This window comes from Pseudonocardia sp. ICBG1293, assembly GCF_020131355.1.
Lineage (GTDB): Bacteria > Actinomycetota > Actinomycetes > Mycobacteriales > Pseudonocardiaceae > Pseudonocardia.
Window position 1 is genome coordinate 1 of record NZ_JAHLEL010000053.1, and the last position, 57,671, is coordinate 57,671.

Sequence of the window (57,671 nt, forward strand, 5' to 3'; positions counted from 1 at the left end):
GTGGCCTGGATCGGCGCTTTCTCACCCTTGTGCGCGATCTCGCCGTGCAGGCCTCGTTCGGCCAGCGTGTCGCGGGTCTTGCCGGAGTCATAGCCGGCGTCGAGGTGCACGGTGATGTCGTCGGGCAGCGGGCCGAGAGCATCGAGGCGGTCGAGGGTGGGGCCCAGTAGCGGGAGTCGTGCCGGTTGGCTCCGGCCAGGACTCGGCCCAGCGGGATGCCGTATCCCTCGACGAGCACCGAACGTTTCATACCCTGTTTGCGCCGGTCCACCGGCGACGGACCGGCGACCTCGCCGCCGCCGGGGGCCTTGGTGATGGCGCCATCGACGGCGATGTCGTGCAGCAGCAGACCGACGATGCGGTCGTAGGCGTCCAGGACGATCCGACGCAGCTGGGCGAAGACCCCGAGCCTGATCCACTCGTCACGACGATCGCGGATGGTGGTCGCCGAGCAGGTGCTGTCAGCGATGCCCTCATACGAGCAGCCGAACCGCAGTACCTGCAGGAGCTTGTCGAACACGATCCGATCCGCGATCCGGCGGCGATGGCAGCCCAGCGGATGGGTGGGATCGAACTCGTCTCGATGAGGCAGCAGCGCGGTGAACTGGTCCCACAACGGCTCGGTCAGCCATGATGGCAGGGTGGGCACGCGGCCTCCAGACGATCACGAAGCGTAGATAACTTCATGATCGGCAGGCCCGTACCCGCCCTCGCCCCCAGACACTCGACCGCGGCCAAGCTGTGACCAATCCGCGCGACCTCTTAGAGGTCGCGCGGATTGGTTGGTGATCATGGACGTCGTGCAGGTCGGGCGTTCCAGCGGTGTGTGGTCCAGGCCTGCCGAATCAAGCTACGGAGTGTGACGATCGTGTCGGCGAGGTCGAAGAACGCGTCGACGACGATTTCTCGTCGTTCGTAGCAGCGCTGCAGCCGGTTGAAGCTGTTGTGCCAAGCGTTGGTCCGCTCGACGTGCCAGCGGCGGGTGGCCTGGATCGGCGCTTTCTCACCCTTGTGCGCGATCTCGCCGTGCAGGCCTCGTTCGGCCAGCGTGTCGCGGGTCTTGCCGGAGTCATAGCCGGCGTCGAGGTGCACGGTGATGTCGTCGGGCAGCGGGCCGAGAGCATCGAGGCGGTCGAGGGTGGGGCCCAGTAGCGGGGAGTCGTGCCGGTTGGCTCCGGCCAGGACTCGGCCCAGCGGGATGCCGTATCCCTCGACGAGCACCGAACGTTTCATACCCTGTTTGCGCCGGTCCACCGGCGACGGACCGGCGACCTCGCCGCCGCCGGGGGCCTTGGTGATGGCGCCATCGACGGCGATGTCGTGCAGCAGCAGACCGACGATGCGGTCGTAGGCGTCCAGGACGATCCGACGCAGCTGGGCGAAGACCCCGAGCCTGATCCACTCGTCACGACGATCGCGGATGGTGGTCGCCGAGCAGGTGCTGTCAGCGATGCCCTCATACGAGCAGCCGAACCGCAGTACCTGCAGGAGCTTGTCGAACACGATCCGATCCGCGATCCGGCGGCGATGGCAGCCCAGCGGATGGGTGGGATCGAACTCGTCTCGATGAGGCAGCAGCGCGGTGAACTGGTCCCACAACGGCTCGGTCAGCCATGATGGCAGGGTGGGCACGCGGCCTCCAGACGATCACGAAGCGTAGATAACTTCATGATCGGCAGGCCCGTACCCGCCCTCGCCCCCAGACACTCGACCGCGGCCAAGCTGTGACCAATCCGCGCGACCTCTTAGAGGTCATTTCAGAACGAGGTCGACGTGTCTGTTGTAGACGACAAGCGGCTATCTGACCTGCCGTTTGATCTGTCGTCGAGGGGTCAATGGAAACTCGACAAGTCGTTCTGAAACGACCTCTTAGAGCGTCCGGCAGTAGAGGTGGCCGTGTGTCGGTGTTGGTAGAGACACGGACCTGCAAGTGATCATGGGATTGCTGATGTCCTGATGGTCGCCTGGAGGGTCCGTGCCTCTATTGCCAGAATCGCTGATCGACCCCCTCTGGGTCGAGTTCGCTGCCCTGATCGAGGCAGAGCGGCGCCCGGAGTTCGACCCGGCCCATCCGTGGGGCTGTCACCGTCGCCGGATCTCTGATCGGGTCGTGTTCGACCACGTCGTTGCCGCTCTGGTGCACGGTAGTGGCTACGAACGCATCGCCACGCCGGGTTGCTCGGACCGCACCATCCGCCGCCGTCTCGATGACTGGGCCACCGCGGGAGTCAGCGAGGAACTGCTCCGCACCGCGCTGGCCGGTTACGACCAGATACTCGGCCTGGATCTTGACGATCTGGCGGTCGACGGATCGATCACCAAGGCACCAGGCGGAGGCGAGGTGGCCGGCCGCAGCCCTGTCGGCCGCGGCAAGCAGGGCACGAAACGGTCCGTGGCCTGCGATGACCAGGGCATCCCGCTGCACCTGGTCGCGGCGCGAGCCAACGACCATGACTCGCCCCTGCTGGAACCGACCTTGACCGGCATCGTGACGATGATCGGCCCGCTGCCCCGCCACCGCGACGCCCACGGTGGTGATCTGTTCCCGACCGTGCACCTGGACCGCGGCTATGACTCCGGCAAGACCCGTACTCTGCTGCACACCCTGGGCTTCACCGGCGAGATCGCGACCACGGGGGTCCCGGCGCCGATCCAGGCAGGACGACGGTGGCCCATCGAGCGCACGCACTCCTGGATGAACGGCTACGGCAAGCTGCGCCGGTTCACCGATCGCCGGAAGATCATCGTCGAGTTCTACCTCGACCTCGCCGCCGCGCTCACCGTGATCCGCCGGCTGATCAACCGTGCCCGCAGCCGCTACCGCTGGACAACCCGACCCACGACCCGTCGACTCCGATAACCATCAATCGCCGGACGCTCTTAGAGGTCGCGCGGATTGGTTGGTGATCATGGACGTCGTGCAGGTCGGGCGTTCCAGCGGTGTGTGGTCCAGGCCTGCCGAATCAAGCTACGGAGTGTGACGATCGTGTCGGCGAGGTCGAAGAACGCGTCGACGACGATTTCTCGTCGTTCGTAGCAGCGCTGCAGCCGGTTGAAGCTGTTGTGCCAAGCGTTGGTCCGCTCGACGTGCCAGCGGCGGGTGGCCTGGATCGGCGCTTTCTCACCCTTGTGCGCGATCTCGCCGTGCAGGCCTCGTTCGGCCAGCGTGTCGCGGGTCTTGCCGGAGTCATAGCCGGCGTCGAGGTGCACGGTGATGTCGTCGGGCAGCGGGCCGAGAGCATCGAGGCGGTCGAGGGTGGGGCCCAGTAGCGGGGAGTCGTGCCGGTTGGCTCCGGCCAGGACTCGGCCCAGCGGGATGCCGTATCCCTCGACGAGCACCGAACGTTTCATACCCTGTTTGCGCCGGTCCACCGGCGACGGACCGGCGACCTCGCCGCCGCCGGGGGCCTTGGTGATGGCGCCATCGACGGCGATGTCGTGCAGCAGCAGACCGACGATGCGGTCGTAGGCGTCCAGGACGATCCGACGCAGCTGGGCGAAGACCCCGAGCCTGATCCACTCGTCACGACGATCGCGGATGGTGGTCGCCGAGCAGGTGCTGTCAGCGATGCCCTCATACGAGCAGCCGAACCGCAGTACCTGCAGGAGCTTGTCGAACACGATCCGATCCGCGATCCGGCGGCGATGGCAGCCCAGCGGATGGGTGGGATCGAACTCGTCTCGATGAGGCAGCAGCGCGGTGAACTGGTCCCACAACGGCTCGGTCAGCCATGATGGCAGGGTGGGCACGCGGCCTCCAGACGATCACGAAGCGTAGATAACTTCATGATCGGCAGGCCCGTACCCGCCCTCGCCCCCAGACACTCGACCGCGGCCAAGCTGTGACCAATCCGCGCGACCTCTTATCTGCGCGGACCCGCTCGGGTCGGGTCCGCGGTCGGCCCGGACCGACCCGTCCGACGCTCAGATGTGACATCAGGTGCGCGAACATCGGGGCGTCACCGGCCTGGCCAGGGCCGACCAGTACGACCAGCGGGCGGCCGTGTCCGTCAACGAGCTGGTGGATCTCCGTGCCGAGCCCTCCGCGGGAGCGGCCCAAGGCGTGATCGGGCGGCTCGATCAGCAGATTCTTGTAGTTCGATCCGGCCCCCTGTGTCCCGCTGCAGGGTCGCGGCGTGTTGGTGAGCGCGGATGATCGTCGAGTCGACCGACACGGCCCAGTCCACGAGACCGGCGGAGTCGGCATCGGCGAGCAGAGCTGCGAGAACCTGGTCCCAGGTGCCGTCACCGCAGTAGCGGCGGTGGCGTTTCCATAGGGTCTGCCACAGCCCGAACTCGACCGGGACATCACGCCAGGCCAGCCCGCAGCGGAACCGGTAGATGATCCCCTCGATCACTCTGCGGTGATCGGCGAACGGGCGCCCTGGCATCCCGTCCGACGAGGGCAGTAACGGCTCGAGTCGGTCCCACTGGGCATCGGTCAGGACGGCACGGCGCGACACCTACTGATCATCGCGCAGGCCCGACCAGCCGGGTTAGGAGACGCGCCCTAGCCCCCACCCGAAACGGAGACCTCCGATGACGCAGTCCTCTCCACCTCACGTCCCCCGGTACGACTCCGGTCCCCTGTTCGCCGACACCGGGCTCAAGCTCGGGGTCTTCGGACTGAACGTGACCTCGGCGGGCGCGGTCACCGCGAGCCCCAACCGTCACGAGATCGGCTGGGACCAGAACCTCCGCCTCGTCCAGGCCGCCGAGGCCGCAGGCTTCGAGGCGGCGATCCCGTTCTCCCGGTGGCGCGGCTTCGAGGGCCGGACCAACCCCTGGGGAGCCAGCTTCGAGCCCTATGCCTGGGCCGCGGCACTGGCCGCTCGCACCAGCCGGATCGCGATCTTCACGACCTCGCACTGCCTCACCGTCTCCCCGGTGATGGCCGCCAAACAGATCGCCACGATCGACGCGGTCTCGCACGGTCGTGTCGGACTCAACGTCGTCGCGGGCTGGTTCGCCAAGGAGCTGCAGATGTTCGGCGTCGAGACCCTCGACCACGACGCCCGTTACGGCTACTCGGAGGAGTGGCTCGACATCCTGCTCCGGCTCTGGCGCGGGGAGCCCCACGACTTCGACCACAGGGGACGGTGGCTCACGGTCGAGGGCGGTTACAGCAGGCCCACACCGCTCCAGCCCCCCACCCACCGCTGATGAACGCCGCCTTCTCCCCACGCGGGCACCAGCTCGCCGCCCGCTACGCCGACGTCGCGTTCGTCTCGGCGTTCGACCCGGCGGGAGCGGCACGCAAGGTCCGGGAGATCCGTGCACTCGCCGAGGGGTTCGGCCGCGAGCTGTCCGTGTGGGTGGCCGCCTCCGTCGTGTGCGCGGACACCGACCGCGAGGCCGCCCGGCTGATCGAGCGCTACTCCACCGACGACGCCGACGCCGAGGCGGTGGACAACGCCGTGGCGTGGACCATGGGCGGCACCCGGATGCCACCCGCCCAGCGGGAGCAGCTCAACCGGGCCGTCGCGTCCACCATGGCCGGATACCCGCTCGTCGGCAGCCCCGCGACGATCGCCCGGCAGCTGGGCGACCTCTCCGCCGCCGGAGTCGACGGTGTCGCTCTGACCTGGATGAACTACGAACGCGGCCTGCCGCGGTTCATCGCCGACGTACTCCCGGTGCTCGAACGCGACGGCATCCGGCACCCGCTCACCACCAGCGTCTGAGGAGGCGACCATGACTCGCTTCGACGGCAAGGTCGCCGTCGTCACCGGTGCCGCCGGCGACATCGGCAGTCGGCTCTGTCGTGCGCTCGCCGCCGAGAACGCCGAGGTGATCGGTGCGGACGTCGACGAGGCGGCGGGCGCCCGTCTCACCGCCGAGATGCACGCGGCGGGAACCTCCTTCACCTTCCGCCACCTCGATGTCGCCGATCCCCGGTCCGTGGCCGCGTTCGCGCGGACCGTCGGGCGGGTCGACGTCCTCGTCAACGCCGCGGGGGTCCTGAGCTACGCCCCCCTGTCCGAGACCGCGGTCGAGGAGTGGGACCGGGTCCTCGACATCAACGTCCGGGGCGCGTTCCTCGTGACCAAGGAGCTCACCTCCGCGCTGGCCGACGGCGCCACCGTGGTCAACCTGTCCTCCTCCGCCGCGGTACGCGCCGGAGCGGGCTGGTCGGCCTACAGCGCGTCGAAGGCCGCGCTGGTCGCCCTGACCAAGGTCACCGCGGCCGAGCTGGCCCCCCGCTGCCGGGTCAACGCGGTCTGCCCCGGCGCCCTGGACACCCGGATGCCGCACCGTCTGCTCGACGGCCACCCGGCCAAGGAGACGATCCTGCACGGCATGGCGGAGGCCTCGATGCTCAAGCGCCTCGGCGAGGCCGACGAGGTCGTCCCGATCTGCCTGTTCCTCGCGAGCGAGGAGGCCGGTCTCATCACCGGAGCCTCGATCATCGCCGACGGCGGCACGACGGCATGGTGATCGCGACGGAGGCGGCGACGGGCCGGCCCCGATGATAGCGATCTCCGTCGGCGTCCTCGCGCTGGTCATCGCGGTGTCGGCGTGGCGGGCGATCAACCTGGGCGCGCTCGCCCTGGCGGCGACCTGGGTGGTCGGCGTCCTGATCGGCGGGGAGTCCGCGGCCGACGTGCTCGGTTCCTTCCCCTCCGACCTGTTCGTCATGATCGTGGGAGTGACGCTGTTGTTCGGGGTCGCCCGGGCGAACGGCACCGTCGACCGTGTGGTCCAGGGGACCTTCCGCCTGGTCCGGGGCAGGCGGACAGCTCTGCCCGCCTCCTCTCGGCCCTGCTGTGTGCGGTCGGGGCGGCGTCGGGCCCCGTCGCCGTCATCCTGATCCCGGTCGGCATGACGGTGGCCGCGGCACACGGGGTCCGGTCCCTCGTCGTCGCCCTCATGGTCGGCATGGGAGCGACCGCAGGCTCGTTCTCCCCCCTCGGGGTGTTCGGGATCATCGTGCGCCGGATCCAGACCGACAGCGGGCTCCCGGTCGATCCCCTGCTGTTGTTCCTCTCGACGATGGTGATCGGCACCGCCGCCGCGGTGCTGGTCGGAGTGCTCGTCCGCAGTACCGACGACACCTCCCCGACCACGGTGACGGAACCGGCCCCGACGACGCCCGGGGCCACCCGCCCGCCCCGCTCCGCGGTGGTCGCCACGCTCGTCGGGATGGCGGTGCTCGTCGTCGGAGCCATCGGGTTCGGGCTCGACATCGGGTTCCTGGCCCTCACCATCGCGCTCGCGCTGATGCTCGCCCATCCCGACTCGGCCCCGGGGGCGGTACGCGACGTCAGTTGGGGGATCGTCCTGCTCCTCGCCGGGATCGTGACCTACGTCGGCGTCCTGCAGCGCAACGGCACGATCGCCTGGGTGGCCGACACGGTGTCCACGGTGCAGCCGGCGCTGCTCGCCGCCCTCCTGATCTGTGTGATCGGTGCGGTGGTCTCGGCGTTCGCCTCCACCGCAGGGATCCTCACCGCCGTCGTCCCGCTCACTGTCCCCCTCGTGGCCACCGGCGACCTGAGCGCCGTCGGCCTGGTCGCCGCCCTCGCCATCTCCTCCTCCCTGGTGGACGTCTCGCCCTTCTCCACCTGCGGTGCCATCGCCATGGCGAACGCACCGGAGCACGAACGCGAGAGCATCTACCGAGGGCTGCTGGTCTTCGCGGGCGCCGCCGCGGTGGCCGGCCCGGTGGTGAGCTGGGCCGTCCTGGTGGCGACCGGATGGTTCTAGGTCGCGGGCCGGCTCCATCGGGCCGCCCCGCTCGGTCCGCCACGCGTCGACCTCGTCGACCAGAGCCCGCCATGACGGCACGGAACCCGTGCGGCGCAGGGCGATACGTCCGTCCGGCAGCACCCCCGCTGGTCCGCCGGGCGGTGTCGACGGGTGACCCGTTCGCGCGTCCGGCGCACCGGCGGTGCCTGTCGTCGTGTCGCCGACACCGGTTGCCGATCGACACCACGGCTCACCGAGCGGCCACCCTCCGATCGTGCGGGTGCCACCGGGCACACCCGGCCGCGCACCCGCCCGCGGCGCCGGTGGTGCGCCGCGCGCCGCACCACCGACCTGCGGCGATGCACTGTCCTGAAAGGATCCAGAACGCTGTGCGCGAGGGCCCCCGCCCCGCCGGGCCCGGGTGAACGGGACCACTACTGTCCCCGGCAATCGACCTGGAGGTGAGTCGTGGCACTCGCGAACATCCTGTCCGAGATGCCGGATCTGCTGGAGCGGACCCTGGCGGAACACACCCCCGACGCGCAGGGCTTCTGCCGTGAGTGCCGGGACGCGACGGGGGTCAGCGCCACCTGGCCCTGCGTCACCCGCGAGCTGGCCGAGCAGGCCCGCTCGATGTCCTCGGCGGAACCACGGGAGCCCGGTGACCGGCCGGGCGAGGGCACCGTCGCCGGGCGTCGGCGCGCCCGCGACCTGTCCGCCCCGGCCCGGGACCTGCCGCTCCCGGCAGGCAACGGACGGCACCGCTCGATCTGAGCACGATCCCGCTGCCGGTGGCGGTCCGGACGCGCGTCCGGACCGCCACCGGGAACGGGGCGGTGTTCAGGACAGCCGGGCCGGCGCGTCCGGTCGGTGCGTCTCCCGGATCAGCAGCACCGCGACCAGCGAGATCACCGCGACGACGACCATGTAGGCCGCGACCGCCATCGACGTGCCGTAGCCCTGCTGGAGCGCGGCGGCGATCAGCGGCGCGAACCCGCCGCCCAGCACCGCGCCGACGGCGTAGGAGAAGGACGCACCGCTGTAGCGGAAGCGGGCCTCGAACATCTCCGCGAACAGCGCGGACTGCGGGCCGTAGGACAGACCCAACCCCACCGTGAGGACGACGACCGCGACGACCATCGCGGCGAACCCGGTGGTGTCGAGCAGCAGGAAGAACGGCACCGGCCACACCACCAGCAGCACCGAGCCCACCAGGTACACCCGCTTGCGGCCGACCCGGTCGGACCAGACCGCCCCGGCGACGATGCTGACCAGCCAGCTCACCGAACCGATGATCACGACGATGATCATCGTGTTCCGTGGGACCTCCAGCACCTGGGTCCCGTAGGACAGCAGGTAGGCGAGGAAGATGTAGCCGATCGCGTTGTTCGCGACGAAGCTGGCCGAGGCCAGCACCAGCTCGCGCGGGCGGTGCCGGAACACCTCCAGGATCGGGGCACGGCTGCGGCCGCGGTTCTGCCGCAGCAGCGCGAACACCGGGCTCTCCTCGACCCGCAGCCGGATCACCAGCCCGACGACGACCAGCAGGATCGACAGCAGGAACGGGATCCGCCAGCCCCACGCCGCGAACTGCTCGGGGCTGGTCAGGTTGGACACGACGAGGAACACCAGCTGGGCCAGGATCAGCCCGGCGGGCACCCCGATCTGGGGGAACGAGCCGTAGCGGCCGCGTCTGCCGGGCGGGGCGTGCTCGACCGCCATCAACGCCGCGCCGCCCCACTCACCGCCCGCCGACAGCCCCTGCAGCAGACGCAGCACGACGAGCAGCACCGGCGCCGCGACACCGATCTGGCCGTAGGTGGGCAGCAGGCCGACCCCGACGGTCGCCACGCCCATCAGCAGCAGCGAGAGGACGAGCATCTTCTTGCGACCGAGGCGGTCGCCGAAGTGCCCCCACACGATGCCGCCGAGCGGACGCGCGACCAGGCCGACGCCGAGCGTCGCGAACGCCGCCAGCGTGCCCGACGCGGCCGACATCGTGGTGAAGAACTGGCTGTTGAACACCAGGGCCGCGGCCGTGGCGTAGATGAAGAAGTCGTACCACTCGATGGTCGTGCCGATCGCGCTCGTCGCGGCGACCCGGCGCACCTGCCGGGGCGCGGAGCCGGTCGTGTCGGCGGCACTCGTCGGGCCGGCGCCGGGCGCGGCCTGCTGCTCGGTCATGCGTCCTCCCCTGACCCGGGACGGCGGTGTCCCGGACCGCGCTACTTTTGCACCGAACGTCCGGTCGGGGAAGACGTGCGGGGCGACCCGTCCTCGCCATTCGTCGCACGGCCGGGTGCGGTCGTCGCCGCGAACCGTCCACGAAGATCGGACATCGGGGCACATTCGCTACCGTCCGGTCACTGAACACGCGGTCCGGTTCCCCCCGACGGGCCGGGATCCCCGATCCCGACGCTCCCCCGCAGCCCGGCCGGTCCGCGTGCCGGAGGAGAGACCGTCGTGCCCCGACACCGACATCGGGCGCAGGCCGGGCTGCGGCCCGGCCTGCGCCACGTGGCCACCGCGGCCGCCGCCGCGAGCGGCACGCTCGCCGTCGTCACGCCCGTGACCGGGCTCGGCTTCGGCCCGGCCGAGGCCGACCTGCGCCTGGCCGCTCAGGACGTGTCCGACGGCGCCGACCCCGGCGCGTCGCTCGCCGGCGCCGCCGGCAACGGGCCGCGGGACACACCGGTCCTCGGCGCCGAGATCGTCCGCGACGCGGGTCTGCTCGACCCGGCCGCGGACGCGAGCCTCGCCGCGGCGCGCAAGGCCCAGGACCTGGCGCAGGAGGCCGCCGAACAGGCCAGGGCCGCCGCCGAGCTCGCCGCCCGTGGGCTGGGCGACCCGTCGTGCGGGCTCGACCTCGACGACCTGGGCCGGGTCAAGACCTGGGTGTCCGACGCCGCGGAGTTCCTCGGCTGCGCCTACGGGGAGACCGAGCTGATCGGCGTCGCGAACCGGGCGAACGCCTCCGACCACCCGACCGGCCACGCCCTGGACATCATGGTGCGCGGGACGAAGGGCGACCGCATCGCCGACTGCGCGCTGGCCAACGCCGACGAGCTCGGCGTGAAGTACGTGATCTGGGAGCAGCGGATGAACGACGGCTCCGGGTGGTCGACCATGGAGGACCGCGGCGGCGACACCGCGAACCACTACGACCACGTGCACATCTCGTTCGACAAGCGCGCCGGGTCCGGCGACCCCGACCTGGGCCGCTGCGCCTGACCGCCCCGGCCCGCCCGGTCCGTACCGCGGCACGGACCGGGCGGGCCGGGGCTCAGACGCCGATCTTCGCCGGTCGTCCGTCCTTCAGGTGCCGGATCGCGACGACGGCCGGGCGCGGCTGCGCGGCGCCGCCGTCGGGCCAGTGCGAGGCCGGCTGCTCCGGGGAGGCGTCGTCGACGTCGCCGGGGTGCTGCACCGAGACCAGCACGAAGTTCTCGGTGACGACCGGCCCGCAGCACTCCGAACCCACCGGGACGCTGGCGAACAACCGGGTCGAGCCGCGCTGCGGCCCCTCCAGCACCACGCCGTAGAGCCCGTCGTTGATCTCCAGCGCCTGGCTGGAGTCCGTCGAGACCCACAGGTTGCCGTAGGGGTCGAAGGCCACGTTGTCCGGCGAGGTGATCGGGCTGACCTGGGACTTGTCGAACCCGCCGAAGTAGGTCGACGGGTCCTCCGGGTCGCCGCAGACGAGCAGGACGTTCCAGCCGAACGTGGTGGCCGCGGGGTCGTCGCGGGTCTCGGTCAGCTCGATGACGTGTCCGTGCTGGTTCGCGTTGCGCGGGTTCGCCTCGTCCGCGGCGGCCTTGCTCCCGGCCTTGCCGCGGTCGGAGTTGTTGGTGCAGGCGATGTAGACCTTCCCGGTGCGCGGGTTGGCCTCCACGTCCTCGGGGCGGTCCATCTTCGTGGCGCCGACCGTGTCCGCGGCGAGCCGGGTGAACACGAAGACGTCGGCGACGCTCATGCCGTCCACGAACGACCTCGTGGTCGAGGCCAGCGGCGTCCACCGCCCGGAGCCGTCGAACCGGCCGTCCCGGGGGAGCGCCCCGGCGCCGGTGATCTCCGCGGCCGGGCTGTTCCCGGTGAACGTCGCGACGTAGAGCGTGCCCGAGGACAGCAGCGTGGCGTTGTGTTCGCGCGCGGCCCGGCTGTGCCCGCGGCGCATCTGCTTGTCCGACACGAACTTGTAGACGTAGTCGAAGCGCTCGTCGTCGCCCATGTACACGACGGGGCGACCGTCGCGGGTCAGCGCGACGGTCGCGCCCTCGTGCTTGAAACGGCCGAGCGCGGTGTGCTTGACCGGCTTCGAGGCCGGGTCGTGCGGGTCGATCTCGACGATGTAGCCGAACCGGTGGGCCTCGTTCGGCTCCTTCGCGAGGTCCCAGCGCGGGTCCACGCGCTCCCACTTGCGCTCCGAGGCGCCCTCGGAGATGCCGTAGCGCTGCGCGCGCTCGTCGGTCACCGGGCCGGAGGCGAAGTAGCCGTCGAAGTTCTCCTCGCCGGACAGGAAGGTGCCCCACGGGGTGGTCCCCCCGGCGCAGTTGCCGATCATGCCCCGGACGCTGCGACCGGTCGGGTCGGCCGTCGTGCGCAGCACCTCGGCACCGGCGGCCGGGCCGTCGAGCACCATCTCGGTGTCGGCGGTGATGCGCCGGTTCAGCTTCCCGGCGCGGTCGTGGTGCAGCTCGCCGGTGCGCAGGTCCCGGGTCACCTCGACGATGCCGCCGCCGTGCGCGGCCATCCCGATCCGGATCTGCTCGGGGGTGGGGGCGTCCTCGTCGTACCCGCGGAACATCAGCGGCTCGAGCGTGTACTCGTGGTTGGAGTACAGCACATAGCGGCGGCCGGGGCCGTCGATCGGCAGGATGCCGCAGAAGTCGTTGTTGTAGCCGAACTGGCGGGCCTGCGCCGCGGCGGTCTGGTTCTCGAAGTCGAACTCGGGCGCGTCCGGGAACATCGGGTCGCCCCAGCGGATCACGACGTTGCTCGCGTAGTCGGTCGGCACCCGGACCGCGTCGTCGAGGTTGGGTGCGACGGTGTCGTAGTGCAGCCCACGCGGCGGGCGGGCCTGCGCCGGGGCCGCCACGTCGGTGCCGAGCGGGTGGGCCGGGGCGGCCGGCGCGGGCTCGGCGGAGGCGGAACCGGCCAGGGCCACCCCCGCCCCGGCACCCAGGCCGAGCACGGCACCGGCACGCAGCATCCCGCGGCGGTCGAGCACGGTCTGCAGGACGTCACCGAAATAGGTGTTCGACGAGGGGTTGGGCTCCGGCCGGGAGCAGGCGTCGCCGCACCGGTAACGACAGGTGAGTCCCTGGCGTCCGTGGCGCACGCGGTCGAGGAGCGGGAGGGCGCGGCGGGAGCCGGCCTGGGGGGCGTCGCCGGGGCAGCTGTGGGCCACGGTCGTCCTCCTGGGGTCGTGGTGGGATGCGCGGTCCGGTCCGTTCGGGGCCGTCCGTTTCCTCCGCATCCCAGCACCCGCGTCCTCCCGTGGGGTGAGGAGAAGGTGGCCGCCGGGTGAACGCCTCCCCGGACGGGGTGGTCTCGGCCACGCAACGCGACCGGCGCGGCCACCCGACGGGTGACCACGCCGGTGGCGAGGTGCGATGGGGAAGGGCACGGGCCGGGGCGGGCGTACGTCTCGCCCCGGCCCGGCGGGATCAGACGATGCCCTGGCGGGCGGCGGTGTAGACGATCTCGGTGCGGCGACGGACCTCGAGCTTGTCGCGCAGGTTGCGGACGTGGAACTTCACGGTGGCCTCGGAGATCCGCAGCCGGGTCCCGATCTCGCGGTTGGACAGGCCGACGGCGAGCAGCCGCAGCACCTGGTTCTCGCGGTCGGTCAGCAGCGAGGTCTTGCACAGGTCCGGCGTCGGCGACGGCGCCGGGTCGGTGTCGCGCAGCACCTGCAGCGGACCCGCGCTCGCGGTCCCCGGGTCGAACACGCCCTCACCACGCAGGACGGTGCGCAGCGCACGCACGATCTCCGCGGTGTCGGCGCCCTTGCGCAGGTAGCCGTGCACGCCCAGACGGACGGTGCGCATCATCGCGTCGCGGTCGCGACAGCCGGTCAGCACGAGGATCTTCACCCCGCGGCACCGCTCCAGCAGCGCGCGCACCAGGTCGAGGCCGGGCCGCTCGTCGCGGGCGAACTCGATGTCGACGACGATCGCGTCGGGCCGGGTGCGCTCGGCGGTCATCAGGGCGTCCCGCGGGGAGGCGGCCTCACCGGCCGGGGCCAGGTCGGGCTCGGCGGTCAGCAGGGCGCGCAGACCGTGCCGGACGACCGGCTCGGAGTCGACGACGAGTACCCGGGCCGCGCGACGGATCACATCCGCGCCGTCGGCCCCGCGGCCGGCACGCAGATCCGTGGCCTCACGAACGGCTTCGAGCGTCATCGCTGTCCTCCGGTGGGTCTGTGGCGTCGACCGGGCCGCCACCCGGCGACCCGATGGTCCGAACCGTATGGAACGCCACGTTGCCCCCACGTTGCGCGCGCCGCCGGACGTCGCGCCGGCACCCGGTCACGCGGGGGTCGACCTCCCGAGCAGCGGGTATGCTCGCACCTCCCGGGACACGACGCCGGGGACGGAACGGCCCCGCACCGACGCGGGGCATCACGTGGGATCAGGGCACAGGGTGCCCCGGCCGGGGCGGGAGGCGACGTGAGCGGACCCGAGGGCGGGACGTCCCGCGAGGAGCTGGTCGCCGACGCGCATCGCCTGCGCCGCATCTACGACGACGGACTCGGCTCCGGCGGTTCGGCCGGCGCGCCGCGCCCGGTCGTGTCCGACTCGTGGCAGCGCAGCCTGGCCGCGCACGTCGACCCGGAGGGCAGGCTCCCCCCGCTCGTCTACCTCGCCGACGAGCTGAAGGAGGTCCGGACGGGCCATCCGCTGCACGCGGTGATGCCTCTGCTCCGGTCCACGCTGGTGAGCATCGCCGACGAGGCGATGCACGTGATGCTGGTGACCGACGCCGACGGCACCGTGCTGTGGCGCGACGGGGCGCACGGCCTGCTGCACTCCGCCGACGACGTCGGCCTCGTCGAGGGCACCCGCTGGGCCGAGGAGACGATCGGCACCAACGCGATGGGGACCGCGCTGGCCGTCGACGAGCCGGTCCGGATCCACTCCGCCGAGCACCTGGTCCGGACCTACCACGACTGGACCTGCGTCGCGGCCCCCGTGCACGACCCGGACACCGGCGACACCATCGGCGCGATCGACATCTCCGGTCCGCTGCACACCGTCCACCCCGCGCTGGTGCAGCTGGTGACCGCGACCGCGCACCTCGCGGAGAACCAGCTGCGGGTACGGCTGGCCATCGCCGACGAGCGGCTGCGGGTCAAGAACATGCCGCACCTCGCGGCCCTGCGCGGCTCGGAGGGCGCGCTGCTGTCCTCGAGCGGCCGGGTCATCGCCAGCGAGCCCTACGGTCTGTTCCCCGAGCGGATCCGGCTCGACGACGGCGTCGACCGGGTGCAGCTCGGGGACGGCCGGGAGATGGTGGTCGAGCGGTTGTCCGAGGGCTACCTGCTGGTGCCGCCGTCGCGGCGGCGCGGCCGCGTCGTCGCGGCCGCGTCCCCCGCCGCGGCCCGCCCGCTGGAGCTGCGCTTCACCGGGGGCGGCGGCCCGCGCGTCACCCTCGACGGCGAGGAGTTCGCCGCCACCCTGCGCCCGGCGGAGATCCTCACCGCGCTGGCGCTGCACCCCGACGGGCTCTCCGGCGAGCAGCTGACCCTGATGCTCTACGGCGAGGACGGCAACCCCACCACCGTCCGCGGTGAGATCCACCGGCTGCGGTCGTCGCTGGGTGCGGACCTGCTGCTCACCCGCCCCTACCGGCTCGCGACCGGCCCGCAGGCCGACTTCCTGCGGATGCGGGCGGCGCTGCGCGACGGCCGGGTGTCCGACGCCCTCGACTCCTGCCACGGCGAGCTGCTGCCGCGCTCCGACGCCCCCGCGGTGCGCGAGCTGCGCGACGAGCTCGTGGTCGGGCTGCGGCACGCCGTGCTGGCCTGCGACAACGTCGCGCTCCTGCACCGGTTCGTCGTGCACCCGCTGGGCACCGGCGACCTGGAGGCCCACGAGCTGCTGCTGGACCTGCTCGACCGGGACGACCCGCGCCGCGCCGCCGTCGCCGCGCGGGCCGACCACCTGCGGGACTGACCCCGCCCGCGACCCCCGGGCCGGAGGGCGGGGCGGGGCGGGTCAGGGGTGTGTCGCCAACAGGCTGTCGGGCTCCGGCTCCAGCTCGCCGGCGCGCCACAGCGCCGCGTACCGCCCGCCGGCACGCACCAGCTCCGAGTGCGGCCCCTGCTCGACGATGCGCCCACCCGCGAGCACCACGATCCGGTCCGATCGGCGCGCGGTCTGCAACCGGTGCGCGACGACGAACGCCGTCCGCCGCGACGCCACCCGCTCCCCCGCGGCCAGCACGGTGGCCTCGGTCGCCGGGTCCAGCGCCGCCGTCGCCTCGTCGAAGATCAGCACGTCGGGGTCGACCAGCTCGGCCCGGGCGAGCGCGACCAGCTGGCGCTGGCCCGCCGACAGTCCCTGCCCCCGCTCGCCGACCGGGGTGCGGAACCCCTGCGGCAGCGAGCGCACCAGCCCCAGCGCCCCGACCGCGCGGGCAGCGGCCTCGATCCGCTCCGGAGAGGCGTCCGGACGGCCGTAGGCGATGTTGGAGGCGACGTCGCCGGTGAACAGGTGCGCCTCCTGCGGGACCACGCCGAGGCGGGAGCGGTACCCGGCCAGCGGGAAGCGGCGCACGTCGACGCCGTCGACACGGACCTGCCCCTCGCCGGTGTCGTAGAACCGGGCGATCAGCTTGATCAACGTCGACTTCCCGGCGCCGGTCGCACCGACCAGCGCGACGGTCTCCCCCGGCTCGACGTGCAGCGACACGTCGTCCAGGGCGGGGGCGTCCACCCCCGGATAGCGGAAGGTCACGTGGTCCAGCTCGACCTCGCCGCGCAGCCGCGACGGCACCGGCGCCGGCCGCTGCGGCTCGTCCGGGACCGAGGTGGGCGTGCGCAGCAGCTCCGAGATCCGGTTCAGCCCGACCCGGGCCTGCTGGTAGCCGTCGAACACCTGCGACAGCTGCTGCACCGGGCCGAAGAACAGCGTGAGGTACAGCAGGAACGCCGTCAGCACACCCGGGGTGATCTCCCCGCCGACGATGCGGGTACCGCCGACGAACAGCACGACCGCGGTGGCGATGTCGGACAGCAGGGCCACGAACGGGAAGTAGGTGGCGATGTAGCGCTGGGCGCGCAGCCGCGACCGGCGGTAGGCGTCGGAGCGCTCCCCGAAGCGGTCGTAGCTCAGCTCCTCGCGGACGTAGGCCTGCGCGATGCGCACCCCGGAGACGTTCTCCTGCAGGTCGGCGTTGACCACGCTGACCCGCTCCCGGGCCTCGGCGTAGGCGCGGGAGGAGAACCGCCGGAACACCACGGTGCCGACCACGAGCAGCGGCAGCAGCCAGCCCAGCGCGTACAGCGCGAGCGGGGGGTCGGTGAGCACCAGCGCCGTCGCGACCCCACCGATCGTCAGGAGGCTGACGACGGCCTGCGCGAGCCCGGTCTGCAGGAACGTCGACAGCGCGTCGACGTCGGTGGTCATCCGGGTCATGATCCGGCCGGACAGCTCGCGCTCGTAGAAGTCGAGCCCGAGCCGCTGCAGGTGCGCGTAGCTGCGCAACCGCAACAGGTACAGCAGGCTCTCCCCGGCGCGTGCGGTGACCAGCGTCTGGAACCCGACGACCGCCGCGTCCAGCACGACGATCAGCAGGCCCGCCAGCGCCGCGAGGACCAGGACCCGGGTGGCGCCGTCGGTGATGCCGTCGTCGACGGCGATCCGGGCGATGCTGGGCAGGGCCAGGGTCGCCAGAGCGTCCGCGGCCATCAGCGCCACGCCGAGCACCAGCAGCCTGCGCACCGGCCGCAGCAGCGAGGACAGCCGGAAGCCGGGGTCCGGGGCGGTCGGGTCGTCGTCACCGCGCAGCTGCGGCGTCTCCCTCACCGGGGGCAGCTTCTCGACGGCCTCCAGCAGCTCGGGGGTGGCGCTGATCCCGCCGGCCCAGCCCGCCGCGCCGCCACCCCCGTCACGGGTCAGCGCCCGGTCCGGGTCCTCGACCGGGCCGACCCGGGGCCACAGCGCCGGGGTCGCGGTGTCCGGGACGGGCGGGCCGGGCACCGGAGCACCGTCGGTGTCCGCGGGCGGGGCGGGGGCGCCACGACCGCCGCCGAGCTCGTCGGCGGGGCCGGTGGCCAGCAGCTCCCGGAACAGCGCGCACCGGCCGCGCAGCTCGTCCTCGGTGCCGGTGTCGACGACGCGCCCCTCGTCCAGCACCGCGATCCGGTCGGCCAGCGCCAGTGTCGAGCGCCGGTGGGCCACCAGCAGGGTGGTCCGCTCGGCGGTCAGCTCGTGCAGCGTCTCGTGGATCGCGGCCTCGGTGGCGGTGTCGACCGCGGACGTCGCGTCGTCGAGGACGAGCACCCGGGGCCGGGTCAGCATCGCCCGGGCCAGCGCGATGCGCTGCCGCTGACCACCGGACAGGGTCAGGCCGCGCTCGCCGACCTCGGTGTCGTAGCCGTCGGGCAGGTCCTCGACGAACGAGGCCACCTGGGCTGCCTCCGCCGCCGCGCGGATCTCGTCCTCCCCGGCGTCGGGACGGCCGTAGGCGATGTTGTTGCGGATCGTGTCGGAGAACAGGAACGCCTCCTCGAACACCACCCCCAGCTCGGCGCGCAGGTCGTGCAGGCGCAGGTCGCGCAGGTCCACCCCGCCGATCGCGAGGCGCCCGGCCTGCGGGTCGTAGAAGCGGGGCAGCAACAGCGCGACCGTCGACTTCCCCGATCCGGGCGGGCCGACCAGGGCGAGGGTCTCGCCCGGCTCGACGCGCAGGGACAGCCCGTCGAGCACCGGGTCGGGAGCGGCGTCGCCGTCCGGGCCGGAGCCCGCGGGCTCGTAGCCGAACCGGACGGCGTCCAGCTCGACGGTCAGCGGGCCCTCGGGCAGCGCGGCCGGCCGCTCCGGGTCGACGATCCCCGGTGCGGCGTCGACGATCTCGAAGACGCGCTCGGCCCCGGCCCGGGTCAGCTGCGCGGTGACCACGAGGGCGCCGATCAGCCGGGCGGGCCCGACGAGCATCCCGACGTAGGTCGTGAACGCCAGGAACGTCCCGAGGTCGATGGTGCCCCGGGCCGCCATCCACCCACCGACGCCGATGACCGCGACCTGCCCGAGCCCGGGCAGGGCCAGCAGCATCGGGTTGAGCCGCGCGGTCAGCCCGGCGGCCCGCAGCCGCTCGCCGTAGAGCCGGCGGGCGCGGCCCTCCAGCGTCGCCGTCTCGCGGGCCTCCTGCCCGAAGCCCTTCACCACGCGCACGCCGGTGACGGTCTCCTCGACCTGCTGCGCGATCTCGGCGGCCCGCTGCTGCGCGGACCAGGTGGCCGGGAACAGCCGGCGCCGGATGCTGTTGGTGGCCAGGAACGCCAGCGGCAGCATGACCAGCGCGACCACCGTGAGCAGCGGCGACAGGTACAGCATCGCGGCGATCGCGACGACGACCAGCACCACGGTGCCCGCCGACAGCGGGACCATGGACAGGAAGCCCTGCACCAGCTGCAGGTCGGAGATGGCCCGCGAGGCGACCTGCCCGGTGCGCAGCCGGTCCTGGCGGACCCCGTCCATCCGCTGGACCGCTGCGAACACCGCGCGCCGCAGGTCGTGCTGCACGTTCAGCGCCATCTTGCCGCCGAGGTAGCGACGCACGAACGCGCCGACGAACTTCAGCACGCCGAGCACCAGCAGCCCGGCGACGACGGGGGCGAGCACGCCGGTGTCCCCGCCGATCGCGCCGTTGACACCCTCGCGGATCAGCAGTGGGCCGACGGCCTCCAGCCCGACGCCGAGCATCGACGCGACGAGCGCGCCGACCGTGACGGGGCGGTGCCGCAGGCAGGCCGCGACCAGCCTGCGGATCCAGCCGGGGCGTGCGGAGGGGTGGGGAGAGGGCACGTGATCAGGCTATGCCCGCCCCCCGACAACCGGCCCGGCGACGCCACCCGGCGCGGGCCGCCGGGCCGCACCGTCGATCAGTGCATGAGCGCTGCCGGAAGCCGGGCGGACAACGCTCATGCACTGATCGACGAGGTACCCAGCAGCGCTCACGGCGGGAGGCGGCTCAGGTGATGTCCCGCCGCGCCCCGACGACGGCGGCCAGCGCGATGCCCGCCGCCGTCCAGACCGCCAGGACCAGCAGGCCGACCCAGCCGGGGGGCGGCGCGCTCACCCCGGCCAGGAACTCCAGCACGAACTGCGACTGCGCCCCCAGACCGGCCGAGCTCACCACCGGCTCCCAGACGGCGAGGTCACCCGCGTTGCCGGGCAGGAAGGGGGTCAGCCGGGCGAACACCGACGGGTCCCCGAGCGAGGAGCCGTCGCCCGCGCGCAGCGCGCCGGCGATCAGGTTCTCCCCGATCAGCAGGTAGCCGACGGTCAGTGCGATGGCCCCGGCCTGGTTGGTGATCAGGGTCCCGACGGCGACGCCGAGCACCCCCCACAAGGCGCACACCAGGATGCCGATCGCGCCCAGCCCGGCGATCTGCCCCGGGTCGGGCAGCTGCTGGCCACCGAGCGTGGCCCCGCCGAGCAGGGGGCCGAGCACGACCAGGACGAGCCCGTACAACCCGGCGACGACGGCCGCGATCAGCGCCTTGGCACCGAGCACCTGGCCGCGGGACCCGGTCAGGTAGGCCAGCGTGACCGTGCGGTGCCGGAAGTCCCCGGTGCCCAGCAGGGTCCCGAAGGCCGCACCGACGATCGCGGTCATCGTGAGCGCGGACGCCAGCCCCGCGAGCATCAGGATCGACGAGGTGTCGGTGGCCTGCGGCACCAGCAGCTGCAGGATGCTGCCGAGCAGGCTCATGCCCAGCGCGATCAGCAGCACCGGGACGAACAGCAGCCACCACACCCGGGTGGACAGGGTCTTGCGGACCTCCGCGGTCAGCACCGCGCGGAAGCGGTCGAGGCTCACGGTCGCCATCAGCGCTGCTCCTCCCCGGCGAGCAGGCGCAGGAACATCTGTTCCAGCCCGGCCCGCTCCTCGCTCATCCCGTACACGGCGACGCCCGCGGCGAGCGCCAGGTCCCCGACCCGGACCGCGTCCGCCCCGCCGACGGCGAGCACACCCTCGTCGACGCGGTCGATCTCGGTGATGCCGTCCGTGGCGAGCGCCTCGGCCAGCCGGGCCGGGTCCGCGGCGCGCACGAGCACACGCGAGCCGTGCCCGGCGCGCAGCTCGGCGACGGTGCCGTCGAAGCGGCAGGCGCCGCGGTCGATGACGACGAGGCGCTGCGCGGTCAGTTCCATCTCCGCCAGCTGGTGGGACGAGACGAGCACGCTGCGCCCGGAGGCGGCGAAGGCCTGCAGGAACGACCGCAGCCAGGCGATGCCGTCGGGATCCAGGCCGTTGCCCGGCTCGTCGAGCACCAGGATGTGCGGGTCCCCGAGCAGCGCCACGGCCAGGGCCAGGCGCTGGTTCATGCCCAGCGAGAACCCGCCCGCCGAGCGGTCCGCGGCGGCCGCCAGGCCGACCAGGGTGAGCACCTCGTCGACCCGGGTGTCGGGGACGCCGATGGCCGCGGCCGCGGCACGCAGGTGCGCGCGGGCGGTCCGCCGCGGGTGCACGCCCTGCACCTCCAGCACCGCACCGACGACGCGGCCGGGCGAGGGCAGCGCGGTGAACCCGACGCCGTCGACGAGCGCCCGCCCGGTGCTGGGAACGACCAGGCCCAGGATCATCCGCAGCGTCGTCGTCTTGCCCGATCCGTTGGGGCCGAGGAACCCGGTCACCGAGCCGGGCTCGACGGTGAACGACAGGTCGTGCACGGCCTCGACCGGACCGAACTTCTTGCCCAGCCCCTCGACGACGATCCGTCCGCTCCCGGCCGCCGTCGGGGTCTGTGTGGACGCGGTGTCCTGCACTCCGGCCTCCGTCCGTCGCGCGTCGTGCCCCGGGTTCGCGCCGGGGCCTCACTCGCGCCGCAATCCTCGCCCAGACCGGGGACCCGGCAGGAGGCGGGCCCCGCACCACGGCGCGGGACGGGGCCCGGGAGCCGCCGGCGGGCCACGCCCGGCCGGTGTGACCGGGACCGTCAGGCGGTGGCGCGGATCGCCGCCTCGACCGCCGCGGCCAGTGTGTCCAGGTACGCGTCGTCGCACGCGTCCTGCGTGACGAGCACCCGGAACAGCAGCGGCGCGATCAGCAGGTCGACCGCGAGATCGACGTCCACCGACGCGGGCAGCTCCCCGCGTCCGACCGCCGCCCGCAGCATCTGCACCCCGACCTCCCGCCGCGGACCGGTCACGTCCTCCTGGAGCACCTCGACCAGCGCCGGGGTGTGGCGGAGCTCGGCGAACAACGTCGGGGCCACCGCCGCCACCACGGGCGCGGCCACCTGGTCGCGCAGCCGCCCGAGCAGCTCCCGCAGGTCGCTGCGGAACGCGCCGGTCGACGGGACGGGGGGCACCGTGTCGGCGACGGCCTGGCGGACCAGGTCGGCCAGCATCTCCTGCTTCGAGGGCCAGCGGCGGTAGAGCGCGGCCTTGCCCACACCCGCACGCCGGGCGACGGCCTCCATCGACAGGCGGGCGTACCCGGATGCGGCCAGCTCGGCGAACGCCGCGGACACGATCGCCTCGGTGACGCGGGGGCGCAGGACCGCTCCGCCGCTGGTGGCTCGTCGGACCGTCACTCCGCCACCCTAGCCGCCGACGGAACGCTTGCGTTCCGTCCCGCGCCGACCTACCGTCGCCTAAAACGGAACGAGTCCGTATCGTTCCACTGGATGCCTGGAGGAACACCGTGCCCACCCCCACCGGCGACCGGGTCCGCCTGCTGACCGCGAGCCTCGAGGCCTTCCACCGGGCCGACGTCGACACGTTCATGGCGATGTACCACGACGACGCCGTGCACGAGTTCCCGTTCGCCCCGGCCGGGATGCCCACACGCGTCGAGGGACGCGAGGCCATCGAGGCCTGGATGCGCACCGTGCCCGATCTCCTGACCCTCGACGGCGGCATGCACGACCTGCGGATCCACGAGGGCTCCGACACCCTGACCGCCGAGTGGTCCTCGACCGGCCACTTCTCCGACGGCACCCCGGCCGCGATCTCCTACGTCGCCGTCGTCACCTTCGACGACGACCTCGTGACGCGCTACCGCGACTACATCAACCCCCTCGACCTGCGACCCGCCTTCCCCGCCCACGCCTGACGCCGCGGGCATCCCGGGCCCCGACGGGCCGGACCCGGGCCGGGCCCGTCCGCTCCGATCGGCCCTGGCGGAAGGCCGACGAAACGGACTTGAATGGCGTGCGTCACACGCTCAGTGCCGAGCCCCCGAGGAGCCGCCCCGTGATCGACCCGACCGCCACCGTCTCGTCCCTGCTCCGTACCCACGCCGCCGGCCGTCCGGACGACGAGGCCCTGCGCTTCGGTGAGGTCCGCCGGACCTGGGCCGAGCTCGACGAGCGGGTCCGCAGGCTCGCCGCCGCCCTGCGCGCCGCGGGGATCGGACCGGGTGACCGCGTCGCCGTGCTGGACCTCAACCACCCGTCGTGCCTGGAGCTGTCGCTGGCCTGCGCCTGGATCGGTGCCGCCAACGCGGTGGTGAACTTCCGGCTCGCGCCGCCGGAGATCCGCTACGTCGTCGAGGACTCCCGGGCCCGGCTGCTGCTGGTCGGGCCGGAGTTCGCCGGGGCCGTCGACGCGCTGCGCGACTCCCTCACGACCGTCGAGCGGGTCCTGTCGACCGACGGGTACGAGGGCTTCCTCGCCGCGCACGAGCCCGACACCCACCCCTACGACGCCGGCCCGGACGACTGCTTCGTGCAGCTCTACACCTCGGGCACCACCGGCTTCCCCAAGGGCGCGATGCTCACCCACGGCGCGATGCTGGCGCACGCGGCGCACGTCGCCGCGGACTTCGGGCTGACCCCGACCGACGTCGTGCAGGTCGCGATGCCGCTGTTCCACGTCGGCGGGACCAGCTACGCGTTCCTCGCACTCGCACAGGGCGCACGGATCGTGATGGCGCGCACGCCCGACCCGGCCGCTCTGCTGGACATGGTCGCCGCCGAGGGCATCACGCACACGTTCTGGGTGCCCGCGCTGATGGGCGCGATGACCCAGGTCCCGGGCGCCGCCGAGCGCGACTTCTCCTCGCTGCGGGCGATCTCCTACGGCGCCTCGCCGATGCCGCTGCCGGTGCTGCGGGCGTCGCTGGCACTGTTCGGGCCGAAGCTGCACCAGGTCTACGGGATGACCGAGGCCTGCGGGGTGGTCAGCTCGCTCGGGCCCGAGGACCACGCCGACCCCGCCGTCGCGCACCGGCTGGTCTCGGCCGGCACGCCCCTGTCCGGGGTGGAGATCGAGATCCGCGACCCCGCGACCGGGGAGCAGCTCGGGACCGGCGAGCCGGGCGAGGTGTGGGTGCGCACCGACCAGCTCATGAGCGGCTACTGGGGCAGGCCCGAGGCGACGGAGGCGACCATCACCCCGGACGGCTGGCTGCGCTCCGGCGACGGCGGCCACCTCGACGCCGACGGCTACCTCTACGTCACCGACCGGATCAAGGACATGATCGTCTCGGGGGGCGAGAACGTGTACCCGGCCGAGATCGAGCGGGTACTGGCCGAGCACCCGAGCGTCGGCGACGTCGCCGTGATCGGGGTGCCCGACGACCGCTGGGGCGAGGTGCCCAAGGCCTGCGTGGTGCCCGCGCCCGGCGCGACCGTCGACCCCGACGAGCTGCTGGCCCACGCCAGGGCCCACCTCGCGTCGTTCAAGTGCCCGAAGACCGTCGACATCCTGCCGGAGCTCCCCCGGAACCCGACCGGCAAGATCCTCAAGAAGGATCTCCGGGCCCCGTTCTGGGCGGGCCGGGAGCGCAGCACCGTCTGACGTGACGCCGGTCTCATACTGAGACACGCCGAAACTTGACCGATTCCAGAAAAGCGGGCAGTCTCGCCGCCGTGTCGAACGCATCGGACTACGAGGGCATGCTGCGCGCGGCGTCGCTGCGCGTGACGCGTCCTCGCCTGGCCGTGCTGCAGGCGGTCCACTCCCACCAGCACGCGGACACGGAGTCGATCATCCGTGTCGTGCGGGAGGACCTCGGGGAGGTGTCGCACCAGGCCGTCTACGACGTCCTGCGTGCGCTGCACTCCTCCGGGCTGGTCCGCAGGATCCAGCCCACCGGTTCCGTCGCGCGGTACGAGGCGCGGGTCGGCGACAACCACCACCACGTGGTGTGCCGGTCCTGTGGCGCCATCGCCGACGTCGACTGCACCGTCGGCGCCGCACCCTGTCTCACCGCCTCCGACGACAGCGGCTTCGTGATCGACGAGGCCGAGGTCGTGTACTGGGGCCGGTGCCCCGACTGCTCATCCACTGATCCCGAGAGGATGTCCCGTGTCTGACGAGCACCCCACCGTCGAGAGCGAGATGAACCGCGAGCAGGACGGCGGTTGCCCCGTCGCCGCCGGCCGCATCGCGCACCCCACCGAAGGTGGCGGCAACCAGAGCTGGTGGCCCAACCAGCTCAACCTGAAGATCCTCCGCAAGCACGCTCCCGCTGCGGACCCGATGGACGACGGCTTCGACTACGCCGCCGAGTTCGCGACCGTCGACCTCGACGAGCTCGCCCGCGACGTCGACGCCGTCATCACCACCTCGCAGGACTGGTGGCCCGCCGACCACGGCAGCTACGCCGGGTTCTTCATCCGGATGGCCTGGCACTCCGCCGGTACCTACCGGACCTACGACGGGCGCGGTGGCGCGGGCGCCGGCATGCAGCGGTTCGCCCCGCTGAACAGCTGGCCCGACAACGGCAACCTGGACAAGGCCCGCCGGTTGCTCTGGCCGGTCAAGCAGAAGTGGGGCCGCAAGGTCTCCTGGGCCGACCTGATGGTCTTCGCGGGCAACCGCGCGCACGAAATCTCCGGCTTCCCGATGTTCGGCTTCGCCGGCGGCCGTGCCGACGTGTGGGAGCCCGACGAGGACGTCTACTGGGGCTCGGAGAACGTCTGGCTGGGCAACGAGGCGCGCTACGGCGGCAGCAAGGACTTCGCGCACCGCGAGCTGGAGAAGCCGCTCGGCGCGTCCCACATGGGTCTGATCTACGTCAACCCGGAGGGCCCGGACGCCAGCGGTGACCCGGTGGCCGCCGCCCGCGACATCCGCGAGACCTTCGGCCGGATGGCGATGAACGACGAGGAGACCGCGGCGCTGATCGTCGGCGGCCACACCCTCGGCAAGACCCACGGTGCCGCCAACCCCGACGAGAACGGCAACGTCGGCCCCGAGCCGGAGGCCGCCGACATCACCGAGCAGGGCCTGGGCTGGAAGCAGAACTTCCGGTCCGGCAAGGGCCGTGACGCCATCACCTCCGGGCTCGAGGTCATCTGGACCCGCACCCCGAACCGGTGGAGCCACGACTACCTGAAGCACCTCTACGCCTACGAGTGGGAGCTGACCGAGTCCCCGGCCGGTGCCAGGCAGTTCATCGCCAAGGACGCCCCGGAGATCATCCCCGACCCGGAGCCCGGCTACCCGAACCGCAAGCCGACGATGCTGGTCACCGACGTCGCGCTGCGCGTCGACCCGTCCTACGGCGAGATCACCCACCGCTGGCTGGACAACCCGTCCGAGTTCGAGGACACCTACCGTCGCGCCTGGTACAAGCTGACCCACCGCGACATGGGCCCGAAGGAGCGCTACATCGGCGCCTGGGTGCCGCAGGAGGAGCTCCTGTGGCAGGACCCGGTCCCGGCCGTGGACCACGAGCTCGTCTCCGCCGACGACGTCGCGTCGATCAAGGCGAAGGTGCTGGAGTCCGGCCTGTCGGTCAGCGACCTGGTCAAGACCGCCTGGGCCGCGGCCTCGTCGTTCCGCCAGTCCGACAAGCGCGGTGGTGCCAACGGCGGCCGCATCCGGCTGGAGCCGCAGCTGCAGTGGGAGGTCAACGACCCCGACACGCTGCGCACCGTGGTCTCGACGCTGGAGTCGATCCAGTCCGACGTCAACGGCTCGCTCACCGGCGGCAAGAAGATCTCCTTTGCCGACCTGGTCGTGCTGGCCGGTGCCGCCGCGGTGGAGAAGGCCGCCAAGGACGCCGGGCACGACATCACCGTGCCGTTCGTCCCGGGCCGGACCGACGCCACCCAGGAGAAGACCGACGTCGAGTCGTTCTCCTACCTGGAGCCCACCGCCGACGGCTTCCGCAACTACCGCGGCAAGGGCCACACCCTGCCCGGCGAGTTCCTGCTCGTCGACCGGGCGAACCTGCTCGGCGTCTCCGCCCCGGAGATGACCGTGCTGGTCGGCGGCCTGCGTGTGCTGGGTGCCAACACCGGCGGGTCGACGGCCGGCGTGTTCACCGACAAGGTCGGCACCCTGTCCAACGACTTCTTCACCAACCTGCTGGGCCCCGACGTCCAGTGGCGTTCGGTCGCCGGTGACGACGACTCCTTCGAGGCCGTCGACGCCTCCGGGAACGTGAAGTGGACCGGCACCCGTGCCGACCTGGTCTTCGGGTCGAACTCCGAGCTGCGTGCCGTCGCCGAGGTGTACGCCTCCGACGACGCCGAGGAGAAGTTCGTCCGCGACTTCGTCGCCGCCTGGGACAAGGTCATGATGGCCGACCGCTACGACGTCTGATCGTCGCGTAGCAGCACGACACGACGCCCGGGCCGGGTCACCGGCCCGGGCGTCGTCGTGTCCGGGCCCCGCGCCGGGCACCCCCGTCGAGATACAGCTGGGGGCTGCGGCGCGCGCCCCCGCACGGACCCTGCGCTGCATCTCGACGCATTCCGGGACACCGAGATGCAGCTCAGCGGGCTGAGGAGATCCACAACTCCCGCTGAGCTGCATCTCGGCGGGTCGGCGCCGGCGGTACCGGTCGACGGGCGCCCGTGGCCGGGCGTCAGTGCTGCAGCAGCCGTGGGGCCCAGGTCCCGGCGCGCGGGCGGGCGGCCCACCACAGGCGCGCGTAGACGGCGTGCAGGCGCCCCGGGCAGCCGCGGGCCAGGCGGTGCGCCGCGGACTCGCGGTGCAGGTCCGCCATCCGCGCCCGCGCGAGGTGGGCCCAGTGGTCCTCGATCACGGCGCGTCTCCTGGCGGCTCGGGCGGGGTGATCTCACCGGGCGGGCGCGGGAGCCACGTCCCGAAGAAGAACTCGACCGGACGCGCCCCCGGGGGACGGGTGGACGGGTCGTCCCGGCGCTCCCGGAACCGGCGCGAGACGGCGATCAGCTCGGCGTTCAGCTCCGCGAGCTCCGCGGCGGTCATCCAGGTGGAACCCGCGGAGAATCCGGCGCCCTCCCGCCACTCGGGCGCCTCGGCCCCGGCCCGCCGGAACCACCGCTTCATCTTGTCGGCGACCCGGTCGACGTAGACCTCCGACAGTGTCTCGGCGGCCATGGCGGTCTCCGGCTCCATGTCGTCCTCGACACCCCAGGACTGGCCGTAGCGGACGAGCTTCCAGGGCTTCTCCCGTCCGCGACCGCCCTCGGCCTGTTCGACGAAGCCGTACTTGGCGAGGATCCCCAGGTGGTAGGCGCAGCTGGCGACACTCTCCCCGGTGAGCTCGGCACACCGGGTCGCGGTCGCGGTCCGCTCGAGACCGACCACCTCCAGCAGCTCCACCCGCAGCGGATGGGCCAGCGCACGCAGCCGCGCGGGGTCGGTGAGGGTGTAGGGCTCCTTCGGCACGCGAGTCAACGTACCTTTATCAAGATACCTTGAGCAAGGAGTCTCGACATGCAGGGACCAGTCCGACCCGAGCGGGTCGGGATGCGGCCGAGGCCGCCCGGCGCACGGGCGCACGGGCCCGAGCTGCAGCGCGGCATCCGCCATCGAGAGGCAGCTCAGCGGGAGTTGTCGATCTCCACAGCCCGCTGAGCTGCATCTCGGCGACCGGCGAGCCGGGCGGCGCGCCGGAACGGCGGAGCGCCGGCGCGGCGGCGCGGCGGCGCGGCGGCGCGGCGGCGCGGCGGCGCGGCGGCGCGGCGGTGCGGCGGTGCGGCGGTGCGGCGGTGCGGCGGTGCGGCGGTGCGGCGGTGCGGCGGTGCGGCGGTGCGGCGGTGCACGGTACGGGGTGGGGGGCCGGCGGGACCCAGGAGACCCTGGAGGTGCACGGCGGGTCACCCCAGCCCGTCGAGCACCTCCGCGAGCCCCGCGGGCTCGGACAGCATCGGCCAGTGCCCCGTCGGCAGCGCCACGAATCTCCACTCCGGACCGTCCATCTCCGCGAACCCCGGCACTCCCGCCTCGATCAGCTCGCGGACGTCGGCGGGGGTGAAGCTGCAGGCCACGACGGTCTTCGGCAGCGAGGGGTCGACCGTCCCGCGCGGGGCGCCGGTGAGTACCACCCCGGCCGGCTCGGCCACCGAGCGGGCGCGGACGTCGTCGAACACGGCGTCGGGGATGCCCGCGGTACTGCTGCCGGCCGCGTCGAGCTCGGCGCGGGACGGCATCGGGAGCGCGCCGTGTGCAGCGAGAGTCGCCCGGGTCACGGCCTGCGCGTCGGGCGCGGAGAAGTCGATCTGCGCGACGCCGTCGGGCGGCGGGCCGGTGTCGACGAACACCAGGTGCGCGAGCCGGTCCCGGGCCTGCTCGGCCACCGCCGCGCAGACCGGTCCCGCGCCGCTGTGGCCGACGAGCACCACCGGCTCGCCGGCGTCCCCCAGCGCGGCGAGGATCTCGTCGACGCGGGTCCGGGCGGTGGCGGCGGGGTCGTGGCCGAGATCGAGCGCGGTCACGTCGTGCCCGCGGGAGCGCAGGTCGTCCGCGACCGCGCTCCAGGCCGACGCGTCGATCCAGAACCCGGGAACCAGGAGGTAGCTCGTCATGCGCCGAGCCTGACGACGGACGAGGACAGGTCCGGTCCTCGGTGCTACTTCTGCTGCTGCTGGGCCTTCAGCCGGGCGGCCTCGCGCTGGCTCTCGGCGCGGGTGGCCCGCTCACGGGCCAGCCACTCGGGCTCCTCGGACTTGATCGAGGCGATCTGCTCGGTGGTGAGCGGCTCGGTGATCCCCGCTCGGGCCAGCCCCGAGATGGACACCCCGAGCCGGTCCGCGACGACCGGGCGCGGGTGCGGCCCGGTGGTGCGCAGCGTGCGCAGCCACTCCGGCGGGTCGGCCTGCAGGGCGACGAGCTCGTCGCGCGAGACGACCCCCTCGCGGAAGTCGGCGGGGGTGGCCTCGAGGAGCACGCCGAGCTTCTTCGCCGCGGTCGCGGGCTTCATCGTCTGGGCGGACCTCTGGCGCGTCATGCCACCAGGCTAGGCGGCTAGCCTCGAGCGGTGACCGCCACGTCCTTCCACCTCGGCTACGTCCCGGGTGTCACGCCCGGCAAGTGGACCCGGATGTGGGCCGAGCGCCGCCCCGGGGTCCCGCTGGAGCTGCACACGGTGAGCCCGGCCGAGGCGGCGGACCTGGTCCGCGCGGGCACGGTGGACGCCGCGGTCACCCGGCTGCCGATCGACCGGACCGGCCTGCACGCGATCCCGCTCTACACCGAGACGACGGTGGTCGTCGTGCCGAAGGAGCACGTGGTGACCGCGGCGGACGAGCTGACCGTCGCCGACCTCGCGGACGAGATCGTCCTGCGCCCCGGGGACGACACCCTGGACTGGGCCGGGGGGCCACCCGGCCGGGCCGCGGAGCACATCCCGCCGACGACGGCCGAGGCGGTCGAGATCGTCGCGGCGGGGGTCGGGCTGCTGGTCGTCCCGCAGTCGCTGGCCCGGCTGCACCACCGCCGGGACCTCACCTACCGGCCCCTGGTCGACGCCCCGGGCTCGGGCGTGGCACTGACCTGGCCGGACGCGGAGAACAGCGACCTGATGGAGGAGTTCATCGGGATCGTGCGCGGCCGCTCGGCGCACAGCACGCGGACCCGGCGCAGCGCACCCCCGGCCGCGCCCGCACCCCGTCCCGCGTCGGGCGCGGGACGACGACGCCCCACGCGGCGCCGCCGCTAGTGTTGCGGTAACTAGGTTACTTTACTCACGGGCTGGTTTACGGGATCATGAGCTGTGCCGTTGACTGTGACCGTGGACGTTCCGGCCGCCGACCGCGAGGTGCTGGAGTCCTGGCTGCGTTCCTCGTCGGTTTCGGCGGGACTGGCCCGACGGGGCAGGATCGTGTTGCTGGCCGCGGACGGGGTGGCGGTCAAGGACATCGTCACACTGGTCGGGGCGTCGAAGGCGACGGTGATCGGGTGGAAGAAGCGTTACGCCGCTGAGGGGATCGCCGGGCTGGCCGACCGGCCCAAGGCGGGCCGGCCGCCGGTGATCGACGAGGTCGCGGTCGTGCTCGCCACGCTGGAACCGCCGCCTGAGCGGCTCGGAGTCACGCACTGGTCGTCACGGCTGCTCGGTGCCGAGCTCGGGATCTCCCACGTGTGGATCGGCAAGATTTGGCGGCGGTGGGGGCTGCAGCCGTGGAAGTCCGAGACGTTCAAGTTCTCCACCGATCCCGAGCTCGAAGCCAAGGTCCGCGACATCGTCGGGTTGTATCTGAACCCGCCGGACAAGGCCGTCGTGCTCTGCGTCGACGAGAAATCCCAGGTCCAGGCCCTGGACCGGACAGCGCCGATCCTGCCGATCATGCCCGGTATCCCGGAGAAACGGACGCATGACTACGTCCGTCACGGCACCACCACGCTGTTCGCGGCGTTAGAGGTCGCGACCGGGCGGGTCGAGCAGGCGGGCCTGCCGCGGCATCGCCATCAGGAGTTCCTGCGGTTCCTCAAGCAGGTCGCGAAGGCCTACCCGCGGCGCAAGCTGCACCTGGTGGTGGACAACTACGCGACCCACAAGCACCCCGCAGTGAAGGCCTGGCTGGCCCGCAACCCGCGGATCACCCTGCACTTCACCCCGACCTCGGGATCGTGGCTGAACATGGTCGAGGTCTTTTTCGGGGTCATCACCCGCCAGGCCATTCGCCACGGCAGCTTCGGCAGCTTCGGCAGCGTCAGAGAACTGATCGGCGCGATCGGCCGGTTCATCGACGGCTGGAACGAACGCTGCCACCCGTTCATCTGGACCAAACCCGCAGACCACCTACTCAACCACTGCCGACCCGGTCAAAGAACATCGTTTACGCGACACTAGGTCCCGGACACGACGACGCCCCCGGTGCACGGGGCACCGGGGGCGTCGGACGTATGACGCGGGCGGATCAGGCCGCGGCGGGCTCCGGCTTCTTCGAGAGCTTCTCGAGGCGGCGCGTGGTGGGCCAGCGGACCGCGGTCGCCCAGCCGAGCTTCTCGAAGCCCCGGATGACGACGGCCGAGATGTCGACCTGGCCCTTCTTCACGCCGTGCCGGGCGCAGGTCGGGTCGGCGTGGTGCAGGTTGTGCCAGGACTCGCCGAAGGACAGGACCGCCAGCCACCAGACGTTGGCGGACTTGTCGCGGGAGGCGAAGGGGCGCTCACCCCAGATGTGGCAGATCGAGTTGATCGACCAGGTGACGTGGTGCAGCACCGCGACGCGGACCAGACCGGCCCAGAAGAACGCGGTGAACGCGCCCCACCAGGACATCGTGACGAGGCCGCCGATGAGCGCCGGGCCCGCCAGGCTGAAGACGACGATCAGCGGGAACGCCTTCTCGACGCGCATGATGTCGCGGTCGGCGAGCAGGTCCGGGGCGAACCGCTTCATGTTGGTGAGGTCGCGGTTGAAGATCCAGCCCAGGTGCGAGTGCCAGAAGCCCTTGACCAGCGCCTTCGCGCCGGTGCCGTAGAGCCACGGCGAGTGCGGGTCGCCCTCCTTGTCGGAGAACGCGTGGTGGCGGCGGTGGTCGCCGACCCAGTCGAGCACGCTGCCCTGCAGCGAGATGCTGCCCGCGATCGCCAGGGCGATCCGCAGCGGACGGTTGGCCTTGAACGAGCCGTGGGTGAAGTAGCGGTGGAAACCGACGGTCACACCCAGGCCGCTGACGGCGTAGAAGACGACGAACAGCGCGACGTCGACCCATCCGAGACCCCAGCCCCACGCCAGCGGGACGGCGGCGAACAGCGCGAGCGTCGGGAGGACGACGAACAGTCCGACCAGGAACATCGCGCCGGGCGGGCGCTGCCCGTCGATGATCGGCGCGGGCGTCCGCTTCTCGGACGTGCTGCGGGGAGGTGCGGCCTCGAGCGTCATGCGTCCACTGTCGCGGCGACCGTACCCCGCCGACAGTGCGGCTAACCCCCCTGTTGCGATTCGGGTTCCACCCCCGGTCCGGACTTGACCCGCGAGTAACTTGTGAGTACTGAACGGGGAGTGAAGCTCTCCACCGTCCTCCCCTACGGCGACGACCCGATCCGCAACGCGGACGCCGTCACCGACATGGAACGCGCCGGTCTCGACGTCGTCTGGGCCGCCGAGGCGTACTCGTTCGACGCCGTCTCCCTGCTCGGCTACCTCGCCGCACGCACCGAGCGGCTCGAGATCGGGTCGGCGATCCTGCCGATCTACTCGCGCACGCCGACCCTGACCGCGATGACCGCGGCCGGCCTCGACGCCCTGTCCGACGGCCGGTTCAACCTCGGCCTCGGCGCATCGGGGCCGCAGGTCATCGAAGGCTTCCACGGTGTGCCCTACGACAAGCCCGTCGGGCGCACGCGCGAGATCATCGAGATCTGCCGCAGGGTCTGGAAGCGGGAGGAGAAGCTCACCAACGACGGGCTGTACCCGATCCCGCTGCCCGGTGGCACCGGCCTCGGCAAGCCGCTGAAGATCATCAACCACCCGAAGCGCGCCGACATCCCGGTCTGGGTGGCCGCGCTGGGCGAGAAGAACCTGGAGATGACCGCGGAGCTGGCGAACGGCTGGCTGCCCCACGTCGTGCTGCCGGAGAAGATCCAGGAGGTCTTCGGATCCGCGCTGGAGGCCGGCTACGCCAAGCGCGCACCCGAGCTGGGCCCGCTGCAGATCACCGGCGGCGGGATCGTCGCGCTCGAGGAGGAGTTCTTCGAGCCGGCCCGCCAGGCCGCCCGCGGCCTCTACGCGCTCTACATCGGCGGCATGGGCGCGCGCGGCAAGAACTTCTACAACACCGTGTTCGCCAAGCAGGGCTACGCCGACGAGGCGAGGACCGTGCAGGACCTCTACCTGGACGGGAAGAAGGAGGAGGCGATGGCCGCCCTCCCCGACGACTTCATCGACAAGGTCACCCTGATCGGTCCCGAGGGCCACGTCCGCGAGCGCATCGCGGCCCTGCGGGAGAACGGGATCACGCACCTGCACGTGAACCCGATGACCCACGACGTGAACCACACGTTCGAGAAGCTGAAGTCCTGGATGTCCTAGATCCCGGCTTGCCGGGCCCGCGCGGGCGTGCTCATCTGGGTGACATGGTCGACAGCGCTGTTGGTCAGGACGTCGCCCCGGAGGAGTTCGACGCGGTCGTGGTCGGAGCCGGGTTCGCCGGGCTCTACATGCTGCACCGCCTGCGCGGGCTCGGGATGTCCGCCGTCGTGCTGGAACGCGCCGACGGCGTCGGCGGGACCTGGTACTGGAACCGCTACCCGGGCGCGCGGTGCGACTCGGAGAGCTACTACTACTACTACTCCTTCGACACCGCGCTGGAGCAGGAGTGGACCTGGACCGAGCGCTACCCGCGCCAGCCGGAGATCAGGGCCTACCTCGACCACGTCGCCGACCGGTTCGGCCTGCGCCGCGACATCCGGCTCTCGACCACCGTCACCGGCGCCCGCGCCGACGCCGACGGGCGCGGCTGGACCGTGACCGTGCGCGACGGCGCCGACCTGCACTGCCGCTTCCTGGTCACCGCCCTCGGCTGCCTGTCCGCGGCGAACGTGCCGGACCTGCCGGGGCTGGACGACTTCGCCGGGCGCTGGTTCCACACCGGCAGCTGGCCGCGCGAGGGCGTCGACGTCGCCGGGCGGCGGGTCGGCGTGGTCGGCACCGGGTCGACCGGGATCCAGGCGATCCCGGTGCTGGCCGAGCAGGCCGCGCACCTGACCGTCTTCCAGCGGACCCCCAACTACTCGGTGCCGGCCCGCAACGCACCGCTGGGCGAGGACGAGTCGCGCGCCCACAAGGCCGACTACCGCCGCATCCGCGAGGTCCAGGCCGGGTCCACCAACGGGCACCCGTTCGTGGTCGGCGACCGCTCCGCGCTCGACGACCCGCGCGAGGAGCGCGAACGCGTCTACCGGGCCGCCTGGGAGCGCGGCGGCCTGCGGTTCCGCGCGACCTACCGGGACCTGCTGGCCGACGAGGCGGCCAACGCCACCGCGTCGGACTTCATCCGGGACCGGATCCGGGAGGTCGTCCGGAACCCGGCCACCGCCGCGGCGCTGCTCCCCCACGACCACGGCTTCGCCACCAAACGCCCACCGATCGACACCGGCCACTTCGAGACCTACAACCGCGACGACGTGACGCTCGTCGACGTCCGGTCCGACCCGGTCGAGGCGGTCGAGCCGGGCGGGCTGCGGCTGCGGTCCGGGGCCCGTCACGAGCTCGACGACCTGGTGTTCGCCACCGGCTTCGACGCGCTGACCGGGCCGTTGCTGCGCCTGGACCCGGTCGGCCCGGACGGCACCGCGCTGAGCGGGGCCTGGCGCGAGGGCCCCCGGACCTACCTGGGACTGGCGGTCTCCGGCTTCCCGAACCTGTTCACCGTCACCGGGCCGTTCAGCCCGTCGGTGCTGACGAACATGCCGACCTCGATCGAGCAGCACGTCGACTGGATCGCCGACTGCCTGTCCCACCTGCGCGCGGCCGGCCTCGACCGGGTCGAGGCCGACCCGGTCGCCGAGCGGGACTGGGGCGAGCACAACCGGGCCGCCGCGGACGCCACGCTGCTGCCGGGGGCCGCCTCGTCCTGGTACCTGGGTGCGAACGTGCCGGGCAAGCCGAGCGTGTTCATGCCCTACGCCGGCGGGTTCGCCCGCTACGCCGCGACCTGCGCCGACGTCGCCCGCGACGGCTACCGGGGGTTCCGGCTCTCCGACCGCGACGCGGCCGCGTGAGCACCACACCGCCACCCGACGAGGGGACCTGCGGGCTGCGCCGTTCGGCCCAGTACCGGGGGGTCGCGTCACGGCCCGTGGGCGGGGCGTAGAGAATGTGTGACGTCATCCACGGTTCACGGCGTCCCGGGCACCCCCCGCCGGGGCACCCGCGACAGGACTCGCGACATGACGAGGAGCCCGACTTGCTGGAGCTCGCCATCCGGACCTCCGACGAGCCGATCTCCCCCGGTCAGTACCGGCACACGGCCACGCACGCCTGGTGGATGGGCACCTGCTTCGCCCGCGACGAGCTCTGCGTCCACTACAGCGAGCACCTGCTCCAGCAGTGGACCCCGCTCGACCCGGCCCAGGACTGGCTGCTCGACCGTGAGCTGACCGGCCGCGTGCACTGGCTGTCCGGCGACGGCGCGGCCGCGATCGACGAGGGCTTCGACATCGCCGACCAGTGGCCCACCGGCCGCTTCCGCGCCCCGCACGGTGACTTCTACGCCGCGCTCCACGGCCACCCGCCCGCCGCGAAGGTCGGGTCGTGGGCCAATCCGACCGAGGCGTTCCTCGCGGGCCTGCCCCGTGACCCGGCGGCGATGCTGGACCGCCTGATCGCCGACAGCCCGCCCGGCCGCGGCTACACCGGACCGTTCCCCAGCGCCGTCGACGCGCTGCGCACCTGCCGGGTGCCCGCCGAGCTGCGGGCGGTCCTGTACGCCGCGCTGCGGCGGATGCCCGCCGTCTCCCTCGGCGAGACCGACAACCTCGACGGCGAACGGCACCCCACCCTGGTCCACGACGACGGGCCGGTCCGCACCGAGCTGATGATCTCCCCCGTCGACGGGCAGTACGCCGGCGAGCGCGACACCGTCCGCCGTCCGGCCCGGGTCGGGCCGCCGGTCGGGACGGTCGTCGCCGAGACGACGACGCAGACCGCGGTGGTCGACGTCCTCGGCTCCCCGCCCGGCTTCTGAATCGTGCCGCTCGCCGTCCGCGAGCGATCGATCACGAAACGATCACGAAGTGGGACCCGGCACACTGCCCCGTCTCGCGTCGGGGGGACTAACCTGGTAGCCGGTCGCGACAAATCGAGCAGCTATCAAGGCGGTTGACGCAGAGTGTCATCGAGCAGTACCTCCCATCCGGCGAGTGACTTCGGCCCGAACGAGTGGCTCGTCGAGGAGATGTACCAGCGCTTCCAGGAGGACCCGTCGGCCGTGGACCCGGCCTGGCACGAGTTCTTCGCCGACTACGGCAAGGACGGTGAGCAGACCTCCTCGTCCGTCGAGCCCGAGGAGTCCGGCGACACCGCCTCCGGCAACGGGTCCGCACCGGCAGCGTCCTCGGGTGGGGTCACCCGCGGCGCCGGCACCGAGGACGACCGCGGCAGCGGGAGCGGCACGGAGACCGGCGCGGCCGGCTCCGGCGACGCCCCGGCCCAGAAGGCCGTGACGAACGGCGGGAAGGCCGGGGGCAAGGGCACCGCCACCTCGCGCGACGTGCCGCCGCCGGTCACCCCGAAGGCCGAGCCGCCGCCCGCCGAGGAGCGTCTGCGCACCGCGAGCGCACCGGCCCCGGCGGCGTCGTCGAACGGGACGCCGGCCAAGCCCGCCGCGGGCAGCGGCTCCAAGGCCGCGAAGCCGGCGCAGGACGGGGGTGGCGCGACCACCACCCCGCTGCGCGGTGCCGCGAACGCCATCGCCAAGAACATGACGTCGTCGCTCACGCTGCCGACCGCGACCAGCGTCCGTGCGGTCCCGGCCAAGCTGCTGGCCGACAACCGCATCGTCATCAACAACCACCTCAAGCGGACCCGCGGCGGGAAGCTGTCGTTCACGCACCTGATCGGCTACGCGCTGGTGCGGGCCCTGGCCAACTTCCCGAACATGAACCGGCACTTCGCCGAGACCGACGGCAAGGCCTCGGTCGCGACGCCGGAGCACGTGAACCTGGGCCTGGCCATGGACATGGCGGGCAAGGACGGCAGCCGCACGCTGATCGTCGTGTCGATCAAGGGCTGCGAGAACCTGTCGTTCGCCCAGTTCTGGCAGTCCTACGAGGGCATGGTCCGCAAGGCGCGCGAGGGCAAGCTGACCGCCGAGGACTTCTCCGGCACCACGATCAGCCTCACCAACCCGGGCACGCTGGGCACCAACCACTCGGTGCCGCGGCTGACCGTGGGCCAGGGCGCGATCGTCGGCGTCGGCGCGATGAAGTACCCGGCCGCCTTCCAGGGCGCCTCCGAGGAGCGCCTCGTCGAGCTCGGCATCTCCAAGATCATCACGCTGACCTCGACCTACGACCACCGGATCATCCAGGGCGCCGAGTCCGGCGACTTCCTGCGGCGGATCCACCAGCTGCTGCTGGGCGAGGACGGCTTCTACGACGACGTCTTCGCCTCGCTGCGGGTGCCGTACGAGCCGGTCCGCTGGGTGCAGGACTTCCCCGAGGGCGAGGTCGACAAGACCGCCCGCGTGCTGGAGCTGATCGAGTCCTACCGGACCCGTGGCCATCTGATGGCCGACACGGACCCGCTGAACTACCGCCAGCGCCGGCACCCGGACCTCGACGTGCTCAGCCACGGCCTGACCCTGTGGGACCTCGACCGCGACTTCGCGGTCGGCGGGTTCGGCGGGCAGAGCCACATGAAGCTGCGCGACGTGCTCGGCCTGCTGCGCAACTCCTACTGCCGCACCATCGGCACCGAGTACATGCACATCGCCGACCCCGAGCAGCGCAAGTGGCTCGAGGAGCGCATCGAGGTCTCGCACGTCAAGCCGGACTCCTCGGAGCAGAAGTACATCCTGTCCCGGCTGAACGCGGCCGAGGCGTTCGAGACCTTCCTGCAGACCAAGTACGTCGGGCAGAAGCGGTTCTCGCTGGAGGGCGGCGAGACCGTCATCCCGCTGCTCGACGCCGTGCTGGACAAGGCCGCCGAGCGCGAGCTCGACGAGGTCGTCATCGGCATGCCGCACCGTGGCCGGCTCAACGTGCTGGCCAACATCGTCGGCAAGCCGATCAGCCAGATCTTCCGCGAGTTCGAGGGCAACCTCGACCCGGGCCAGGCGCACGGCTCCGGCGACGTGAAGTACCACCTCGGCGCCGAGGGCAAGTACTTCCGGATGTTCGGCGACGGCGAGACCGCCGTCTCGCTGACCGCGAACCCGTCGCACCTGGAGGCCGTGGACCCGGTGCTGGAGGGCATCGTCCGCGCCAAGCAGGACCTGCTCGACAAGGGCGACGGCGGCTTCACCGTGCTGCCGGTGCTCATGCACGGCGACGCGGCGTTCGCCGGCCAGGGTGTCGTCGCCGAGACGCTGAACCTCGCGCTGCTGCGCGGGTACCGCACCGGCGGCACCGTGCACGTCGTCGTCAACAACCAGGTCGGGTTCACCACCGCGCCGGAGCACTCGCGCTCCTCGCAGTACTGCACCGACGTCGCGAAGATGATCGGCGCGCCGGTCTTCCACGTGAACGGCGACGACCCGGAGGCCTGCGTCTGGGTCGCCAAGCTGGCCGTGGAGTACCGCCAGCGCTGGAACAACGACGTCGTGATCGACATGATCTGCTACCGGCGCCGGGGCCACAACGAGGGCGACGACCCCTCGATGACCCAGCCGTCGATGTACGACATCATCGACGCCAAGCGCAGCGTCCGGAAGATCTACACCGAGTCGCTGATCGGCCGTGGTGACATCACCATGGAGGAGGCCGAGCAGGCGCTCAAGGACTTCTCCAACCAGCTCGAGCACGTCTTCAACGAGGTGCGCGAGCTCGAGAAGACCCCGCCGGTGATCTCGCCGTCGATCGAGTCCGAGCAGCTGGTCCCGTCCGACCTCGACACCTCGGTCCCGCTCGAGGTCGTCCATCGGATCGGCGACGTGCACGCCCACCTCCCCGAGGGGTTCGCCGTGCACAAGCGGGTCGAGCCCGTGCTGCGCAAGCGCGAGAAGATGTCGCGCGAGGGCGACGTGGACTGGGCGTTCGCCGAGCTGCTCGCCCTGGGGTCGCTGGCGATGGACGGCTGGCTGGTCCGGCTGTCCGGGCAGGACTCGCGTCGCGGCACCTTCGTGCAGCGGCACTCGGTCCTGATCGACCGGCACACCGGCGCCGAGTACTTCCCGCTGCGCAACCTGGCCGAGGGGCAGGGCCGGTTCCTGCCCTACGACTCGGCGCTGTCGGAGTTCGCCGCGGTCGGCTTCGAGTACGGCTACTCGGTCGCCAACCCGGACGCGCTCGTCCTCTGGGAGGGCCAGTTCGGCGACTTCGTCAACGGCGCCCAGTCGATCATCGACGAGTTCATCTCCTCCGGTGAGGCCAAGTGGGGGCAGCTCTCCGACGTCGCGCTGCTGCTGCCGCACGGCCTCGAGGGGCAGGGCCCCGACCACAGCTCCGGGCGCATCGAGCGCTTCCTGCAGCTGTGCGCCGAGGGCTCGATGACCGTCGCGCTGCCCTCGGACCCGGCCAACTACTTCCACCTGCTCCGCCAGCACACCCTCGACGGGGTGCGCAGGCCGCTGGTGGTGTTCACGCCGAAGTGGATGCTGCGCGCCAAGCAGGTCGTCAGCCCGCTGTCGGACTTCACCGAGGGCCGGTTCCGCCCGGTCATCGACGACCCGGAGCACGCCGGCAAGGGCGAGCGCGTGTCCGGCGTGAAGCGGGTGCTGTTCTGCTCCGGCAAGATCTACTGGGAGCTGGCCGCGGCCCGCGACAAGCGCCGCAAGAACGGCGACACCGGCGTGGACGAGGCCGCGCTGGTGCGCGTCGAGCGGCTCTACCCGATGCCGGTCGAGGAGATCGCCGCCGTCCTCGAGCGCTACCCCGAGGCCGCCGGTGACGTCCGCTGGGTTCAGGAGGAGCCGGCCAACCAGGGTTCGTGGCCGTACTACGGCCTCGAGCTGCCGCAGAAGCTCCCGCAGCTGCAGGGCAGCTTCACCCGGGTGTCGCGGCGGCGGATGGCCGCCCCGGCCGCCGGCTCGTCGAAGGTGCACGAGGTCGAACAGGCGGAGCTGATCGACAAGGCGTTCGCCGGGTAACGGACCGACCACGACGACGGCCGGGCGGGGACTCCCCGCCCGGCCGTCGTCGTCGGGGGGTCAGCGGCCGCGCACCGCGCCGAGCACGACGGCCGCGCCGGTCAGTGCGGGCACCGCCCACTCGACGGCCCGGATCCGGCGCGCCAGGGCCGGGTCCGGCGCCGCCGGAGCCTCCCCGGCGGGGGCCGACGCACCGGCACGCCGGCCCAGGACACCCGCGTAGGCGGTCGCGGCGAGCGCGGCGCCGGTGAGCGCGGCGCGGGAGACCGCGGCGGTGGCGGCGGCGGGCTCACGCCGGGCACGGGCCACGTCCCGCGCCAGCAGGCCCGCGCCGCCCAGCAGGTGGGTGGCCGTCGCGGCGCTGCCGACCCGGTCCCACCGGCCCCAGCCTGCTCCGGCGAGCCGCTCGCGCTCGGCGGGGTCCCCGACGGCGTCGAGCGCGCCGTTCAGTCCGGTGACGCCCATCAGCGACCCGCCGAACCACGCGGCCAGACCGACGTCGTGCAGGGTGCGGGCGAGGGGCTCGGTGCGGGGCATCGGTACTCCGGGGCGTCGGGGGCGGGGGCCACGGGTGCGGCCGCACCGGACGCTAGTGCGCCCGCCCGGCGCGACACCCGCGGGCCGGGCGGAACCGCGCGGACGCACGGCGGCCGGGCCCCCCTCCCGGTGCCCGGCCGCCGCGCAGCGCAGCGTGTCAGCCCGCCAGGCGGTGCACCCAGGCCCCGACCTGCCCGACCGGCCGCTGCTGCTCGCCCTGCTGGGCGGCCAGCACGACCAGAACGCCGGTCAGGGCCGGGACGACCCACTGCACGATCCTCAGCCGGCGCTGCGCCTCGGCCGTGGCGGCCGGGGTCTCCGGCGCCGGCGTCACCCCGCCCCGCGCCGGGTGCCCCACGCCGGCCGCGGTCCGCCTGCCGAGCACCCCCGCGTAGGCCGTGGTGGCCAGCGCGGCCCCGGTGACCACCGACTTCAGCGCGACGACCGGCTTCACCCCGGGCTCGTTGCGCACCCGGTCGGCGTTCGCGCGCAGCAGCCCGGCCCCGCCGATGAGGTGGGCCCCGATCGCGACCGCGTTCACCGGGGCCCAGCCGGCGTTCGCGACGCGCAGCCGCTCGGTCGGCTCCCGGACGTCGTCGGCGGCCCCGTTCACCCCGACCGCTCCCATCAACGCGCCACCGAACCAGGCGGCGAGGCCCGCGTCGTGCAGCGTGCGGACGAGGGTGTTCGTGCGTGCCATGGAGATCCTCTGTTCGCGGTGCCACCGCCGGCGGGCGGTGACGGCGCGGCTAGGGCGTGTCTCCTAAAGTGCGCAACCAGGTGACGATGGCCTTCAGTGCAACTCCGCCGCGGTAGGTCAGGGCGAGTTTGTCGTAGCGGGTCGCGAGGCCGCGCCACTGCTTGACCTCGCAGAACCCGCGTTCGACGACGTTGCGGCCGCGGTAGTCGACCCGGTCGAACGCCGGTGGTCGGCCGCCGCGTGTGCCGCGTCGTTTCCGGTGTCCCTGCTGGTCAGCCGGCTCCGGGATGACCGCGACGATCCGTCGTCTGCGCAGGTGGGCGCGGATGGCGCGTGAGGAGTAGGCCTTATCTGCGCGGACCCGCTCGGGTCGGGTCCGCGGTCGGCCCGGACCGACCCGTCCGACGCTCAGATGTGACATCAGGTGCGCGAACATCGGGGCGTCACCGGCCTGTCCAGGGCCGACCAGTACGACCAGCGGGCGGCCGTGTCCGTCAACGAGCTGGTGGATCTCCGTGCCGAGCCCTCCGCGGGAGCGGCCCAACGCGTGATCGGGCGGCTCGATCAGCAGATTCTTGTAGTTCGATCCGGCCCCCTGTGTCCCGCTGCAGGGTCGCGGCGTGTTGGTGAGCGCGGATGATCGTCGAGTCGACCGACACGGCCCAGTCCACGAGACCGGCGGAGTCGGCATCGGCGAGCAGAGCTGCGAGAACCTGGTCCCAGGTGCCGTCACCGCAGTAGCGGCGGTGGCGTTTCCATAGGGTCTGCCACAGCCCGAACTCGACCGGGACATCACGCCAGGCCCGCCCGCAGCGGAACCGGTAGATGATCCCCTCGATCACTCTGCGGTGATCGGCGAACGGGCGCCCTGGCATCCCGTCCGACGAGGGCAGTAACGGCTCGAGTCGGTCCCACTGGGCATCGGTCAGGACGGCACGGCGCGACACCTACTGATCATCGCGCAGGCCCGACCAGCCGGGTTAGGAGACGCGCCCTACCCGTGCCGCCACCGCGGAAATGACCTCACCGGCGGACGGCCGAGCGGTAGGCCAGCCGCCGCAGCAGGGTCTCGGCGGGCCCCCGGACACCGGCCAGGTCGAGCCGGTACGCGACGACGACGGTGAGCAGCCACACCCCGACCGCGACCAGTGACGCCGACCAGCTCGAGAGGTGCGCGCCCAGCCCGAGGCCCCAGGCGGCGAGCAGCGGCACGAACAGCAGCGACTGCGCCAGGTAGCCGCTCAGCGACCGGCGGCCGAGCGCGACCAGGGCCCGGACCGGCAGCGGCGGCACCGGACGGGTACCGAGCCGGTGCGCGACGAGGCCGAACACCGCGACGTAGCCGAGGGCCGCGAAGATCCCGGTGGCGATGTGCAGACCGGCGAACGCGCCCGGGTCCGGCAGGACGACGACGCCGACGTGCACGAGCGCCTGGGCGAGCCCCGCCGACCAGCCGACGGCGATGCCCACGACGGCGGTGCGGCGGAGCAGGGGCAGGTACCGGCCCGGCTCCTCCAGGACACGGTGCCGCGCGGCGAGCATCCCGAGCAGCACCGCGGCGGGCATCACCAGTGTCAGGAACGCTCCGGGGAGCGCCGCGACCCACAGTGCGAGCCGCGTCGGCAGGGTGGCGAGCCAGCCCGGCGTGGACAGGGCCACCTGCTGCGCGACGGCCGTGGGCGTGCCGGCGCCGGTGAACTGCGCGAGCACGCCGGTCACCGCGGGGACGACCACGGCCAGACCGACCAGCACACCGGCCCCGATCCGCAGGGTGCGGTCGCTGCGGTGCAGGAACAGCGGCACCAGCACCAGGCCGAGGACACCGTAGGTGCCGAGGATGTCGCCCTGCCACAGCAGTGCCGCGTGCAGCAGGCCGAACGCGAGCATCCACCAGTGCCGGGTGCGCAGCAGCCGACGCGCCTGCGCACGGGTGCCGCCGCCGGCGATGCGGCGGGCGTAGAGCTGCCCGATGCCGTAGGCGAACAGGAACCCGAACAGCGTCCAGGCCCGGCCGTCGACGGCGGTGATGGTCACGATCTGGGCGGTCCGGTCGGCGGGCCCGCCGGCCGCGGCGTGCAGCAGCGTGGCCCCCAGCTCCGAGGTGTAGGCGAACCAGGGGGCGTGGGCCAGTGCGATCAGCAGCAGCATCGCACCCCGGGCGAGGTCGGGGGCGAGCGCACGGTCGCGCACCGGGGTGGGCGCGACGGTCGCTGCGGGCGGCGCGGTGGACATGGGCGTCTCCTCACGAGGCGGTGGGAGCCCCATCGGAAACGATGCCGTCGCGTCCGGGTCAAGCAGTGCCCGCCGTATCCTCGCCGGCATGTACTTCACCGACCGCGGCATCGAGGAGCTCGTCGACCGGCGCGGCGAGGAGCAGGTCAGCGTCGAGTGGCTGGCCGACCGGCTCCGCGCCTTCGTCGACGCGAACCCCCAGTTCGAGACGGCCGTCGAGCGGCTGTCGAGCTTCCTCGCCCGGGACGACGCCGACGACGAGTGACGCCGTGACCACAACGACCACAGGGCACGCAGCGACCACTACGAGGGCTGTGTCCGCAAGCGGGACCGGGGCACCGGTCCGGACCTAGCGTCGCTCCTCGACACATCCGTCGAGGAGGAGCACCGATGCTCATCGTTCTCGGGTCCGCGATGATCGCGGTCTTCATGTACCTGATCCTGTCGAAGCGGCTCGCGCCGACCCTGGCGCTGGTGCTCGTCCCGCTGACCTTCGCCCTGGTGGTGACCGGCACCGGACTGTCCGAACCGGGTGAGGACGGCGTCGTCGACTCCATCTCCTCGGCGTTCTCCGACTTCGCGCCGACGGCCGTGCTGCTGTTCTTCGCGATCATCTTCTTCGGCACGATGATCGACGTCGGCCTGTTCGACCCGCTGATCCGTTTCGTGCTCCGCACGGTGAACAACGACCCGGTCCGCCTGGTCGTGCTGACCGCGGTGCTCGCCGGTGTCGTCTCCCTCGACGGCGACGGCTCGACGACCTTCATCATCACGGTGTCCGCGCTGCTGCCGATCTACCTGCGGCTCGGGCTCAGCCCGGTGGTGCTGACCGTCGTCGCCAACCTCGCGAACGGCGTGCTCAACATCCTGCCCTGGGGCGGCCCGACGATCCGCGCCGCGACGGTCCTGAACGTGTCGCCCTCGGAGCTGTTCAACCCGATGGTCCCGGGCATGGCCGCCGGCATCGCCACGGTGCTGCTGCTGGCCTGGCAGCTCGGCCGTTCCGAGCGCAAGCGCCTGCTCGCCTCCGGCCGCACCCTGTCGGTCGTCGCCGACGAGATGGTGGCGGTGCGCGAACCCGCCCTGGTCGGCGGGGGCACCGGCTCCGACGGCACACACGGTGCCGACCGCCCGGCGTCGGGCTCCGCCGGGGGCGCCTCCGACGCCGCCGACGACCTCGGGGGCACGCTGGACCCGAACCGCCCGACCCTGCGGCCGAAGCTGATCTGGTTCAACCTCGGGCTCACCGTCGCCCTGCTGGTGCTGCTGGGCATGGACGTCCTGCCGCTGTCGCTGGTGTTCGTCGCGGCCGCCGCGGTCGCCCTGGTCGTGAACTTCCCGAAGCCCGAGGACCAGCTCAGGGCGGTGACCTCGCACGCCACCTCGATCGTCGGCGTCGTCTCCATGGTGTTCGCCGCCGCGGTCCTGGTCGGGGTGCTGTCGGGCACCGGCATGGTGACGGCGATGGCGAACGGCATCGTCTCCGCCGTGCCGCCGTCGGTCGGCTCCTGGTTCGCGGTGATCACCGGTGTGCTGAGCATGCCGCTGACGTTCTTCCTCACCAACGACGCGTTCTACTTCGGCATCCTCCCGATCCTGACCGAGGCCGCGGGCCACTACGGCATCGCCCCGGTGGAGATGGCCCGCGCCTCGATCATCGGCCAGCCGGTGCACATGACCAGCCCGCTGGTCCCGGCGCTGCTGCTGCTCGTCTCGCTGGCGAAGGTCAACCTGGCCGACCACCACCGCAGGGTCATCTGGCGGGCCGCGGTCTGCTCGCTGGTCATGCTGGGAGTGGCGCTGCTGCTGGGCGTCGTCTCGCTGGGCTGACCGCCCGCCCACGATCCGGTGCCGCGCACGCGGTACGCCGGGGAGGGGCGGACGGCGACCACCGGCCCCGGACCCCCGGCCCCACCGTCGAGATGCAGCTCAGGGTTGCCCGTCACCCGCGTGGCCGGCCCGGGCTGCATCTCGGCGTGTCCGGCCCGTGCGGCGCGGGCGTGGGACGCGTACGGGGCGGGGTCAGTCGTCGTCGCGGCGCAGGCGGAACAGCCGCCGGTCGCCCGAGGAGCGCAGCTCGCGCAGGGCCTCGTCGGCGGCCTCCTCCAGCGCGGCGTGCTCGTCGGGGTCGGCGCGCAGGTCGGGTCGCGGCCGGGGACGCCCCGGCTCCTCGGCCGACCACATCAGCTGCAACGCCGCCTCCCAGCGCAGCTCGAACATGCCGCGGGCCAGGGTGAGCCGGTCCGCGGCGTCGCGCAGCTCCCGCTCGGTGCCGCGCAGCTCGCGGCGCAGCTCCTCGGCCCGACGGGCGTCGCGTTCCCGCAGGTCGACGACGGCGCCGGCGAGCTCGGACACGACCGCGCGGTACCGTTCCACGGCACTCACGACCCACCCGGCAGTACCCGCACCGCGGCCGGCGGCGACGGGGTTCACGACCCGCCTCCGGCGTCGGTCAGGATGACCAGCTGCGGACGGCCGTGCCGGGCACGGTCGAGGAACAGCGCCCGCCCCGGCGTCGGCGTCCAGTCCAGCGGCTGCCCACCCAGCAGCGCCACCAGGTCGGTGCCCTGCACACCCGTCGCCACCCAGACGCCCAGGTCGTCGATCGCGGCCCCCGGCGGCGCCAGCAGCGTCTTGAGCCGCTGCGCGCCCTGCCACCAGCCCAGCACGTGCACCCCGACGCCCGGCCCGTGACGCAGCAGTGCCCGCAGGTCCTCGGTCCCGGTGCGGTCCAGCATCGACTCCGCGGCGTCGGCGCCGAACACCACGACCAGCAACGGCGCATGCCCCCCACCGCCCGTCGCGGCCCGGGCGCGGACGGTCGCCGCCAGCTCGGCCACGCGGGCGGCGAACCCGTCGGCGGAGACCTTCTCCACCGTGCCGGGCAGGTCGGGAGCCAGCGCGCCGGCGGCGGCCGCCGCGTCCGGGGCCAGTGGCACGAGCACGACCTGCGCCCCGGCCTGGTCGGGCAGCGACGCGGCCACCGACCGGACGGCCGAGCACAGCAGCGGGACCGCGACGCGGGCGTCGGGTCCGATCACCCCGAGGTTGCGCCCCGGCGCGTCGGACAGCTCGGCGGCCGCCGGGCTGCCGTGGACGTCGACGAACTGCCCGACCAGCGCGCGGGGCACGCCGTCGGCGGGCAGCCGGGCGGCCAGCACGTCGTGGGAGGGGGCACGGGCACCGTCGAAGACGACCGGCTCCGGGGTGTCCGGGAAGTCCGCGAACGCCGTCACCTGGACGTCACGGACCACCGGGCCACCCGCCTCGGGCAGCCGGACCACGTGGTTGCCGTGCGCGACCCCCGAGTCGTGGTTGACGACCGCGTGCCAGCGCGGGAGCGCCAGTGCCGCCTCGTTGTCCTGGGCCAGGATCCGCCGCGCGCGGGGCAGCGCGACCCGCAGCACGAACTGCTCGAAGATCGCCGAACGGCCCCACAGCGCGTCGATGCCGGAGACGTCCTGGCTGGCCAGCACGAGGTGCACGCCCTGGGACCGGCCGCGTCGGGCGACGTCCTCCAGCAGCGCGGTCGCCTCGGCGCTCACCGCGTCGCGGCCGGTGAACAGGAACTGGAACTCGTCGATGACCGCGACGATCCGTGGCAGCCGCAGGTCCGGACGCTCCACCCGGAGCTCGGCCAGCTTGGTCGCGCCGTGCCGGCGGGCGGCCTCGGCGCGGCTGCGCATGACCTCGGACAGGTGGCGCAGCAGCGCGAGCCCGAACTCCCGGTCGGTGTTGATGTTGACGCCGATCAGCCGGGCCTGCGGCAGCCGGTCGGCGCGGTGCCCGTCGGGGTCGGGGGCGAACGGGGTGAACGACACCCCCTCCTTGAAGTCGAGCAGGTACAGCTCGACCTCGTCGGGGCCGTAGTGCGCGGCGAGACCGGCGATCCAGGCCAGCAGCAGGTTCGTCTTGCCCGATCCGCTGGGGCCGCCGACGAGCGCGTGCGGGGAGTGGTCGTCGAGGCTCAGCTCGGCGGGGATGCCGTCCTCGTGCCCGACCACGACCTTCAGACCGTCGTGCGAGCGGCCCTCACCCCGCCGGCGGGGCAGCATGTCCTTGAACGCGCCCAGCCGCCCACGCCACTGCTCGTGCCCGGCGGCGATCGCCTCGCACACCGCGGTGACGTCGTCGGCGGGCACCGGCGGGTCCGGTTCGACGAGCACGTGCGGCCCGGTGACCGAGGTGCGCACCGGGACCGGCAGCCGGTCGTCGGTGGGGTCGACGCCCGGTGGGTCCCCGAAGTCGACGGTCTCCACCGGGCGCGGCAGCGCGGCCGGCACGTCGAGCAGCACCAGCTGCACCCCGGCCGCGACCCCGCCCCGCGCGACCCGCTGCAGCTGCCTCAGCTCGGCCTCGGGCAGCTCGCGACCGTTCCCGACGAGCACCGCCACCAGCCACGCCTCGGGCCGCTCCCCCGTGCGGTCGGCGAGCTCGCGCAGCGAGGTCGCCCCCTCGGCGAGGACCCGGGTCTGCACCCGGCGGATCCGGTCGGACAGCTGTTCCAGCAGCCGTCCCAGCCGGGTCGGGTCGTGCACGGTCAGCAGCCCGGTCCGGGTCAGCGGGTACAGGCCGGGCAGCGCCCCGGCGAGCTGGCCGACGTCCCAGACGTGCACGTTCACCACACCGGGCCGGAAGTGCCGCACGGTGCGCAGGACCAGCTGCTCGACCATCGCCTCGGCCCGGTCACGGGAGCGTGGCGTCGACACAACCTGCAGGTGCGCACCGTCGAGCAGCGGGACCGCGACCCGGAACGGGGCGCCGCCCTCCACCGAGCCGGTGCCGAGCACCCACATCTCCGGGACCGGACCGGTCGGTTCCACCGCGCCGGGGACCGGCTTCCAGTCGGCCGGGTCGTCCCCGGCCGCGCCGGGGGTGGCGTCGGCGACGATCTCCGACAGCGTCTGCGGCGAGTCGCCCTGCCACCGGTCGAACACGTGCGCCCGGTCCTCGGCGACCCGGGCGAGCACCCCGGAGAGCCGCGGGTTGTCGAGCACCCGGGTCAGCCCCGGATCGCGCCGCGCGGCGTCGTGCCCGGTCTCGCGCAGCCACAGCTCCGCCATGACCTCGGCGTGCCGCGCGGCGGCCCGGTCCCGGCGGCCCTCGGCCGCACCGAGCGCGCGCGACGCCGCCCGGTGGAACTCGTCGAACGCGGACCGGATCCGCTCGCGGCGGTTCGGACGACGGGCCATCAGGGGCGGGCGGGCGCGGTCAGAGCCGCGAGGCGACGTCGTCGGCGGACTGCATGGCGATGTGCAGCGCCTGCTCGACCTCGTCGATCTTCTCCGACGCGGCGGCGAAGCGGGCCCGGGCGTCGTCGGCGTCGTTCTGGGCGGTGCCGTAGATGTTCTGGGAGAACGCGGCGCCGGCCTCCTCGATGGCCTGCCGGGCGTGCCGCAGCGCGCCGAGGCTCTCGGTGGCCTGCTGGTTGGCCCGCCCGATCCCGGCCCGGATCTCGTCGATGTTCGCCATGCCCACCCTCCGTGCGTGCGCGTGCGGCGACCGTGACCGGCCGACGCCGCGGCCAATCTATCGGCCGGTCCCGGTACCCGTTCATGGTGCGCCGGGGGGACACCGGCTGCAACGGCGGGTACCCCCTCCACCGCGGTCCGTCGCCGCCGTCGGGGTCCGATACGTCCGTTCGTGACCCTTCCGCGCTGGAATGCGCCGCGCTGCTCGCCTAGCGTGCTCGGCGCACCCCCGCGATCCCCCCACGACGCCGTGATCGGAGACTGTGACGATGGCCTCCCCCGGTCCGCAGACGGACTTCCTCGAACCTCCCACCGGCGCGCGGAAGATCCGCTCCATCGGGCCGGGCCTGCTGGCCGCGGCGACCGGGGTCGGCGCCGGCGACCTCGTCGCGACGATGGTGGCCGGCGCGTCGTTCGGGACCGTGCTGCTGTGGGCCGCCGTCGTCGGCACCCTGGTCAAGCTCGCGCTCGGGGAGGCCGTCGGCCGGTGGCACCTGGGGTCCGGCGCCACCATGCTCGACGGCTGGCGACGGCTGGGCTACTGGGCCACCGGCTTCTTCGGCGTCTACATCGTGGTGTGGGGCTTCGTCTACGGCGCCACCGCGATGTCGGCGGTGGGGCTGCCCCTCAACGCGCTGTTCGGCGGGCTGCCGGTCGGCGGGTGGGCGGCGATCGCCGGCGTCGTCGGGCTGGTACTGGTCTGGGTGCAGCGCTACCACGCCTTCGAGAAGTTCATGACCGTGCTCGTACTGATCAAGTTCGCGACGGTGGTGTTCGTCGCGATCCTGGTCGGACCGGACCTGCCCGCGCTCGCGAACGGGCTCGTCCCCCGGCTGCCCGAGGGATCCACGGTCTACGTGCTGGGCCTCATCGGCGGCGTCGGCGGCACGATCACGATGGCCGCCTACGGCTACTGGCTGTTCGCGAAGGGCTGGAAGGGCCCGAGATGGCTGTCGATGATGCGGCTGGACAACGCCACCGGCTACATCATGACCGGCATCTTCGTGATCTCGATGCTCGTCGTCGGGTCCACGATCCTGCTCGGGGAGAACCTCACCGAGTCCGACAGCGGGCTGCTCACCCTCGCCGACCGGCTCGGCGCCCTCTACGGCGATCCGGTGCGGATCCTGTTCCTCGTCGGCTTCCTGTCGGTCACCTTCACCTCGTTGCTGGGCGTGTGGAACGGCGTCTCGCTGCTGTTCACCGACTGGGTGCGGGCGATCCGGCTGCCGCACGGCGCGAAGGCCGCGATCGGGCCGGACGTCGAGAACGCCGTCGTCGCCGGGGAGGAGCGCACCGCCGTCGAGGGCGGGAGCGCCGGTGGCACGGCCGCGGACCCCGCACCCGGGGACGAGCGCGGCGACGGGCCCGGGCGGCCCGGCGCCTACGAGGCGGCACGCGCCGAGCGATCGCTGCCCTTCCGCGGCTACCTGCTGTGGCTGACGTTCCCCCCGATGGCGCTGCTGCTGATCGGGCGGCCATTCGCGCTGACCCTGGTCTACGGCGTCCTGGGATCGTTCTTCATGCCGTTCCTGGCGGTCACGCTGCTCCTGCTGCTCAACACCCGGATGGTCGCCCCCGAGGCACGCTCGCGGTGGCTGTCCAACGCGATCCTGGGGATCTCCTCGGTGCTGTTCGCGGTCCTGCTGGTCACCGACGTGTACTCGCGCCTGACCTGACCCGCGCCCGGAGGCCCGCCCCACGCCTCCTCCTCCCCTTCTCCTCGCACGAACGGGCCCCTCGTACGAACCTTTCGTACGAGGGGCCCGTTCGTGCGCAGCCGGGGGTCAGGTCACGTCGAGCGGGTCGCCGACGCGCAGGGTGCCGGTGCGCTCGACCCGGGCGTACAGGCCCGCGCAGGGCAGGACGCCGAAGCCCTCGACCTCGACCCGGTTGCGGTCGGCCGGACCGCGCAGGGCGTGCGGGGCCCGGGGCAGGTCCCCGTGCTCCAGCGTCGGCACCGAGCAGCGCGGGGTCGGCAGGGTCGGGACGAGCACGACCTCGCCCAGGGTGAGCCGCCTGCCGAGCCAGGTGTTCTCCACGAACGGCTCGGTGCCCGGCGGTGTCGCGACCACGACGTTGGGCCGGTAGCGCAGCGCCTCGACACCGAGGGCGTCCAGTGTGGCGGTGGTGATCAGGTGCACCGGCGAGTGGTCGACGAACCGTCCGCCGGGTGCGCCCTGGGCGATCTCCAGGATCGGCGCGTCGACCTCGGCGTCCAGGCCGTGCTCCAGCACGTCCTCCGGGTCCGGCCGCTCGACGACGGCGCCGTCGGCCCGCTGCTGCGCGACGACCACGGGTCTGCCCAGCAGCTCGGCCAGCGGCGCCGCGGCCTGCCCGGCGTCGAGGGTGCGGCCGTCGGGCAGGGTGACCCGCACGTCGTCGCCGACGCCGGCGGAGGCACACGTCAGCAGCCGGCGCCAGTGCCGGGGCTGCTTGGCCGTCGCGACCCGGCCGGTGTCCGGGTCGGTGAGGGCGAGCGCCCGGTCGCCGACGACGCCGTGGGCGTCGAGCACCAGGTCGGCGAGGTCCTCGCCCAGCATCGACTTCACCGGGTAGCGGTGCAGGGACGCGACCTCGCCGACCATCAGAGCAGGCCCTGCGCGGTCAGCCAGTTCTTCGCCACGGTCTCGACCGACGGCTTGTCCGGCGCGGCCGCGGCCTCGTTCAGCCCCAGCAGCTCCTGGGTGGTCAGCTTCGCCGACACCGCGTTGAGGACCTCGGAGACCTGCGGGGTCGCCTTCTCCTTGTTGATCAGCGGGACGACGTTCTGCGCGGCGAAGTTGTTGTCCGGGTCGGTGAGGACCACGAAGTCGTTCTCCGGGATCGCCGCATCGGTGGTGAACAGGTCCGCGGCCTGGACGTCGCCGTTCTTCAGGGCGGCGACGGTCAGCGGACCGCCGGCGTCGAGCGAGCGGTAGGACTGGAACGAGCAGTTGTAGGTCTTCTGCAGGCCCGGGATGCCGTCGGGCCGGGTCTGGAACTCCGGCGGTCCGCCGAACACGAGCTCGCCGCAGCGCGGCGCGAGGTCGGCGATGGAGGTCGCGTTCAGCCGCTGCGCGGTCTCCCGGGTGACGACGACGGCGTCCTTGTCCTCGGCCTCGGCCCGGTCCAGGACGGTCAGCGTCGGGGCGGCGGTGTTCAGCGTGGACTGCAGCGCGGTGTAGACCTCGTCCGGCTCGGTCTGCGCGGCGTTCTTGTCCAGGTACTGCAGCAACGTGCCGCTGTAGTCCGGGATGAGGTCGATCGAGCCGTCCTTGAGGGCGGGCACGTAGGCCTCGCGGGACCCGATCGGCGGCCGGGTCTCGACGGTGACGCCCTTGGCCTGCAGCGCCTGGGCGAACACCGAGGACAGGATCTGGCTCTCGGTGAAGTTCGCGGCGCCGACGACGACGGTGTCCTGGTCGCCCGAGCCGGACTGCCCGCCCCCGGCGAGGGGGTCGGAACCCCCGCCGCAGGCGGTCAGCGCGAACGCGGCGGTCACCGTCGCGGCGACGGCGGTCAGCAGACGGGTGCGTCTCATGGTGGGTGTCCTCCCGGGGACGTGCGGGGTGGGTCAGGCCGCTTCGCGGACGGGTTCGGTACGGGTGGGCACCGCGCGCAGCCGGCGCGGTGCGGACCGGCCGGCGGCCTGCAGGCCGGGCGACACGATCAGCTTCTGCAGCCCGCCCAGGATCAGGTCGGCGAGGATCGCGAGCACCGCGACCAGGATCGATCCGCCGATCATCATGCCGAAGTCGCGCTGGCCGAGACCGTCGATGATGAACCGGCCGAGCCCGCCGAGGGAGACGTAGGCGGCGATCGTGGCGGTGGCGATGACCTGCAGGGTCGCGCTGCGCAGCCCGCCGATGATCAGCGGCAGCGCGTTGGGGAGCTCGACCTTCCACAGCACCTCGGGCCCGCGCATGCCCATCCCGGTGGCGGCGTCGACGACGGCCGGGTCGACGTTGCGGATGCCCGCGTAGGTGCCGGCCAGCACCGCGGGCACCGCCAGCACGATCAGGGTGATGATCGGGCCGACCAGCGACAGCCCGGTCAGCGTCGCCAGCAGCACGAGCAGGCCGGGGGTGGGCAGCGCACGCAGCCCGTTGGCGAGCCCGACGACGACGAACCCGCCGCGGCCGGTGTGGCCGATCCAGGCGCCCAGCGGCACCGCGATCACCACCGCGACCAGCAGGGTCAGTGCGGTGTAGCCGAGGTGCTCGGCGAGCCGGGCGAGGATGCCGGTCGGCCCCGCCCAGTTCGCGCCGTCGAACAGCCAGCCGAAGTACGTCATGCCCCCGCCTTCCCGGTACGGGCCCGCTGCCAGGGGGTGAGCAGCTTGCCGGCGAGCAGCAGGGCCGAGTCGACGACGAGCGCCAGCAGCAGCACCAGCACGATCCCCGCGACGATCTGGGCGTCGTTGCTGCGGTTGAAGCCCTCGGTGAACAGCAGGCCCAGTCCGCCGAAGCCGATCACCGCACCCACCGTGACCAGGCTGATCGTGGACACCGCGGCCACCCGCAGTCCGGCGACGATGACCGGCACGGCCAGCGGCAGCTCGACGCCCACGAACCGGCGCAGCGGGGTGTACCCCATCGCGTTCGCGGCGTCGACGACGTTGCCGGGCACCGCGGACAGCGCGTCGGACACGGTGCGCACGAGCAGCGCGACGGTGTAGACCGTCAGCGCGACCACGACGTTCACCGGGTCGAGGATCTGGGTGCCGAGCAGCGGCGGCATGAACACGAACAGCGCCAGCGACGGGACGGTGTAGAGCAGCCCGGCGGCGTTGGTCATGACGGTGCGCAGGGTGCCGTTGCGGTTGGCGACCCACCCCAGCGGGATCGCGAACACCAGCCCGAGCAGCACCGGGATCAGGGCGTACACGACGTGCTCGGCGAGCGCGTCGAGCACGGAGTCGAGGTTGGCGAGCACCCAGGTCACGGCGGCCTCAGGCGGCGTTGTGCGAGTCGCGGGCGGCGGGCAGTGCCTCGAGCACCGAGTCGGCGGTGACCGAGCCGGCGACCCGGCCCTCGGCGTCGACGGCGACACCCTGCCCGGACGGCGAGGACAGCGCCGCGTCCAGCGCGCCGCGCAGCGAGCCCGACTCCACCGCGTAGAGCGACCCGCCCGGGACGACGGCCTCCTCGGTGACCCGGCCCTCGCCTGCCTCGACCCAGCCCAGCGGGCGGGCGGAGCCGTCGACGACGACCGCCCAGCCGTCGTCGGGCAGCGGGTCGCCGACCGAGAGCATCGGCAGCGACCCCAGCGGGATGGTGTCCGAGGACAGGAAGCCCAGGCCGCGGTAGCCGCGGTCGCGTCCGACGAAGTTGTCGACGAAGCCGTCGACCGGGCGGGAGAGCAGCACACCCGGCTCGTCGTACTGGGCGAGCGTGCCGCCGACCCGGAACACCGCGACCTTGTCGCCGAGCTTGATGGCCTCGTCGATGTCGTGGGTGACGAACACGATGGTCTTGCCGAGCTCGGACTGCAGCCGCAGCAGCTCCTCCTGCAGGCTCTCCCGCACGATCGGGTCGACCGCGGAGAACGGCTCGTCCATGAGCAGGACGGGCGGGTCGGCGGCGAGCGCGCGGGCCACGCCGACGCGCTGCTGCTGGCCGCCGGACAGCTGCGCCGGGTACCGCTTGGCCATCGAGGTGTCGAGGCCGACGATCTCCATCAGCTCCATCGCCCGGTCCCGCGCGGCCTTCTTGCTGCTCCCGACGAGCATCGGCACGGTCGCGATGTTGTCGACGATCGTGCGGTGCGGGAACAGACCGGCCTGCTGGATGACGTAGCCGATGCCCCGGCGCAGCTCGGCCGGGTCGGCGGACAGCACGTCGCGCCCGTCGACGCGGAGCTCGCCGCCGGTCGGCTCGATCATCCTGTTGATCATGCGGAGGGAGGTCGTCTTGCCGCAGCCGGACGGACCCACGAAGACCGTGATCCGCCCCTGCTCGGCGACGAGGTCGAGCTCGTCGACCGCGACCGTCCCGTCCGGGAAGCGCTTCGTGACGCCCCGGAACTCGATCATCGGCGGTTCCCCCTGCCGTCGCGCGGGACCCCTGCTCCCCGCTTGGTCGCAGCACACTAACCCGGTCGTGCGCGACGGGCGAGCGCTCGACACCGGGTCCTCACGACCCCGTCCCGCTTGACCTGCAGTCCGGTTCAGCACCCAGGCTGCGGGCATGACCCCGACCACTGCCCTGGGCCCGCTCGGCGTCGCCACCGGACCCGCTCCCGCCGACGCCGTGGCCCTCACCGACGCCGGTGCCCGCACCCTGTGGCTCGCCGGCGGCGCGATCGACCGGCTCGACCGGCTGACCACGTTGCTCGACGGCACCCGGGACGCGGTGGTGGTCCCGGGGATCGTGCCGACCGGGGTCTTCCCGGCGCAGGCCGTCGCCGCGGTGCACGCCGACGCCGCGCGCCGTCACCCCGGTCGCTACCTGACCGGGCTCGGCGCGGCGCAGCAGCCGCGGGCGCTGGACGCGCTGCACCGCCACCTCGACGAGCTCGACGCGCTCGGGCTGCCCGCGTCGCAGCGGCTGCTGGCCGCGCTCGGACCACGCAAGCTCGACCTCGCCCGTACCCGCTGCGCCGGGGCGGTGACGCTGCTGGTCACCCCGGAGCACACCGCCCGGGCGCGGGCGGCGCTCGGTCGGGACCGGCTGCTCGCGGTGATGCTGCCGACCGTGCTCGGCACCGACCGGACCGGGCTGCGCGAGCTGGCCGGGTTCCTCCTCGACGTGCCCGGCTATCGCGCCACCGTCCGGGGGCTGGGGTTCACCGACGCCGAGATCGACGCCCGCGCCGACCGGCTGCTCGACGCGGTCTCGGCCCGGGGCGACCGCGACGACGTCGCCGCGCGGGTGGCCGAGCACCGGGCCGCGGGCGCCGACCACGTGGTGCTCAGCCCGGTCGGGGACCCCGGATCCGGTGCCGCGCTGCTGCGCGCGCTCGGATAGGCGCTCCGGGGCCGGTCCGTTCTGCCGTGCGGCCGGTGCGCCGCGGCGCAACAGTGGTGCCATGCCGAAGGAGCCCACGCGTCTGCCGCGTCCCGAGCTGGACCTCGACCCGGACCACCCGCACGTCGCGGACTGGTTCCACTACGCCGACCTGCTCACCGACGCCGAGCGCGCCGACCTGCGCCGGGTGCGGGAGTTCCTGCGCGCCGAGGTCGCACCCGTCGTGCTGGAGGCCTGGGACCGCGCCGAGTTCCCGATGCAGCTGGTGAAGGGCTTCGCGGGTCTGGACCTGGCGGGGGCGGGCTATGCCGACCCGCCGGCGTCGCGGCTGTTCCTGGGGTTCCTGCACGCGGAGATCTCGCGGGTCGACCCGTCGGTCAACAGCTTCTACGGAGTCCACACGGGCCTGGCGATGGGCTCGATCCACGCCGGCGGCACACCCGAGCAGCGGGAGCGCTGGCTGCCCGCGATGGCCCGGATGGACTCCATCGGCGCGTTCGGGCTGACCGAGCCGCACGGCGGGTCCGACGTGGCAGGCGGGATGGAGACCACCGCCACCCGGGACGGGTCCGGGCCCGACGCGGAGTGGGTGCTCGACGGCGAGAAGCGCTGGATCGGCAACGCCACCTTCGCCGACCTGATCATCGTGTGGGCGCGGGACACCGACCCGGACGCCGGCGGCGCGGTGCGCGGCTTCGTGGTGCCGTCGCCGTCGGAGGGCATGACGATCACGAAGATCGAGGGCAAGCAGTCGCTGCGGATCGTGCAGAACGCCGACATCCTGCTCGACCGGGTGCGGGTGCCGGAGTCGCACCGGCTCAGCGGCGGCTCGGGCACCTTCCGCGACGCCGGCCTGGTCCTGCAGCGCACCCGGGCCAACGCCGCCTGGGGCGCGGTCGGGGTGCAGATGGCGGCCTACGAGCTGGCGCTGTCCTACGCCGCGCAGCGCGAGCAGTTCGGCCGCCCGATCGGCGGGTTCCAGCTGATGCAGGAC

General features: G+C 72.9%; 51 protein-coding genes and 2 pseudogenes (1 of these 53 running past the window's edge). 24 read left to right on the forward strand and 29 right to left on the reverse strand.

The features are described from left to right. Positions 1–649 (reverse strand): annotated as a pseudogene (locus KPF47_RS28845) (IS5 family transposase); the annotation flags it as partial. 140 nt (positions 650–789) lie between these two features. Next, entirely contained in the window at positions 790–1,632 is an 843-nt protein-coding gene (locus tag KPF47_RS28850) for an IS5 family transposase (protein ID WP_224386276.1), read from the reverse strand. 343 nt (positions 1,633–1,975) lie between these two features. Here KPF47_RS28850 and KPF47_RS28855 point away from each other — a divergent pair, with 343 nt between their 5' ends. Further along, the gene (locus KPF47_RS28855) at positions 1,976–2,860 is read left to right on the forward strand and encodes an IS5 family transposase (protein ID WP_224388607.1); all 885 of its coding nucleotides are present in this window, start codon (positions 1,976–1,978) and stop codon (positions 2,858–2,860) included. A gap of 47 nt (positions 2,861–2,907) precedes the next feature. Here KPF47_RS28855 and KPF47_RS28860 read toward each other — a convergent pair whose 3' ends face one another. Further along, positions 2,908–3,750 carry an IS5 family transposase gene (locus KPF47_RS28860; RefSeq protein ID WP_224386276.1) on the reverse strand — a complete coding sequence of 281 codons (843 nt, stop codon included), beginning with the start codon at positions 3,748–3,750 and terminating at the stop codon, positions 2,908–2,910. Between the two features lie 260 nt (positions 3,751–4,010). Beyond that, a complete protein-coding gene (locus KPF47_RS28865; protein WP_224391971.1) occupies positions 4,011–4,463 on the reverse strand; it encodes an IS5 family transposase in 453 nt (150 codons plus the stop codon). Positions 4,464–4,539: 76 nt separating this feature from the next. Here KPF47_RS28865 and KPF47_RS39275 point away from each other — a divergent pair, with 76 nt between their 5' ends. From KPF47_RS39275 to KPF47_RS28890, 6 genes are all read left to right on the forward strand, one after another. Further along, positions 4,540–5,163: an LLM class flavin-dependent oxidoreductase gene (locus tag KPF47_RS39275; protein ID WP_255660769.1), complete on the forward strand. Its 624-nt coding sequence runs from the start codon at positions 4,540–4,542 to the stop codon at positions 5,161–5,163. Next, a complete protein-coding gene (locus KPF47_RS39280) occupies positions 5,163–5,684 on the forward strand; it encodes an LLM class flavin-dependent oxidoreductase (RefSeq protein WP_255660771.1) in 522 nt (173 codons plus the stop codon). Before KPF47_RS39275 ends, KPF47_RS39280 begins: the two co-directional genes overlap by 1 nt. A 10-nt stretch (positions 5,685–5,694) precedes the next feature. Beyond that, the gene (locus tag KPF47_RS28875; protein ID WP_224391975.1) at positions 5,695–6,438 is read left to right on the forward strand and encodes an SDR family NAD(P)-dependent oxidoreductase; all 744 of its coding nucleotides are present in this window, start codon (positions 5,695–5,697) and stop codon (positions 6,436–6,438) included. Between the two features lie 31 nt (positions 6,439–6,469). Beyond that, positions 6,470–6,811: a hypothetical protein gene (locus KPF47_RS28880; RefSeq protein ID WP_224391976.1), complete on the forward strand. Its 342-nt coding sequence runs from the start codon at positions 6,470–6,472 to the stop codon at positions 6,809–6,811. Continuing rightward, positions 6,811–7,707: an SLC13 family permease gene (locus KPF47_RS28885; RefSeq protein WP_374108919.1), complete on the forward strand. Its 897-nt coding sequence runs from the start codon at positions 6,811–6,813 to the stop codon at positions 7,705–7,707. Before KPF47_RS28880 ends, KPF47_RS28885 begins: the two co-directional genes overlap by 1 nt. A 450-nt stretch (positions 7,708–8,157) precedes the next feature. Beyond that, the gene (locus KPF47_RS28890; RefSeq protein ID WP_224391978.1) at positions 8,158–8,463 is read left to right on the forward strand and encodes a hypothetical protein; all 306 of its coding nucleotides are present in this window, start codon (positions 8,158–8,160) and stop codon (positions 8,461–8,463) included. A 66-nt stretch (positions 8,464–8,529) separates the two neighbouring features. Here KPF47_RS28890 and KPF47_RS28895 read toward each other — a convergent pair whose 3' ends face one another. Next, the gene (locus KPF47_RS28895) at positions 8,530–9,873 is read right to left on the reverse strand and encodes an MFS transporter (RefSeq protein WP_224391979.1); all 1,344 of its coding nucleotides are present in this window, start codon (positions 9,871–9,873) and stop codon (positions 8,530–8,532) included. 279 nt (positions 9,874–10,152) lie between these two features. Between KPF47_RS28895 and KPF47_RS28900 the strand changes: the two genes are divergently transcribed. Then, a complete protein-coding gene (locus KPF47_RS28900; RefSeq protein ID WP_224391980.1) occupies positions 10,153–10,920 on the forward strand; it encodes a hypothetical protein in 768 nt (255 codons plus the stop codon). Between the two features lie 52 nt (positions 10,921–10,972). Here the strand turns inward: KPF47_RS28900 and KPF47_RS28905 are convergent, their stop codons facing one another. Together KPF47_RS28905 and KPF47_RS28910 are read right to left on the reverse strand one after the other, a co-directional pair. Beyond that, positions 10,973–13,096, reverse strand: coding sequence for a PhoX family phosphatase (locus KPF47_RS28905; RefSeq protein WP_224391981.1), 2,124 nt, complete (start codon positions 13,094–13,096; stop codon positions 10,973–10,975). Between the two features lie 259 nt (positions 13,097–13,355). Beyond that, positions 13,356–14,093 carry a response regulator transcription factor gene (locus KPF47_RS28910; RefSeq protein WP_224391982.1) on the reverse strand — a complete coding sequence of 246 codons (738 nt, stop codon included), beginning with the start codon at positions 14,091–14,093 and terminating at the stop codon, positions 13,356–13,358. Between the two features lie 267 nt (positions 14,094–14,360). Here KPF47_RS28910 and KPF47_RS28915 point away from each other — a divergent pair, with 267 nt between their 5' ends. Then, positions 14,361–15,866: a GAF domain-containing protein gene (locus tag KPF47_RS28915; protein WP_224391983.1), complete on the forward strand. Its 1,506-nt coding sequence runs from the start codon at positions 14,361–14,363 to the stop codon at positions 15,864–15,866. 42 nt (positions 15,867–15,908) lie between these two features. Here KPF47_RS28915 and KPF47_RS28920 read toward each other — a convergent pair whose 3' ends face one another. The 4 genes from KPF47_RS28920 to KPF47_RS28935 all read right to left on the reverse strand — a co-directional run bounded on the left by KPF47_RS28920 (position 15,909) and on the right by KPF47_RS28935 (position 22,459). Next, positions 15,909–19,721, reverse strand: a complete 3,813-nt coding sequence (locus KPF47_RS28920) for an ABC transporter ATP-binding protein (protein WP_224391984.1) — start codon at positions 19,719–19,721, stop codon at positions 15,909–15,911. Between the two features lie 166 nt (positions 19,722–19,887). Then, the gene (locus KPF47_RS28925) at positions 19,888–20,748 is read right to left on the reverse strand and encodes a hypothetical protein (RefSeq protein ID WP_224391985.1); all 861 of its coding nucleotides are present in this window, start codon (positions 20,746–20,748) and stop codon (positions 19,888–19,890) included. After that, positions 20,748–21,689, reverse strand: a complete 942-nt coding sequence (locus KPF47_RS28930; RefSeq protein WP_224391986.1) for an ATP-binding cassette domain-containing protein — start codon at positions 21,687–21,689, stop codon at positions 20,748–20,750. Before KPF47_RS28930 ends, KPF47_RS28925 begins: the two co-directional genes overlap by 1 nt. Before the next feature lie 170 nt (positions 21,690–21,859). Beyond that, positions 21,860–22,459 carry a TetR/AcrR family transcriptional regulator gene (locus tag KPF47_RS28935; protein ID WP_224391987.1) on the reverse strand — a complete coding sequence of 200 codons (600 nt, stop codon included), beginning with the start codon at positions 22,457–22,459 and terminating at the stop codon, positions 21,860–21,862. Between the two features lie 110 nt (positions 22,460–22,569). Between KPF47_RS28935 and KPF47_RS28940 the strand changes: the two genes are divergently transcribed. The 4 genes from KPF47_RS28940 to katG all read left to right on the forward strand — a co-directional run bounded on the left by KPF47_RS28940 (position 22,570) and on the right by katG (position 27,425). Beyond that, a complete protein-coding gene (locus tag KPF47_RS28940; RefSeq protein WP_224391988.1) occupies positions 22,570–22,980 on the forward strand; it encodes a nuclear transport factor 2 family protein in 411 nt (136 codons plus the stop codon). Positions 22,981–23,120: 140 nt separating this feature from the next. Beyond that, positions 23,121–24,668, forward strand: coding sequence for a long-chain-fatty-acid--CoA ligase (locus tag KPF47_RS28945; protein WP_224391989.1), 1,548 nt, complete (start codon positions 23,121–23,123; stop codon positions 24,666–24,668). Positions 24,669–24,766: 98 nt separating this feature from the next. After that, positions 24,767–25,186: a Fur family transcriptional regulator gene (locus tag KPF47_RS28950; protein WP_255660889.1), complete on the forward strand. Its 420-nt coding sequence runs from the start codon at positions 24,767–24,769 to the stop codon at positions 25,184–25,186. Then, on the forward strand, positions 25,179–27,425 hold the full coding sequence (gene katG / locus KPF47_RS28955; protein ID WP_374108912.1) for a catalase/peroxidase HPI: 2,247 nt from the start codon (positions 25,179–25,181) through the stop codon (positions 27,423–27,425). Before KPF47_RS28950 ends, katG begins: the two co-directional genes overlap by 8 nt. Positions 27,426–27,690: 265 nt before the next feature. Here the strand turns inward: katG and KPF47_RS28960 are convergent, their stop codons facing one another. The 5 genes from KPF47_RS28960 to KPF47_RS28980 all read right to left on the reverse strand — a co-directional run bounded on the left by KPF47_RS28960 (position 27,691) and on the right by KPF47_RS28980 (position 30,039). Continuing rightward, positions 27,691–27,870, reverse strand: coding sequence for a hypothetical protein (locus KPF47_RS28960; RefSeq protein WP_224391991.1), 180 nt, complete (start codon positions 27,868–27,870; stop codon positions 27,691–27,693). Continuing rightward, a complete protein-coding gene (locus KPF47_RS28965; protein ID WP_224391992.1) occupies positions 27,867–28,478 on the reverse strand; it encodes a helix-turn-helix domain-containing protein in 612 nt (203 codons plus the stop codon). The genes KPF47_RS28960 and KPF47_RS28965 overlap by 4 nt, the downstream gene beginning before the upstream one ends. 155 nt (positions 28,479–28,633) lie before the next feature. Continuing rightward, on the reverse strand, positions 28,634–28,903 hold the full coding sequence (locus KPF47_RS28970; RefSeq protein ID WP_224391993.1) for a hypothetical protein: 270 nt from the start codon (positions 28,901–28,903) through the stop codon (positions 28,634–28,636). Positions 28,904–28,909: 6 nt separating this feature from the next. Next, positions 28,910–29,617 (reverse strand): alpha/beta fold hydrolase, encoded by a 708-nt coding sequence (locus KPF47_RS28975; protein ID WP_224391994.1) that lies wholly within the window; start codon positions 29,615–29,617, stop codon positions 28,910–28,912. Positions 29,618–29,661: 44 nt separating this feature from the next. After that, entirely contained in the window at positions 29,662–30,039 is a 378-nt protein-coding gene (locus tag KPF47_RS28980; protein ID WP_224391995.1) for a DUF5997 family protein, read from the reverse strand. Positions 30,040–30,132: 93 nt separating this feature from the next. On the opposite strand from KPF47_RS28980, the gene KPF47_RS28985 reads away from it, so the two are divergent. Next, on the forward strand, positions 30,133–30,750 hold the full coding sequence (locus KPF47_RS28985) for a LysR substrate-binding domain-containing protein (protein WP_224392263.1): 618 nt from the start codon (positions 30,133–30,135) through the stop codon (positions 30,748–30,750). Positions 30,751–30,810: 60 nt separating this feature from the next. Beyond that, positions 30,811–31,884, forward strand: coding sequence for an IS630 family transposase (locus tag KPF47_RS28990; RefSeq protein WP_255660778.1), 1,074 nt, complete (start codon positions 30,811–30,813; stop codon positions 31,882–31,884). 67 nt (positions 31,885–31,951) lie between these two features. Here KPF47_RS28990 and KPF47_RS28995 read toward each other — a convergent pair whose 3' ends face one another. Then, a complete protein-coding gene (locus KPF47_RS28995) occupies positions 31,952–32,920 on the reverse strand; it encodes an acyl-CoA desaturase (protein WP_224391997.1) in 969 nt (322 codons plus the stop codon). A 120-nt stretch (positions 32,921–33,040) separates the two neighbouring features. Between KPF47_RS28995 and KPF47_RS29000 the strand changes: the two genes are divergently transcribed. From KPF47_RS29000 to KPF47_RS29015, 4 genes are all read left to right on the forward strand, one after another. Further along, complete coding sequence (locus KPF47_RS29000; RefSeq protein WP_224392264.1) at positions 33,041–34,069, forward strand: LLM class F420-dependent oxidoreductase; 1,029 nt, start codon at positions 33,041–33,043, stop codon at positions 34,067–34,069. 44 nt (positions 34,070–34,113) lie between these two features. Then, complete coding sequence (locus KPF47_RS29005) at positions 34,114–35,760, forward strand: NAD(P)/FAD-dependent oxidoreductase (protein ID WP_224391998.1); 1,647 nt, start codon at positions 34,114–34,116, stop codon at positions 35,758–35,760. 185 nt (positions 35,761–35,945) lie between these two features. Beyond that, positions 35,946–36,725, forward strand: coding sequence for a hypothetical protein (locus tag KPF47_RS29010; RefSeq protein WP_224391999.1), 780 nt, complete (start codon positions 35,946–35,948; stop codon positions 36,723–36,725). Positions 36,726–36,935: 210 nt separating this feature from the next. Beyond that, the gene (locus KPF47_RS29015; protein WP_374108913.1) at positions 36,936–40,787 is read left to right on the forward strand and encodes a multifunctional oxoglutarate decarboxylase/oxoglutarate dehydrogenase thiamine pyrophosphate-binding subunit/dihydrolipoyllysine-residue succinyltransferase subunit; all 3,852 of its coding nucleotides are present in this window, start codon (positions 36,936–36,938) and stop codon (positions 40,785–40,787) included. A gap of 60 nt (positions 40,788–40,847) precedes the next feature. Here the strand turns inward: KPF47_RS29015 and KPF47_RS29020 are convergent, their stop codons facing one another. From KPF47_RS29020 to KPF47_RS29035, 4 genes and pseudogenes are all read right to left on the reverse strand, one after another. Continuing rightward, positions 40,848–41,324: a hypothetical protein gene (locus KPF47_RS29020; RefSeq protein ID WP_224392001.1), complete on the reverse strand. Its 477-nt coding sequence runs from the start codon at positions 41,322–41,324 to the stop codon at positions 40,848–40,850. A 157-nt stretch (positions 41,325–41,481) separates the two neighbouring features. Next, positions 41,482–42,024 carry a hypothetical protein gene (locus KPF47_RS29025; protein ID WP_224392002.1) on the reverse strand — a complete coding sequence of 181 codons (543 nt, stop codon included), beginning with the start codon at positions 42,022–42,024 and terminating at the stop codon, positions 41,482–41,484. Positions 42,025–42,073: 49 nt separating this feature from the next. After that, positions 42,074–42,971: pseudogene (locus KPF47_RS29030) on the reverse strand (IS5 family transposase). 76 nt (positions 42,972–43,047) lie between these two features. Then, on the reverse strand, positions 43,048–44,256 hold the full coding sequence (locus KPF47_RS29035) for a DUF418 domain-containing protein (protein ID WP_224392003.1): 1,209 nt from the start codon (positions 44,254–44,256) through the stop codon (positions 43,048–43,050). 88 nt (positions 44,257–44,344) lie between these two features. On the opposite strand from KPF47_RS29035, the gene KPF47_RS29040 reads away from it, so the two are divergent. Continuing rightward, on the forward strand, positions 44,345–44,521 hold the full coding sequence (locus KPF47_RS29040) for a DUF6104 family protein (RefSeq protein ID WP_224392004.1): 177 nt from the start codon (positions 44,345–44,347) through the stop codon (positions 44,519–44,521). A gap of 125 nt (positions 44,522–44,646) precedes the next feature. After that, the gene (locus tag KPF47_RS29045; protein ID WP_224392005.1) at positions 44,647–46,086 is read left to right on the forward strand and encodes a CitMHS family transporter; all 1,440 of its coding nucleotides are present in this window, start codon (positions 44,647–44,649) and stop codon (positions 46,084–46,086) included. A 192-nt stretch (positions 46,087–46,278) separates the two neighbouring features. On the opposite strand, the gene KPF47_RS29050 is transcribed toward KPF47_RS29045, so the two are convergent. From KPF47_RS29050 to KPF47_RS29060, 3 genes are read right to left on the reverse strand one after another with little or no spacing between them, the layout of a single operon-like run. Then, on the reverse strand, positions 46,279–46,632 hold the full coding sequence (locus KPF47_RS29050) for a hypothetical protein (RefSeq protein WP_224392006.1): 354 nt from the start codon (positions 46,630–46,632) through the stop codon (positions 46,279–46,281). Between the two features lie 53 nt (positions 46,633–46,685). Next, positions 46,686–49,448, reverse strand: a complete 2,763-nt coding sequence (locus tag KPF47_RS29055) for an FtsK/SpoIIIE domain-containing protein (RefSeq protein WP_224392007.1) — start codon at positions 49,446–49,448, stop codon at positions 46,686–46,688. A gap of 19 nt (positions 49,449–49,467) precedes the next feature. Continuing rightward, entirely contained in the window at positions 49,468–49,728 is a 261-nt protein-coding gene (locus KPF47_RS29060; protein ID WP_020623160.1) for a hypothetical protein, read from the reverse strand. A gap of 268 nt (positions 49,729–49,996) precedes the next feature. Between KPF47_RS29060 and KPF47_RS29065 the strand changes: the two genes are divergently transcribed. Continuing rightward, complete coding sequence (locus KPF47_RS29065; RefSeq protein ID WP_224392008.1) at positions 49,997–51,406, forward strand: Nramp family divalent metal transporter; 1,410 nt, start codon at positions 49,997–49,999, stop codon at positions 51,404–51,406. Positions 51,407–51,514: 108 nt separating this feature from the next. Here KPF47_RS29065 and KPF47_RS29070 read toward each other — a convergent pair whose 3' ends face one another. Genes KPF47_RS29070 through KPF47_RS29090 form a run of 5 tightly spaced genes read right to left on the reverse strand, consistent with a single transcriptional unit; the run spans position 51,515 to position 55,743 of the window. Continuing rightward, positions 51,515–52,315 (reverse strand): MOSC domain-containing protein, encoded by an 801-nt coding sequence (locus KPF47_RS29070; RefSeq protein WP_224392009.1) that lies wholly within the window; start codon positions 52,313–52,315, stop codon positions 51,515–51,517. Next, a complete protein-coding gene (locus KPF47_RS29075) occupies positions 52,315–53,250 on the reverse strand; it encodes an ABC transporter substrate-binding protein (RefSeq protein ID WP_224392010.1) in 936 nt (311 codons plus the stop codon). The genes KPF47_RS29070 and KPF47_RS29075 overlap by 1 nt, the downstream gene beginning before the upstream one ends. A gap of 33 nt (positions 53,251–53,283) precedes the next feature. Beyond that, entirely contained in the window at positions 53,284–54,003 is a 720-nt protein-coding gene (locus KPF47_RS29080; protein WP_224392011.1) for an ABC transporter permease, read from the reverse strand. Beyond that, entirely contained in the window at positions 54,000–54,653 is a 654-nt protein-coding gene (locus KPF47_RS29085; RefSeq protein ID WP_224392012.1) for an ABC transporter permease, read from the reverse strand. Before KPF47_RS29085 ends, KPF47_RS29080 begins: the two co-directional genes overlap by 4 nt. A gap of 7 nt (positions 54,654–54,660) precedes the next feature. Then, positions 54,661–55,743 carry an ABC transporter ATP-binding protein gene (locus KPF47_RS29090; RefSeq protein WP_224392013.1) on the reverse strand — a complete coding sequence of 361 codons (1,083 nt, stop codon included), beginning with the start codon at positions 55,741–55,743 and terminating at the stop codon, positions 54,661–54,663. A gap of 154 nt (positions 55,744–55,897) precedes the next feature. On the opposite strand from KPF47_RS29090, the gene KPF47_RS29095 reads away from it, so the two are divergent. Next, complete coding sequence (locus KPF47_RS29095; RefSeq protein WP_224392014.1) at positions 55,898–56,677, forward strand: LLM class F420-dependent oxidoreductase; 780 nt, start codon at positions 55,898–55,900, stop codon at positions 56,675–56,677. 61 nt (positions 56,678–56,738) lie between these two features. Then, positions 56,739–57,671: the 5' portion of an acyl-CoA dehydrogenase family protein gene (locus KPF47_RS29100; RefSeq protein ID WP_224392015.1), read on the forward strand. It continues 309 nt past the right edge of the window; 933 of the gene's 1,242 nt are visible here — the first part of the coding sequence; it begins with the start codon at positions 56,739–56,741; its stop codon lies off the right edge, out of view.

Coding starts and splice junctions, on each gene's coding strand:
- KPF47_RS29040 (WP_224392004.1), top strand. CDS start 44,345: ATGTACTTCACCGACCGCGGCATCGAGGAGCTCGTCGACCGGCGCGGC.
- KPF47_RS28925 (WP_224391985.1), bottom strand. CDS start 20,748: ATGGCGACCGTGAGCCTCGACCGCTTCCGCGCGGTGCTGACCGCGGAG.
- KPF47_RS29025 (WP_224392002.1), bottom strand. CDS start 42,024: ATGGCACGCACGAACACCCTCGTCCGCACGCTGCACGACGCGGGCCTC.
- KPF47_RS29090 (WP_224392013.1), bottom strand. CDS start 55,743: ATGATCGAGTTCCGGGGCGTCACGAAGCGCTTCCCGGACGGGACGGTC.
- KPF47_RS28950 (WP_255660889.1), top strand. CDS start 24,767: ATGCTGCGCGCGGCGTCGCTGCGCGTGACGCGTCCTCGCCTGGCCGTG.
- KPF47_RS29080 (WP_224392011.1), bottom strand. CDS start 54,003: ATGACGTACTTCGGCTGGCTGTTCGACGGCGCGAACTGGGCGGGGCCG.
- KPF47_RS29070 (WP_224392009.1), bottom strand. CDS start 52,315: ATGGTCGGCGAGGTCGCGTCCCTGCACCGCTACCCGGTGAAGTCGATG.
- KPF47_RS29015 (WP_374108913.1), top strand. CDS start 36,936: ATGTACCAGCGCTTCCAGGAGGACCCGTCGGCCGTGGACCCGGCCTGG.
- KPF47_RS28880 (WP_224391976.1), top strand. CDS start 6,470: ATGATAGCGATCTCCGTCGGCGTCCTCGCGCTGGTCATCGCGGTGTCG.
- KPF47_RS29035 (WP_224392003.1), bottom strand. CDS start 44,256: ATGTCCACCGCGCCGCCCGCAGCGACCGTCGCGCCCACCCCGGTGCGC.
- KPF47_RS28975 (WP_224391994.1), bottom strand. CDS start 29,617: ATGACGAGCTACCTCCTGGTTCCCGGGTTCTGGATCGACGCGTCGGCC.
- KPF47_RS29055 (WP_224392007.1), bottom strand. CDS start 49,448: ATGGCCCGTCGTCCGAACCGCCGCGAGCGGATCCGGTCCGCGTTCGAC.
- KPF47_RS39275 (WP_255660769.1), top strand. CDS start 4,540: ATGACGCAGTCCTCTCCACCTCACGTCCCCCGGTACGACTCCGGTCCC.
- KPF47_RS28980 (WP_224391995.1), bottom strand. CDS start 30,039: ATGACGCGCCAGAGGTCCGCCCAGACGATGAAGCCCGCGACCGCGGCG.
- KPF47_RS39280 (WP_255660771.1), top strand. CDS start 5,163: ATGAACGCCGCCTTCTCCCCACGCGGGCACCAGCTCGCCGCCCGCTAC.
- KPF47_RS28895 (WP_224391979.1), bottom strand. CDS start 9,873: ATGACCGAGCAGCAGGCCGCGCCCGGCGCCGGCCCGACGAGTGCCGCC.
- KPF47_RS28985 (WP_224392263.1), top strand. CDS start 30,133: ATGTGGGCCGAGCGCCGCCCCGGGGTCCCGCTGGAGCTGCACACGGTG.
- KPF47_RS28875 (WP_224391975.1), top strand. CDS start 5,695: ATGACTCGCTTCGACGGCAAGGTCGCCGTCGTCACCGGTGCCGCCGGC.
- KPF47_RS29075 (WP_224392010.1), bottom strand. CDS start 53,250: ATGAGACGCACCCGTCTGCTGACCGCCGTCGCCGCGACGGTGACCGCC.
- KPF47_RS28910 (WP_224391982.1), bottom strand. CDS start 14,093: ATGACGCTCGAAGCCGTTCGTGAGGCCACGGATCTGCGTGCCGGCCGC.
- KPF47_RS29020 (WP_224392001.1), bottom strand. CDS start 41,324: ATGCCCCGCACCGAGCCCCTCGCCCGCACCCTGCACGACGTCGGTCTG.
- KPF47_RS29095 (WP_224392014.1), top strand. CDS start 55,898: ATGACCCCGACCACTGCCCTGGGCCCGCTCGGCGTCGCCACCGGACCC.
- KPF47_RS29065 (WP_224392008.1), top strand. CDS start 49,997: ATGGCCTCCCCCGGTCCGCAGACGGACTTCCTCGAACCTCCCACCGGC.
- KPF47_RS29045 (WP_224392005.1), top strand. CDS start 44,647: ATGCTCATCGTTCTCGGGTCCGCGATGATCGCGGTCTTCATGTACCTG.
- KPF47_RS29060 (WP_020623160.1), bottom strand. CDS start 49,728: ATGGCGAACATCGACGAGATCCGGGCCGGGATCGGGCGGGCCAACCAG.
- KPF47_RS28995 (WP_224391997.1), bottom strand. CDS start 32,920: ATGACGCTCGAGGCCGCACCTCCCCGCAGCACGTCCGAGAAGCGGACG.
- KPF47_RS29005 (WP_224391998.1), top strand. CDS start 34,114: ATGGTCGACAGCGCTGTTGGTCAGGACGTCGCCCCGGAGGAGTTCGAC.